General features: G+C 42.6%; 51 protein-coding genes, 6 tRNA genes, 1 rRNA gene, 1 other RNA gene and 1 pseudogene (1 of these 60 running past the window's edge). 54 read left to right on the forward strand and 6 right to left on the reverse strand.

Annotation, left to right across the window (positions count from 1 at the left end; genetic code table 11):
• The 8 genes from BMW61_RS10610 to BMW61_RS10645 form a co-directional block, all read left to right on the forward strand.
• Positions 1 to 320 (forward strand): 23S ribosomal RNA (locus BMW61_RS10610); the annotation flags it as partial.
• Positions 321 to 414: 94 nt separating this feature from the next.
• A tRNA-Asp gene (locus BMW61_RS10615) sits at positions 415 to 488 on the forward strand.
• A gap of 27 nt (positions 489 to 515) precedes the next feature.
• A tRNA-Val gene (locus tag BMW61_RS10620) sits at positions 516 to 588 on the forward strand.
• Positions 589 to 619: 31 nt separating this feature from the next.
• Positions 620 to 692 (forward strand) — tRNA-Thr (locus BMW61_RS10625).
• 8 nt (positions 693 to 700) lie between these two features.
• Positions 701 to 782, forward strand: a tRNA-Tyr gene (locus tag BMW61_RS10630).
• A 13-nt stretch (positions 783 to 795) separates the two neighbouring features.
• Positions 796 to 869 (forward strand) — tRNA-Met (locus BMW61_RS10635).
• Positions 870 to 878: 9 nt separating this feature from the next.
• Positions 879 to 951 (forward strand) — tRNA-Phe (locus tag BMW61_RS10640).
• Between the two features lie 192 nt (positions 952 to 1,143).
• Positions 1,144 to 1,701, forward strand: coding sequence for an HD domain-containing protein (locus BMW61_RS10645; RefSeq protein ID WP_091821714.1), 558 nt, complete (start codon positions 1,144 to 1,146; stop codon positions 1,699 to 1,701).
• Between the two features lie 103 nt (positions 1,702 to 1,804).
• Here BMW61_RS10645 and pckA read toward each other — a convergent pair whose 3' ends face one another.
• Complete coding sequence (gene pckA, locus BMW61_RS10650; protein WP_091821717.1) at positions 1,805 to 3,418, reverse strand: phosphoenolpyruvate carboxykinase (ATP); 1,614 nt, start codon at positions 3,416 to 3,418, stop codon at positions 1,805 to 1,807.
• Between the two features lie 244 nt (positions 3,419 to 3,662).
• Here pckA and BMW61_RS10655 point away from each other — a divergent pair, with 244 nt between their 5' ends.
• From BMW61_RS10655 to BMW61_RS10690, 8 genes and pseudogenes are all read left to right on the forward strand, one after another.
• Positions 3,663 to 5,108, forward strand: a complete 1,446-nt coding sequence (locus BMW61_RS10655; protein ID WP_175475165.1) for an aminotransferase class I/II-fold pyridoxal phosphate-dependent enzyme — start codon at positions 3,663 to 3,665, stop codon at positions 5,106 to 5,108.
• A gap of 39 nt (positions 5,109 to 5,147) precedes the next feature.
• Positions 5,148 to 5,738, forward strand: a complete 591-nt coding sequence (locus BMW61_RS10660; protein WP_091821721.1) for a nucleoside/nucleotide kinase family protein — start codon at positions 5,148 to 5,150, stop codon at positions 5,736 to 5,738.
• 12 nt (positions 5,739 to 5,750) lie between these two features.
• Positions 5,751 to 6,191: a YaaR family protein gene (locus BMW61_RS10665; protein ID WP_022760927.1), complete on the forward strand. Its 441-nt coding sequence runs from the start codon at positions 5,751 to 5,753 to the stop codon at positions 6,189 to 6,191.
• Between the two features lie 27 nt (positions 6,192 to 6,218).
• On the forward strand, positions 6,219 to 7,250 hold the full coding sequence (locus BMW61_RS10670) for a DNA polymerase III subunit (protein WP_022760928.1): 1,032 nt from the start codon (positions 6,219 to 6,221) through the stop codon (positions 7,248 to 7,250).
• A gap of 3 nt (positions 7,251 to 7,253) precedes the next feature.
• A pseudogene (locus tag BMW61_RS22725) lies at positions 7,254 to 8,144 on the forward strand (PSP1 domain-containing protein); the annotation flags it as partial.
• Between the two features lie 439 nt (positions 8,145 to 8,583).
• Complete coding sequence (locus BMW61_RS10680) at positions 8,584 to 9,339, forward strand: tRNA1(Val) (adenine(37)-N6)-methyltransferase (protein WP_022760930.1); 756 nt, start codon at positions 8,584 to 8,586, stop codon at positions 9,337 to 9,339.
• Positions 9,329 to 10,186: a 16S rRNA (cytidine(1402)-2'-O)-methyltransferase gene (rsmI, locus tag BMW61_RS10685; protein ID WP_044959223.1), complete on the forward strand. Its 858-nt coding sequence runs from the start codon at positions 9,329 to 9,331 to the stop codon at positions 10,184 to 10,186. Before BMW61_RS10680 ends, rsmI begins: the two co-directional genes overlap by 11 nt.
• A gap of 80 nt (positions 10,187 to 10,266) precedes the next feature.
• The gene (locus BMW61_RS10690; protein WP_026671218.1) at positions 10,267 to 10,716 is read left to right on the forward strand and encodes a restriction endonuclease; all 450 of its coding nucleotides are present in this window, start codon (positions 10,267 to 10,269) and stop codon (positions 10,714 to 10,716) included.
• 111 nt (positions 10,717 to 10,827) lie between these two features.
• On the opposite strand, the gene BMW61_RS10695 is transcribed toward BMW61_RS10690, so the two are convergent.
• Positions 10,828 to 11,388 (reverse strand): hypothetical protein, encoded by a 561-nt coding sequence (locus BMW61_RS10695; protein ID WP_022760933.1) that lies wholly within the window; start codon positions 11,386 to 11,388, stop codon positions 10,828 to 10,830.
• A gap of 333 nt (positions 11,389 to 11,721) precedes the next feature.
• Between BMW61_RS10695 and BMW61_RS10700 the strand changes: the two genes are divergently transcribed.
• The 15 genes from BMW61_RS10700 to BMW61_RS10775 all read left to right on the forward strand — a co-directional run bounded on the left by BMW61_RS10700 (position 11,722) and on the right by BMW61_RS10775 (position 29,904).
• Positions 11,722 to 13,317 carry a xylulokinase gene (locus BMW61_RS10700; protein ID WP_026498722.1) on the forward strand — a complete coding sequence of 532 codons (1,596 nt, stop codon included), beginning with the start codon at positions 11,722 to 11,724 and terminating at the stop codon, positions 13,315 to 13,317.
• An 11-nt stretch (positions 13,318 to 13,328) separates the two neighbouring features.
• A complete protein-coding gene (locus BMW61_RS10705) occupies positions 13,329 to 14,024 on the forward strand; it encodes an L-ribulose-5-phosphate 4-epimerase (protein WP_022760935.1) in 696 nt (231 codons plus the stop codon).
• Between the two features lie 223 nt (positions 14,025 to 14,247).
• Complete coding sequence (locus tag BMW61_RS10710; RefSeq protein WP_022760936.1) at positions 14,248 to 15,081, forward strand: transketolase; 834 nt, start codon at positions 14,248 to 14,250, stop codon at positions 15,079 to 15,081.
• Positions 15,082 to 15,098: 17 nt separating this feature from the next.
• Positions 15,099 to 16,040 (forward strand): transketolase family protein, encoded by a 942-nt coding sequence (locus BMW61_RS10715; RefSeq protein WP_022760937.1) that lies wholly within the window; start codon positions 15,099 to 15,101, stop codon positions 16,038 to 16,040.
• 81 nt (positions 16,041 to 16,121) lie between these two features.
• Positions 16,122 to 16,781, forward strand: a complete 660-nt coding sequence (gene rpe / locus BMW61_RS10720; RefSeq protein ID WP_091821863.1) for a ribulose-phosphate 3-epimerase — start codon at positions 16,122 to 16,124, stop codon at positions 16,779 to 16,781.
• Positions 16,782 to 17,450: 669 nt separating this feature from the next.
• Entirely contained in the window at positions 17,451 to 18,083 is a 633-nt protein-coding gene (locus tag BMW61_RS10730; RefSeq protein WP_091821730.1) for a hypothetical protein, read from the forward strand.
• A gap of 105 nt (positions 18,084 to 18,188) precedes the next feature.
• The gene (locus tag BMW61_RS10735) at positions 18,189 to 19,742 is read left to right on the forward strand and encodes an O-antigen ligase family protein (protein ID WP_091821733.1); all 1,554 of its coding nucleotides are present in this window, start codon (positions 18,189 to 18,191) and stop codon (positions 19,740 to 19,742) included.
• Between the two features lie 128 nt (positions 19,743 to 19,870).
• Positions 19,871 to 20,746, forward strand: coding sequence for a methionyl aminopeptidase (locus BMW61_RS10740; RefSeq protein WP_091821736.1), 876 nt, complete (start codon positions 19,871 to 19,873; stop codon positions 20,744 to 20,746).
• A 69-nt stretch (positions 20,747 to 20,815) separates the two neighbouring features.
• Entirely contained in the window at positions 20,816 to 22,873 is a 2,058-nt protein-coding gene (metG, locus tag BMW61_RS10745) for a methionine--tRNA ligase (protein ID WP_091821739.1), read from the forward strand.
• A gap of 179 nt (positions 22,874 to 23,052) precedes the next feature.
• Positions 23,053 to 23,988, forward strand: coding sequence for an alpha/beta fold hydrolase (locus BMW61_RS10750; RefSeq protein ID WP_022760944.1), 936 nt, complete (start codon positions 23,053 to 23,055; stop codon positions 23,986 to 23,988).
• 69 nt (positions 23,989 to 24,057) lie between these two features.
• The gene (locus BMW61_RS10755) at positions 24,058 to 24,774 is read left to right on the forward strand and encodes a YesL family protein (protein WP_022760945.1); all 717 of its coding nucleotides are present in this window, start codon (positions 24,058 to 24,060) and stop codon (positions 24,772 to 24,774) included.
• Between the two features lie 303 nt (positions 24,775 to 25,077).
• Complete coding sequence (locus BMW61_RS10760; RefSeq protein WP_022760946.1) at positions 25,078 to 26,187, forward strand: ABC transporter ATP-binding protein; 1,110 nt, start codon at positions 25,078 to 25,080, stop codon at positions 26,185 to 26,187.
• Positions 26,188 to 26,472: 285 nt separating this feature from the next.
• The gene (locus BMW61_RS10765) at positions 26,473 to 27,987 is read left to right on the forward strand and encodes an ABC transporter substrate-binding protein (RefSeq protein ID WP_026498717.1); all 1,515 of its coding nucleotides are present in this window, start codon (positions 26,473 to 26,475) and stop codon (positions 27,985 to 27,987) included.
• A gap of 93 nt (positions 27,988 to 28,080) precedes the next feature.
• Positions 28,081 to 28,998 carry an ABC transporter permease gene (locus BMW61_RS10770; RefSeq protein ID WP_026498716.1) on the forward strand — a complete coding sequence of 306 codons (918 nt, stop codon included), beginning with the start codon at positions 28,081 to 28,083 and terminating at the stop codon, positions 28,996 to 28,998.
• Between the two features lie 18 nt (positions 28,999 to 29,016).
• Positions 29,017 to 29,904: a carbohydrate ABC transporter permease gene (locus tag BMW61_RS10775; protein ID WP_022760949.1), complete on the forward strand. Its 888-nt coding sequence runs from the start codon at positions 29,017 to 29,019 to the stop codon at positions 29,902 to 29,904.
• Positions 29,905 to 29,919: 15 nt separating this feature from the next.
• Here BMW61_RS10775 and BMW61_RS10780 read toward each other — a convergent pair whose 3' ends face one another.
• The gene (locus BMW61_RS10780) at positions 29,920 to 30,654 is read right to left on the reverse strand and encodes a response regulator transcription factor (RefSeq protein ID WP_026498715.1); all 735 of its coding nucleotides are present in this window, start codon (positions 30,652 to 30,654) and stop codon (positions 29,920 to 29,922) included.
• Positions 30,632 to 32,482, reverse strand: a complete 1,851-nt coding sequence (locus BMW61_RS10785; RefSeq protein WP_091821742.1) for a sensor histidine kinase — start codon at positions 32,480 to 32,482, stop codon at positions 30,632 to 30,634. Before BMW61_RS10785 ends, BMW61_RS10780 begins: the two co-directional genes overlap by 23 nt.
• Positions 32,483 to 32,586: 104 nt before the next feature.
• Here BMW61_RS10785 and BMW61_RS10790 point away from each other — a divergent pair, with 104 nt between their 5' ends.
• From BMW61_RS10790 to ffs, 20 genes are all read left to right on the forward strand, one after another.
• Complete coding sequence (locus BMW61_RS10790; RefSeq protein ID WP_091821743.1) at positions 32,587 to 34,197, forward strand: ABC transporter substrate-binding protein; 1,611 nt, start codon at positions 32,587 to 32,589, stop codon at positions 34,195 to 34,197.
• Between the two features lie 45 nt (positions 34,198 to 34,242).
• Complete coding sequence (locus BMW61_RS10795; protein WP_091821747.1) at positions 34,243 to 35,844, forward strand: alpha-L-arabinofuranosidase C-terminal domain-containing protein; 1,602 nt, start codon at positions 34,243 to 34,245, stop codon at positions 35,842 to 35,844.
• A gap of 120 nt (positions 35,845 to 35,964) precedes the next feature.
• The gene (locus tag BMW61_RS10800; protein WP_091821751.1) at positions 35,965 to 37,056 is read left to right on the forward strand and encodes a PucR family transcriptional regulator; all 1,092 of its coding nucleotides are present in this window, start codon (positions 35,965 to 35,967) and stop codon (positions 37,054 to 37,056) included.
• An 89-nt stretch (positions 37,057 to 37,145) separates the two neighbouring features.
• Positions 37,146 to 37,700 (forward strand): tRNA adenosine(34) deaminase TadA, encoded by a 555-nt coding sequence (tadA, locus tag BMW61_RS10805; protein WP_022760955.1) that lies wholly within the window; start codon positions 37,146 to 37,148, stop codon positions 37,698 to 37,700.
• A complete protein-coding gene (locus tag BMW61_RS10810; protein ID WP_022760956.1) occupies positions 37,690 to 38,679 on the forward strand; it encodes a radical SAM protein in 990 nt (329 codons plus the stop codon). Before tadA ends, BMW61_RS10810 begins: the two co-directional genes overlap by 11 nt.
• A gap of 219 nt (positions 38,680 to 38,898) precedes the next feature.
• Positions 38,899 to 39,444, forward strand: a complete 546-nt coding sequence (locus BMW61_RS10815; RefSeq protein ID WP_026498709.1) for a hypothetical protein — start codon at positions 38,899 to 38,901, stop codon at positions 39,442 to 39,444.
• Between the two features lie 137 nt (positions 39,445 to 39,581).
• Positions 39,582 to 40,994, forward strand: coding sequence for an ABC transporter substrate-binding protein (locus BMW61_RS10820; RefSeq protein ID WP_091821754.1), 1,413 nt, complete (start codon positions 39,582 to 39,584; stop codon positions 40,992 to 40,994).
• Positions 40,995 to 41,152: 158 nt separating this feature from the next.
• A complete protein-coding gene (locus BMW61_RS10825; protein ID WP_022760959.1) occupies positions 41,153 to 42,040 on the forward strand; it encodes a carbohydrate ABC transporter permease in 888 nt (295 codons plus the stop codon).
• A 1-nt stretch (position 42,041) separates the two neighbouring features.
• Positions 42,042 to 42,890, forward strand: coding sequence for a carbohydrate ABC transporter permease (locus tag BMW61_RS10830; protein WP_026498707.1), 849 nt, complete (start codon positions 42,042 to 42,044; stop codon positions 42,888 to 42,890).
• A 286-nt stretch (positions 42,891 to 43,176) separates the two neighbouring features.
• Positions 43,177 to 44,001, forward strand: coding sequence for a hypothetical protein (locus BMW61_RS10835; RefSeq protein ID WP_091821757.1), 825 nt, complete (start codon positions 43,177 to 43,179; stop codon positions 43,999 to 44,001).
• Positions 44,002 to 44,008: 7 nt separating this feature from the next.
• Complete coding sequence (locus tag BMW61_RS10840) at positions 44,009 to 44,773, forward strand: hypothetical protein (protein ID WP_091821760.1); 765 nt, start codon at positions 44,009 to 44,011, stop codon at positions 44,771 to 44,773.
• Between the two features lie 12 nt (positions 44,774 to 44,785).
• Complete coding sequence (locus tag BMW61_RS22730) at positions 44,786 to 44,920, forward strand: hypothetical protein (protein WP_278296097.1); 135 nt, start codon at positions 44,786 to 44,788, stop codon at positions 44,918 to 44,920.
• Between the two features lie 22 nt (positions 44,921 to 44,942).
• Entirely contained in the window at positions 44,943 to 45,644 is a 702-nt protein-coding gene (locus BMW61_RS10845) for a hypothetical protein (RefSeq protein ID WP_091821763.1), read from the forward strand.
• Positions 45,645 to 45,840: 196 nt separating this feature from the next.
• Positions 45,841 to 46,236, forward strand: coding sequence for a hypothetical protein (locus tag BMW61_RS10850; protein ID WP_091821766.1), 396 nt, complete (start codon positions 45,841 to 45,843; stop codon positions 46,234 to 46,236).
• Between the two features lie 32 nt (positions 46,237 to 46,268).
• A complete protein-coding gene (locus tag BMW61_RS10855; RefSeq protein ID WP_091821769.1) occupies positions 46,269 to 47,171 on the forward strand; it encodes a tetratricopeptide repeat protein in 903 nt (300 codons plus the stop codon).
• A 92-nt stretch (positions 47,172 to 47,263) separates the two neighbouring features.
• Positions 47,264 to 48,235 (forward strand): hypothetical protein, encoded by a 972-nt coding sequence (locus tag BMW61_RS10860; protein WP_091821772.1) that lies wholly within the window; start codon positions 47,264 to 47,266, stop codon positions 48,233 to 48,235.
• Between the two features lie 24 nt (positions 48,236 to 48,259).
• Positions 48,260 to 48,772, forward strand: coding sequence for a hypothetical protein (locus BMW61_RS10865; protein ID WP_091821775.1), 513 nt, complete (start codon positions 48,260 to 48,262; stop codon positions 48,770 to 48,772).
• A 93-nt stretch (positions 48,773 to 48,865) separates the two neighbouring features.
• Positions 48,866 to 50,635 carry a sensor histidine kinase gene (locus BMW61_RS10870; protein ID WP_091821778.1) on the forward strand — a complete coding sequence of 590 codons (1,770 nt, stop codon included), beginning with the start codon at positions 48,866 to 48,868 and terminating at the stop codon, positions 50,633 to 50,635.
• A gap of 128 nt (positions 50,636 to 50,763) precedes the next feature.
• On the forward strand, positions 50,764 to 51,519 hold the full coding sequence (locus tag BMW61_RS10875) for a response regulator transcription factor (protein ID WP_091821781.1): 756 nt from the start codon (positions 50,764 to 50,766) through the stop codon (positions 51,517 to 51,519).
• 91 nt (positions 51,520 to 51,610) lie between these two features.
• An RNA gene (gene ffs, locus BMW61_RS10880) (signal recognition particle sRNA small type) lies at positions 51,611 to 51,710 on the forward strand.
• 26 nt (positions 51,711 to 51,736) lie between these two features.
• Here ffs and BMW61_RS10885 read toward each other — a convergent pair.
• Complete coding sequence (locus BMW61_RS10885) at positions 51,737 to 52,609, reverse strand: helix-turn-helix domain-containing protein (protein WP_091821784.1); 873 nt, start codon at positions 52,607 to 52,609, stop codon at positions 51,737 to 51,739.
• A gap of 311 nt (positions 52,610 to 52,920) precedes the next feature.
• On the opposite strand from BMW61_RS10885, the gene BMW61_RS10890 reads away from it, so the two are divergent.
• On the forward strand, positions 52,921 to 53,901 hold the full coding sequence (locus tag BMW61_RS10890) for a glycoside hydrolase family 43 protein (RefSeq protein ID WP_091821787.1): 981 nt from the start codon (positions 52,921 to 52,923) through the stop codon (positions 53,899 to 53,901).
• Between the two features lie 140 nt (positions 53,902 to 54,041).
• On the opposite strand, the gene BMW61_RS10895 is transcribed toward BMW61_RS10890, so the two are convergent.
• Positions 54,042 to 55,517 carry a nicotinate phosphoribosyltransferase gene (locus BMW61_RS10895; protein WP_091821790.1) on the reverse strand — a complete coding sequence of 492 codons (1,476 nt, stop codon included), beginning with the start codon at positions 55,515 to 55,517 and terminating at the stop codon, positions 54,042 to 54,044.
• Between the two features lie 200 nt (positions 55,518 to 55,717).
• Between BMW61_RS10895 and BMW61_RS10900 the strand changes: the two genes are divergently transcribed.
• Both BMW61_RS10900 and BMW61_RS10905 read left to right on the forward strand, forming a co-directional pair.
• Positions 55,718 to 57,028, forward strand: coding sequence for a 5-bromo-4-chloroindolyl phosphate hydrolysis family protein (locus BMW61_RS10900; RefSeq protein ID WP_091821793.1), 1,311 nt, complete (start codon positions 55,718 to 55,720; stop codon positions 57,026 to 57,028).
• An 87-nt stretch (positions 57,029 to 57,115) separates the two neighbouring features.
• Positions 57,116 to 57,671, forward strand: partial view of a toxic anion resistance protein gene (locus tag BMW61_RS10905; protein WP_022760971.1) — the 5' end (the start) only. It continues 599 nt past the right edge of the window; only the first 556 of its 1,155 coding nucleotides appear in the window; the start codon lies at positions 57,116 to 57,118; its stop codon lies off the right edge, out of view.

Raw genomic sequence — 57,671 nt, forward strand, 5'->3', positions numbered from 1 at the left:
CTGGGTTCAGAACGTCGTGAGACAGTTCGGTCCCTATCCGGCGCGGGCGTAGGATATCTGAGAGGAGCTGTCCTTAGTACGAGAGGACCGGGATGGACGGACCGCTGGTGTATCAGCTGCATCGCCAGATGCATAAGGCTGGGTAGCCAAGTCCGGAAGGGATAAACGCTGAAGGCATCTAAGCGTGAAGCCCCCCTCAAGATGAGATATCCCTGCTTCGGCAGTAAGACCCCTTAGAGACTATGAGGTAGATAGGCACAAGGTGTAAGCATGGTAACATGTTCAGCTGATGTGTACTAATAGGTCGAGGGCTTGTCCAAAAAAATATGGATATAGAACAAAAAAGTAGTTGATTTTCTGTAAGCGATGTAGTATCATTTCAGTGTTCGGTTTTGAAGGTACAGACGAAGATCTGGCCCGGTGGCTCAGCTGGTTAGAGCGCCGCCCTGTCACGGCGGAGGTCAGGGGTTCGAACCCCCTTCGGGTCGTTCAACAATCTAATATTTGTGAAATCTGGGGTCTTAGCTCAGCTGGGAGAGCATCTGCCTTACAAGCAGAGGGTCATAGGTTCGAGCCCTATAGGCCCCACTATTTCTGAAAAGACATTTTTCAGAAGTAGGCCGATGTGGCTCAATTGGCAGAGCAGCTGATTTGTAATCAGCAGGTTAACGGTTCGAGTCCGCTCATCGGCTCTTTATATGGATGGCTTCCCGAGTGGCCAAAGGGGACAGACTGTAAATCTGCTGCAAATTGCTTCGGTGGTTCGAATCCACCGCCATCCATTCAACTTAATATCGCGGGGTGGAGCAGTCTGGAAGCTCGTCGGGCTCATAACCCGAAGGTCATAGGTTCAAATCCTGTCCCCGCTACTCAAATTTGCCTAGATAGCTCAGTTGGTAGAGCAGAGGACTGAAAATCCTCGTGTCCTTGGTTCGATTCCGAGTCTAGGCATCTTTTTTATTAATTTTATTCTTTTTTCAGTTTTATTTTTCCCGGTTATGCCGTATAATACAATCCGTGAGAAGTACAGATGTATATTCTTGTTTTAAGCAATATAGTAAGGCAAGAGGCCGTAGCTTTTATTTGCTGAAGCTGGGATGAGCATCTTTGATTTTAGGTATTAAGAGTTAGGATTTATCATATATGACAAGAGAAGAGAAGCACAGGTTTATCGAGGAGAGGCGCAAGCATGTCAGAGAGGTTTTAGCAAAACACGGTAATGATATTCTTGAATCTCATAAGTTCCACAAGACCAAGCATTTTATCCAGCATGGAGACATGTCTGTTTACGATCACAGTCTAAGTGTTGCTGAGAGGGCAATTAGAATCAATAGATTCATTCATGCGAAGTGCAATGAGAGAGACCTGGTAAGGGGAGCTCTGTTACACGATTATTTCCTTTATGACTGGCATAAGGACGGCAAAGATAAGGGTAACGTACATCCTAAGCTTCATGGCTTTTTTCACCCCTCTACGGCCCTTAAAAACGCAAGTAGGGACTTCGTATTATCTGAACGTGAAAAGGACATCATAAAGAAGCATATGTGGCCATTAACGGTAATACCGCCTATGTGTAGGGAAGCTTGGATTGTTACGATGGCTGATAAGTATTGTTCAGCTATGGAGACCTTTGGACTTCATAAGGCAAAGATAAGAGCCAGATACATTGATTTACCGGCTCAGGATATAGAGAGACTATAAATCATATTCATAACTTTAATGATTATATTATTTACAATAATAAGCAAATAAAAAGCGTCGGCATTCAAGCCGACGCTTTAATTATTTTATTTTGAGATTAAGATCAAAGCTTAGGACCAGCTGCTACAAGAGCTTTACCTGCATCATTGCCTTCATACTTCTTGAAGTTCTTTGTGAATCTCTCTGCAAGATCCTTTGCCTTTGCTTCCCATTCAGAAGCATCTGCATATGTATCACGAGGATCAAGAATTGCAGGATCAACACCCGGAAGTGATGTAGGAACTTCGAAATCAAAGATCGGGATCTTCTTTGTCTCAGCCTTGTTTACATCGCCGTTAAGGATTGCATCGATGATTCCACGAGTATCCTTAATGGAGATACGCTTGCCTGTGCCGTTCCAACCTGTGTTAACAAGGTAAGCCTTAGCACCAGACTTCTGCATCTTTTTAACGAGCTCTTCACCATACTTTGTAGGATGAAGCTCAAGGAATGCCTGACCGAAGCAAGCTGAGAATGTAGGAGTGGGCTCTGTGATGCCACGCTCTGTACCAGCAAGCTTAGCTGTGAAGCCTGACAGGAAGTAGTACTGAGTCTGCTCAGGTGTAAGGATTGATACTGGAGGAAGTACTCCAAATGCATCAGCTGAAAGGAAGATAACGTTCTGAGCATCAGGACCAGCAGAAATCTTGTTAACTTTTGAAGCGATGTTGCTGATGTGGCTGATAGGATAAGATACACGAGTGTTCTCTGTAACGCTCTTATCATCAAAGTCGATCTTACCATTTGCATCAACTGTTACGTTCTCAAGAAGAGCATCTCTCTTGATTGCGTTGTAGATGTCGGGCTCAGCGTCCTTATCAAGACCGATAACCTTAGCATAGCAGCCGCCCTCGAAGTTGAATACTCCGTTGTCGTCCCAGCCGTGCTCATCATCACCGATAAGAAGTCTCTTAGGATCTGTTGAAAGAGTTGTCTTACCTGTTCCTGAAAGACCGAAGAAGATAGCAGTGTTCTTACCTTCCATATCAGTATTAGCTGAGCAGTGCATGGAAGCCATGCCCTTAAGAGGAAGGTAGTAGTTCATCATTGAGAACATACCCTTCTTCATTTCTCCGCCGTACCATGTGTTGATGATAACCTGCTCACGGCTTGTGATATTGAATGCTACGCAAGTCTCGGAGTTAAGGCCGAGTTCTTTGTAGTTGTCAACCTTAGCTTTTGATGCGTTGTAAACAACGAAATCAGGCTCGAAAGAAGCAAGCTCTTCATCTGTAGGAACGATGAACATATTCTTAATGAAGTGAGCCTGCCAAGCAACCTCAACGATGAAACGAACTGCCATACGGGAATCCTTGTTAGCACCGCAGAATGCATCAACAACGAAAAGTCTCTTGTCGCAAAGCTCTTTCTTAGCGATATCCTTAACTGTAGCCCATACTTCTTCGCTCATGGGATGGTTGTCGTTCTTATACTCGTCAGATGTCCACCAAACGGTATCCTTTGAGTTGGAATCCATAACGATGTACTTATCTTTAGGAGAACGTCCTGTGTAGATACCTGTCATAACATTAACAGCACCGAGTTCAGTATCCTGACCTACTTCGAATCCCTCAAGACCGGCCTTCTTCTCTTCTTCGTAAAGTGTTTCGTAAGAAGGGTTGTGCACGATCTCAGTTGTGCCTGTAATGCCATACTGTGTTAAATTGATTTCTGCCATTTCTTTAACTCCTTTTCTTTTTCTATTGTGATATCTGTTTGTAAAGAACAGATAAACGCTCCAAAACTTATTATACAATACATTTAGGTAAAAATAATATAAAATTGCTATAAATTTAACAAAACGTTCAGAAATTATCTAAGAAAAAGGCGGGTTTGAATACATAAAACAGATAAAGTATCATATTTGTAAGAGAAATACCTCTCAAAGACATTGAATTTCTAAACAGAAGATGGAAGTGTATATGAAAAAAGAAGAGAGTCTAAGAGACTGCCTTGAAAATTTAAAAAACAGTGATTTGTACCCATTTCACATGCCGGGACATAAAAGAAACCCGGGCGCAGGCGAGATGGCAAGATATATGGATATTGATATTACCGAGATTGATGACTACGACAATCTCCATGATGCAGACGGAATTATTCTAAGGGCGGAGGAGCGTGCTAACGCTCTATACGGAGCAGATGAAACGCATTTTCTTGTAAACGGAAGTTCAAGCGGAGTATTGGCGGCGATTTCTGCGGTTGCAGGCAGGGGTGAGAAAATCATAGCAGGAAGGAATGCCCATAAATCCTTTTATCATGCAGTCTACCTTCGTGAACTGGATGTCACATATATCCTACCGGATCCGGAAGGTCTGGTTAACCCAAAGGATATCGAAGATGCTTTTGATAAAAACCCTGGAATAAAGGCTGTTTTTATAACTTCGCCAACCTATGAAGGCATGGTGTCTGATGTAAAGAAAATAGCACAGATTACACATAAAAATGGGGCAATCCTGGTGGTTGATGAAGCTCATGGGGCGCATTTCGGACTTTATAAAAAGCTGCCAGAAAGCTCCGTGACCGAAGGCGCGGATATAGTGATACATAGCCTTCACAAGACATTGGCGGCAATGACTCAGACAGCACTTATTCATGTGAAGGGTGACAGAGTAGACCGTGAAAAACTTAGAAGGTTTTTAAGAATATATCAGACGAGCAGTCCTTCATATGTGCTGATGGCATCGATAGATTCCTGTATAAAGGACATTAATGACAATGGTAAGGAAGTATTTGAAAGGCTGATATATTTCAGAAAATGGATTGAGGCGGAAACAGCAGATCTCACATGGATAAGGATTCCTCATTTTTCAAAACGACAGGATCCAGGGAAGGTACTCATATGCTCTGCTGACGGCGCTATTACGGGACAACGGATATATGATATACTTCGATTAGAATATAAATTGCAGCCGGAGATGGCCGGTGATACTTATGCACTGGCTATAATAACGGGATATGATACCGAAGATGGAATTTCAAGGCTTATAGAAGCGGTAAAAGAACTGGACACCAGGATAGAGAATGAAAAAAGTAATTGTTTAGGGAGTGCTCGGAACAAAAAAGACAAAAAGGAAAATATTGAACAGAGTAGCGGGTCGACAGAACTTCCGAAAACAGTAATCCCTTTCTATAAGGCTTGGGATGCAGCTATGGAGGAAATTGATTTAACAAGGGCGGCCGGAAGGATTGCGGGAGACTTCATCAATCTATATCCTCCTGGAATACCCCTGGTGATACCGGGAGAAGCCATTGATAAAGAGCTCGTTCGGAAAATCGGAGAATATATTAATGATGGAAGAAATGTTCAGGGTGTGAAGATCTCAGCAAAGGGAGAAAGGACCGTAAAGGTTGTGGCGCCGATGTAACATTTTTTCTGAAAAAATAAAATTGGGAAAAGATATAAAATGGGCAAGATTTATTTGATCATGGGCAGGAGCTCGTGTGGAAAAGATACAATATATAAAAAGCTTTTGGAGCGAGGAAAGCTCGATCTTAAAAAGGTTATTATTTACACTACAAGGCCAATGCGCGAAAAGGAAATGGACGGAGTTCAGTATTATTTTTGCAGCATAGAGCGTTATGAAAAATACAAAGAAGACCGTAAAATAATAGAGGAACGTACTTACAACACAATGTACGGACCCTGGCACTATTTCACGGTGGATGACGGACAGATAGATCTAAGTGAGGGAAATTACCTCATGATTGGGACAGTAGATATGTATGTCTCAATCAGGGAGTACTTTGGTGAGCAGAATGTCGTGCCGCTGATGATAAATGTTAGTGACGGCATGATAATGCAGAGAGCCATGAAGAGAGAGCTAAAGCAGGAAGAGCCCAAATACGATGAGATGTGCAGAAGATTCCTTGCGGATAAAGCGGATTATTCGGATGAGAGGCTTAAGGGTGCGGGGATAGACAGAACCTTCGACAATGACGGAGAACTGGAAGCCTGCCTTGATGAGATTGAGAGCTTTATCTTATCTGAAAAGTGATGAGGACATATTATGGATATAAGGATTGACAATGTTCAACCAACTTCACAGGTCCAACAGACACAGCCTCAGCAGGAGGTGAGCGGGGATTTTAAGTTCACACTTACAAGTAAGATCGAGGACTCGGCACTCGCAGAGCGCCTTAATCTGATGATGCAGGATATCGTGCAGCAGGGAAAACAGATTGCCAAGAAAAACGATATCAGGGACATGCAAAGATACCGCTTCCTTATCAAGGATTTTTTGAATGAAGTAGTCACAAGGTCCCACGCCTTTTCACGTGAAAACTTCCTGGACAGACGAGGACGCCACAGAGTATACGGAATAATCAGACTTGTGGATGAAAATCTCGATGAACTGGCTCAGGAGCTCGTTAAGGATGAGAAGGACAATATAAGCATACTTGCCAAGATAGGCCAGATTCAGGGACTTCTACTGGACATTTTTACATAAACATATACTTAGGAGGAACGAGCGCAGATGGCGCGTTTTTCAGACATAATAGAGCAGGATCAGATAAAAGAGCATATGCAAAATGCTATCAGGACCGGCAAAATATCCCACGCCTACATAATTTCCGGCGATGTTGGAAGCGGAAAGAAAATGATAGCAAGGACCTTTGCAAAAACGATTCTGTGTGAAAACAAGCAAGAAATAGGTGGATATATTGAAAATTGCGGGGAGTGTCACTACTGCAAGCAGGCGGAGAGCGGATCACATCCTGATATCAGAATTGTGGCTCATGAAAAGCCAACTTCAATAGGCGTTGATGAGATCAGAGATCAGGTTTGCGATGACGTATATATAAAACCCTACTCAGATCACAAAATATATCTTATTCCCGATGGGGAGCTCATGACGCAGCAGGCCCAGAATGCCCTTCTAAAGACGCTGGAGGAGCCGCCTGCTTATGCGACTATCATCATTTTGACATCCAATATCGATGCGTTTCTTCCGACTATTTTGAGCAGATGTATAGTATTTCCGATAAAGCCGGTGAGAGATGATCTGATACAAAAATACCTCATGGAAAAGAGGAAGGTTGTGGATTACAAGGCTCACCTTGCCGTGTCCTTTGCGCAGGGAAATGTGGGAAAGGCAATCCAGCTTGCGGAAGATGAGAGTTTTGAAAAGCTGAAAAATGATGCGATAGATCTGACGGCAAGGCTTCCTAAAGCGCAGATAAGCGATGTAATTGCAAGGCTTCAACTGCTGCTGACACCGGAGGGCAGCAGCGAGAAAAAACCGGATGCACTTTTAACAAACGATTTTCTTGATGTGCTTATGTTCTACGTCAGAGATATCCTGGTGTATAAGGCAGAGGGGAGCGCGGATCACTTGATTTTCGCGGATAAACTGTCGTATATTAGTAGTGTTACGGAAAAATGTTCCTATAAGGAAATTGATAATATATTAAAGGCAATTGACAGGGCCAGAAACAGGATTCATTCCAATGTAAACAGTCTTATGACCCTTGAGATGCTGATGCTTGATATAAAGGAGAATTTATAATATATGACCAGGGTTATCGGCGTAAGATTCAGAACGGCCGGCAAGATCTATTATTTTGATCCGGGTAATTTTGAAATAAAAAAGGGCGACCATGTAATTGTTGAGACAGCGAGGGGAGTTGAGTACGGAACAGTACTTTCCGATCCCAAGGATGTTGATGACAGCGAGGTTACAAAGCCCCTCAAGGCCGTACTTCGCATGGCGAATGAGAAGGACGACGAACAGGAAAAGAGCAACAGAACAAGGGAGAAGGAAGCTTTCAGGATCTGCAAGGAAAAGATAATTAAGCATGGTCTTGAGATGAAGCTTATAGATGCTGAGTACACCTTTGATAATAACAAGGTGCTGTTTTATTTTACTGCGGATGGCAGAATCGATTTCAGAGATCTGGTAAAGGATCTCGCATCAGAGTTTAAGACCAGAATAGAGCTCAGGCAGATCGGTGTAAGAGATGAGACTAAGATAATCGGAGGATACGGAATCTGCGGCAGACCGCTTTGCTGCCATTCCTATCTTGCGGATTTTATCCCTGTTTCCATAAAAATGGCTAAGGAGCAGAATCTTTCACTTAATCCGACAAAGATTTCCGGTGTTTGCGGAAGACTTATGTGCTGCCTGAAAAACGAAGAGGATGTATACGAGGAACTCAACCGCAAGATGCCCGGAGTTGGTGATATCGTTAAGACAAGCGATGAACTTGAGGGTGAAGTTGCAAGTGTAAATATCCTCAGACAGACAGTGAAGATTCTTGTTGACGTGGATGATGAGAAGGAAGTTCACGAGTGCAATGTAGACGACCTTACTCTTGTGAGAAAGAAGCAGAAGCATAAGCAGAATCAGCCAAAGGAGAAGGATGCAGACGAAGAGGCTGCAAAGGCTTTGGAGCAGCAGGATAAGAATCAGGCTCCTTCCCAGGCAAAGAAGCAGAATAATTATCAGGACAGAAAGCAGAATGCTCCTCAGGAGAAAAATCAGAAAAAGGAAGCTGATGCAGACAAGGAAGTAAATCGCGCAAATGCTGATAATTCTGAAGCTTCGGCAGCAGGTTCTGCTGATAGTGTGAAGGATAAGGAAAGCACACCTGACAGAAATCAGAGTAAAGAGCAGAATCCTGGCAAAGATCAGAATTCTAATAAAGATCAGAATACGAATAAAGACCAGAGAAATTTCGATAAGAAGAACAGAAAAAAGAATTTCAATAAAAAAGGTCAGAACAACCGCAGTAAGAATCAGGACAACAGAAACCAGAATAATAGAGACCGAAACAATAAGAATCAGGGCAACAGAGATTCCGGAAAAGATAACAGAAACCAGAATCGCAGCGAGGGAGCGGATGGAAAACAGCAAAACTAACGAGTTTTTCCTAAAACCCGGAGAGAGACTTGATGATCTTCAGCGAAATGAGCTAATGATCATCCAGGATCCGGAGAGGTTCTGCTTCGGGATGGATGCGGTACTGCTATCGGGATTTGCTACGGCCACAAAAGGTGACCGGGTTCTTGACCTTGGTACGGGAACCGGCATTATTCCACTTTTGATGTCAGCGAAAACTGATGCAGAGGAGCTGATAGGTCTCGAAATACAAGAGGATAGTGCGGACATGGCAAGAAGGAGCGTTTGCTATAACAAGCTGCAGGACCGTGTCCGAATAGTTTGCGGAGATATAAAAGAGGCGGAGAAAATATTTGAACCTGCCTCTTTTGACGTTGTAACAACAAATCCGCCCTATATGATAAAGGGACATGGGCTGACAAATCCTGATAGTCCCAAAGCTATAGCCCGGCATGAAGTACTTTGTGACCTGAAGGACGTCATGAGGGCGGCCAAGATAATGCTTCATCCCGGCGGAAAGTTTTTTATGGTTCACAGACCGTTCAGGCTTGCGGAGATACTTGCCTGTATGCAGGAAAACAGGATTGAGCCAAAGCGTATACGGATGGTCCACCCTTATATCGATAAGGAACCGAGTATGGTACTTATAGAAGGTGCAAGGGACGGAAAGCCAAGGCTTTCGGTGGATCCGCCGCTTATCATATACGATGAACCGGGGAAGTACGGTAGAGAGATGGTTGAAAATTATGGATTCTAAAACCGGCATGTTATACCTCTGTGCAACACCCATAGGGAATCTTGGAGACATTACGGAGAGGGTACTTGAGACACTTCGCAGTGTCGACATTATTGCGGCAGAGGATACCAGAAACAGCATAAAACTGCTCAATCATTTCGATATTCATACGGAAATGACGAGCTATCACGAATATAATAAGGTCGAAAAGGCAGAATATCTGATACGTCTGATGCAGGAGGGCAAGGATATTGCTCTCATAACGGATGCGGGAACGCCTGCAATTTCGGATCCTGGAGAAGTTCTTGTGCGCATGTGCCACGAGGCAGGAATTACAGTGACCTCGCTTCCCGGACCGGCGGCTTGCATTACAGCGCTTACCTTGTCTGGCCTTAACACCAGAAGATTTGTATTCGAAGGATTTTTGCCGGGACTTGATGACAAAAAGGAGCGAAGACGAATTCTCGAGCAGCTTCGGGATGAGCACAGAACAATCATTATGTATGAAGCACCCCATCATTTAAGGGGAACACTTAATGATTTAAGAGATGCACTTGGTAATAGGAAGCTCACAGTATGCAGGGAGCTAACGAAACGTTTCGAGGAAATAATGCCAACCACGATAGAAGGTGCGGTTACTTATTATGAGGAAAATGAGCCCCGCGGGGAATATGTTCTTGTAATAGAAGGGATAAGTCTGGATGAGCTGGACAGGCAGCAGAGGCAGGAATGGTCGAAGATGAGCCTTCAGGATCACATGGCTTACTATGAAAATGGAGGCATGAGCCACAAGGATGCAATGAAGCAGGTTGCTGCCGACAGAGGAGTCGGGAAGCGCGAGATCTACAAGGCGCTCCTGGAGGATTAAATAGATTATTCTAATGGATGGAAGAATAAAATGTCTTCCCCCACTGGGGGAAGGTGCCCGAAGGGCGGATGAGAGGCATTTTGAGCATAAATAATAACATAATACTTATATCGATTTTAATAGCCGTAATCTTACTAATCCTGCTCGTCCTTCTGCTGATAATCCGAATACGCAGGCATCGCCCTCTTCCGATGGATGAACTTGAGGGACATGACTTTGAGTATTACTGTGCGGACCTGTTAAAAGCACACGGATTTATTGATGTTGAAGTTACGAAGGGTAGCGGAGATTTCGGAGCAGATATACTTGCGGAAAAAGACGGCATCAGCTATGCCGTGCAGTGCAAGTGCTATGATAAACCCATCGGAGTAAAGGCGGTTCAGGAAGTTTACGCAGGCCGTGATTATTACGACTGTATGGTGGGAGTTGTAATGACGAATCAATATTTCACGGCACCTGCTGTGGAACTTGCAAAGAAATTGAAGATTATGCTGTGGGATAGGGGATATATAGATTCCATGGAGGAATGATACCAAAAAGGCTGTCGTACCAAAAGCGGTACGACAGCCTTTCTTACGATTCTTTCATAGTTACACATCCGATAATTAGGCTCTCATTAGTCTTAAGTTACCTAATATAGCTTATTTCCATCCAAGGCAATCCTTGTATGTCTCTTCTGTTCCGGCTGCGAGGTTGCCACCCTGGAAGATATAGATCTGGTTATCGGAAGCTTTAAGGTTGAGTGCGATCTGTCTGTCGTTAACTTTCTCAACAGCGATAGTATTGAACTTCTCACCATGCATTGATACAGCAACGATATCTGAAGGCATATCAAAACCATCTTTAACATGTAATACTACTCTGCCACCGGAAAGAAGGGGCGGAAGCTTAACGCCGAAAGCGCAAACAATTGTTGAACCATGTGCTGCAGCTACAGACTGAGCTGTTCCTGTATAATTAGGAAATACATGGAATAAATCTGCTGTCATGCCGGATTTCTCCTGACCTTCGATAGTGCAGTCGCCTACACCTGAAGATACGGGAACGAAATCATTGGTCTCAAGCCAGAGTCCGCTAAGAACTGCGTTGTTAGTATACTCACCGGGAAGTAATCTGCCGGGAGCCATGGGAGCTGCGCATACGGAAATAGACATAGCGCAAACCATAACTGCTGCTAAAGCGAAAGAAACAATTTTCTTCATTTGAATTTCCTCCTTAATACGATTAAGTTTCGGATGTAACTACGTCACTGCCAAACATCATAGCGTATAGATATAAATATAACATTTAGATAATATAAAGAATTTATTAAATAAGGATGTAAAAAACGCCATACGGCATGGGGACTGAGTCTCAGATTATTTTATTATTTGCTAAAGAAATTTGGATTGAAATAAACAAGTTGTACATATAAATCGTCAGAAAGTTGTACAAAATGCCTACACAAATAGCATTGACCGTGTATAATATCGCGGCTATGATAGAATCTTGGAGAGGAATCTTCTGATTGAAAAAAGGAAAAGGAGAATAGAATTATGGGAGATGCAAAAAGTGCTATTGTTGAGGGAAAAACATTACTCGGAATAGAATTTGGTTCCACAAGAATCAAAGCGGTTCTTACCGATATGGATAACAACCCGATTGCGCAGGGTTCTCACGGATGGGAGAACAGACTGGACAACGGAATATGGACTTATACACTTGATGATATCTGGGGTGGACTTCAGGACTGCTATAAAAAGCTTACCGAAGATGTTGAGAAACAGTATGGCGAAAAGCTTACAAAGGTAGGTGCCATGGGCTTTTCGGCAATGATGCACGGATACATGGCATTTGATAAAGACGATAATCTTCTGGTTCCTTTCAGAACCTGGAGAAACACAATAACCGAGCAGGCTTCCGAGGAACTTACAGAGCTTTTCGGATATCATATTCCTCAGAGATGGAGTATTGCTCACCTCTATCAGGCAATGCTTAATGGAGAGGATCATGTAAAGAACGTGACATTCTTCACGACACTTGCAGGATATATTCATTGGCAGCTCACAGGAGAGAAGGTTCTCGGAGTGGGTGATGCATCAGGAATGTTCCCTATTGATTCAGCAACATGCGATTACAACGAAAAAATGGTAGGCCAGTTTGATAAACTTGCCGCTGATAAGGGCTTTGGCTTCAAGCTTCGTGATATTATTCCGAAATCACTTCCCGCAGGAGCAGATGCAGGAAAGCTCACCGCAGAAGGTGCTAAGAAGCTTGATCCTACAGGTACTCTTGAGGCAGGCATTCCGGTATGTCCTCCTGAGGGAGATGCAGGAACAGGTATGGTTGCAACAAACTCTGTTGGTGTAAGAACCGGTAATATCTCAGCTGGAACCTCTGTATTCTCAATGGTAGTTCTTGAGCATGACCTTTCAAAAGCATATCCGGAGCTTGATCTTGTAACCACTCCCAGTGGCGAACAGGTTGCAATGGTTCACTGCAACAACTGTACTTCAGACCTAAACGCATATGTAGGTCTTTTCAGAGAGTTTGCAGGAGCTATAGGAGCGGACGTTGATGACGACAAGCTTTACGGCACACTTTACAGAAAGGCTATGGAGGGAGATGCTGATTGCGGCGGACTTCTTGCATATAACTACTTCTCGGGTGAGAGCATCACAGGCTTCAACGAAGGAAGACCGCTGTTCGTAAGAAGACCTGATGCAAAGATGAATCTTGCAAACTTCATGAGAACACACCTTTATACTGCACTCGGTGCACTTAAGGTAGGTAACGACATCCTTATGAAGGAAGAGAACGTCAAGGCTGATTTCTTCTTTGGTCAGGGTGGATTTTTCAAGATCAGAGGCGTTGGTGACAGAGTTATGGCAGCAGCGCTCGACACACCGATCAAGCTTATGGAGACAGCAGGAGAGGGCGGCCCTTGGGGTCAGGCAATTCTTGCGGGCTTCATGCTTAATAAGGAAGATGGCGAGACACTTGAGCAGTACCTCAATAACAAGGTATTTAAGAGCGGAAAAGTTGATACCTGCGAGCCTGTAGCTGAGGATGTAAAGGGCTTCGATAAATTTATGGAAGACTATAAGGCCGGACTTGAGATCGAGAGAGCGGCAGTTAATAAGTTACTGTAAGGAGATAAATGATGTTAGAAGAACTTAAAAAGAAGGTCTACGAAGCAAACATTCTGCTTCCAAAGTACGGCCTTGTTACTTTTACCTGGGGAAATGTCAGTGAGATTGACAGAGAGTCTGGACTATTCGTAATAAAGCCCAGCGGAGTTGACTATGAGACCATGACTCCCGATGATATGGTTGTTATGGACTTAAACGGCAATAAGGTTGAGGGAAAGCTCAACCCCTCCTCAGACACACCTACACATGTGGAGATATATAAGGCATTTAAAGAGGTTGGTGGTGTGGTTCATACACATTCCTCTTATGCTACAAGCTGGGCACAGGCAGGAAGATCAATTCCCTGCTATGGTACAACACATGCGGATTATTTCTATGGTGAGATACCCTGCGTAAGATGCCTTACAAAGGATGAGATTGAGGATGCCTACGAGGAGAACACCGGTCACCTTATCGTAAACGAGTTCGAGGCGATGGGCAAGGATCCGGTGGCGGTTCCCGCAGTACTTTGCAAGAACCACGGCGTATTTTCCTGGGGTAAGGATGCTCATGAAGCTGTTCATAACGCAGTTGTAACAGAAGAAGTTGCCAAGATGGCATACAGATGCGAGGTTATTAATCCCAGAGTACAGCCCGCGCCGCAGGAGCTTCAGGATAAGCACTACTACAGAAAACATGGCGCGAATGCATATTATGGCCAGGGATGACCCCTCATCCGCCCTTCGGGCACCTTGTCTTCGCTCCGCTTCGGTCGGCGCAGAACAATCGTCCCCCGGACGATTTGCGCCCCCAAGGGGAAGGCAAGAAAGTGAAAAAAAACCGCAAAAATAGAATAGTCACATATTGCGAATTGTGCTAAATTTATACTGCACGCGTAGATAAAGCTGTCTGCGCGCAAAGAGAGACAGAAGTAAAGGAAGTGGAGGAATTATGACGAACAAAGAATTGCAGAAAATTGCAAATGAAGTCCGTAAGGGCATAGTCACAGCGGTTCACGCAGCAGGTGCAGGACACCCGGGCGGATCACTGTCAGCAGCAGATATCTACACATATCTGTATTTTGAGGAGATGAATATTGATCCCAAGGATCCTAAGGCAGAGAATCGTGATCGTTTCGTGCTTTCCAAGGGACACACAGCACCCGGCCTTTATTCAGTAATGGCTCAGCGTGGATATTTCCCCGTTGAGGAGCTTAAGACTCTTCGTAAGCTTGGTTCAAGACTTCAGGGACATCCCAGCATGCAGTACCTTCCCGGACTTGATATGTCATCAGGTTCACTTGGACAGGGTGTTTCAGTTGCTTGTGGTATGGCACTTTCTGCAAAGCTTGATAATAAAGACTACAGAACATACGCACTTTGCGGCGACGGTGAGATTGAAGAGGGTCAGATTTGGGAGGCAGCTATGTTTGCCGGCTTCCGTAAGCTTGACAACCTTGTTGTTATTGTAGATAACAATGGTCTTCAGATTGACGGACCTGTAGATGAAGTTTGCTCACCTTATCCTATTGATAAGAAGTTCGAAGCATTTAACTTCCATGTAATCAATATTGATGCACACGATTTTGATGCCATAAGAGCAGCCTTCAAGGAGGCTAGAGAGACCAAGGGACAGCCCACAGCAATTATTGCACACTCTATAAAGGGTAAGGGCGTATCCTTCATGGAGAACCAGGTTTCATGGCACGGTGTAGCACCTAATGATGAAGAGTATGCTAAGGCTATGGAAGATCTTAATAAGATCGGCGAAGCATTAGAAGCATAATAGATTTGGAGGTTAAAATGAGCGAAGTTAAGAAGATAGCTACCAGAGACAGCTATGGTAAAGAACTTATAGAGCTTGCAAAGGTTAACGACAAAGTAGTAGTACTTGACGCAGACCTTGCAGCAGCAACAAGAACAGGTTGGTTCAAGAAGGAATTCCCGGATCGTCACATCGACTGCGGTATCGCAGAGTGCAACATGATGGGCATTGCAGCAGGACTTGCTACAACAGGTAAGATTCCTTTTGTCAGCACATTTGCTATGTTTGCAACAGGACGTGCTTATGAGCAGGTTCGTAATTCAGTAGGATATCCTCATCTCAACGTTAAGATCGGCGGAACACATGCCGGAATTACAGTAGGTGAAGACGGTGCTAGCCACCAGTGTAACGAGGACCTTGCTCTTATGCGCACAATCCCCGGCATGGTAGTTATGTGCCCTGCAGATGATATCGAGGCAAGAGCTTGTGTACGTGCAGCAGCTGAGCACGAGGGCCCTGTTTACATCCGTTTCGGACGTGCAGCTTGCCCCATCGTTAATGACAGACCTGATTACAAGTTTGAGCTTGGTAAGGGAACTGTTCTTCGCGAGGGAACAGATGTCAGCATTATCGCTACAGGTATTGGCGTAGGTTCAGCTCTTGAAGCAGCTGAGAAGCTCGCAGCAGACGGCATCAGCGCAGAGGTTATTAACATCTGCACAATCAAGCCTATCGACAGAGAGCTTGTTGTTGCTACTGCAAAGAAGACAGGCAAGGTCGTAACTGTTGAGGAGCACTCTGTAATCGGCGGTCTTGGATCTGCAGTATGTGATGTTCTTTCAGAAGAGTGTCCTACAGTAGTTAAGAAGATCGGTATGCAGGATAAGTACGGCGAGTCAGGTTCTGCAGGAGATCTTGTTAAGAAGTACGGCCTTGATGGTGAGGGCGTATATAACTCAGTAAAAGAATTCTTGAAGTAATACTGATTTGAGATTTGACTAACAGCCTGCATATATGATATATGTGGGCTGTTATTATTTTGTTTGGAAGGAAATACACCTATCATGAATATTCTTGCACCATCTATTTTGTCGGCGGATTTTACAATACTTGGAGAGCAGATAAAGGAAACTGAGGCAGCAGGCGCACAGTACCTTCACTTCGATGTAATGGACGGATTGTTTGTGCCGTCAATATCCTTTGGATTACCTGTTCTTAAATCTATCAGGAAGGCTTCAAATCAGGTCTATGACGTTCATCTTATGATAGAAGAGCCTATTCGTTATATAGAACAATTTGCCGAAGCAGGGGCAGATATTATAACTTTCCATGTTGAGGCAGCATCTGATCCCAGAGAAGTAATAGATAAGATTCATAGTCTCGGAAAAAAAGCAGGCCTTGCAATAAAGCCCAAGACACCGGTAGAAGCAGTAAAATCATACATCGAACATATTGATATGCTGCTTGTCATGACGGTTGAGCCCGGATTTGGCGGACAAAAATACATGGATGAATGTACTGATAAAATACGAGAAGCCAGGGATCTGATTAAAGAAAAAGGGTTATCTGTAGATGTTGAAATAGATGGAGGAGTCACAATGAATAATATTAATGTACCGCTGGAAGCAGGTGCAAATGTAATTGTGGCCGGGTCTGCAGTATTTAATGGTGATATTCAGGAAAATGTAAGAAGTTTAATGGCAAAATTTGAAATAGTATGAGTTTTTAAGGAGTGATGATAATCCGCATCACTCCTTAATTTTTTCTAAAATATCCCTAAATAACGAGAATTGCTGCGCCATATATCGTATAATTATAGTGGAAGTATGCCCAGTTGTGAAAGTAAGGGTAACGATATGGCGCACAATGTTAGAAATATATGCATGAATTGTGGAAGATTTTTCATAGCAAGGGAGAGTAACCATGCTTTCTGTTCTCTTGAATGTAAGAAAATGTATTCCAATCATTCAGGCTATAGATGCAGGGATTGCAGGAATGCAGCCTGTAAGGTAAGGAACGATTCGCTTATGAATTCTCCGCCTGATTGCGAAAATTTGCAGCTCCATAAATCCTACAAGGCATCGGGCTCAAAATAAATGTAATATTTAATTTATCGAAATGCTATAATACAAATCAACTTAAAGAAAGGCGGATGTTTTGCGAATGCGCATAATATCTGCCTTTTTGATATTTGTAGTGATGATTTTGAATAATTGTATTTATAAAAAAATTATAAAGAATTATAAAAAATGAAATGAATATTCACTAATTGAAACAAAAAAGCAACAATTAACTTGCAATTATATCCATATGAGTTATACTTATAAACAGCTTCGGAAAAAACCGAGGCTAAGAAAAGTGATTATAAAAAGACGAAAGGGGATACTATCATGAAACTTAACAAACACATTATGGCTATGAACTTAGCCGCAGTAATCGCTTTTGGTGCTGTTGCAGGCATCATTGCACCTTCAGTTGCAGGTGAGGACAACATCGTTGCTTATGCTGCTGTTACAGACGGACAGGCATCTGTTCAGGATGAAGTAACTGGTGGTCAGGTATCATTTAACGAGAAGGACAACCCGGACCTTAAGGGCTGCGATTTCGAGTCTAATGGCGATGGCGCTACAGTAACACTTACAGCTGTTGATAAGACTGCTAAGAAGGTTAAGTTTAAGACCGGAACACTGAAGGTTGGCGATAAGGAATATAAGATTACCGCTATCAAGAAGGGTACATTCAAGGGCTCAAAGGCTACAAGCATTGATGTATCAGCACTTGAACTTGAGAAACTTACAGCTAATATGTTCCAGGGCGCAACAAAGGCTAAGACTATTAAGGTCAATGGCGCTAAGCTTACAAAGAAGAGCATTGACAAGAACTTTGTTAAGGGCCTGAAGAAGCTCACAAAGATTCAGGTTGTTGCTAAAGCAAAGCAGTTCAATAAGATTAAGAAGGCACTTAATACTGCAGCTAAGAAGACAGGCAACAAGAAAACACAGGTTAAGAGAGTAAAGAAGTAATTTAACCAATAGTCCTTATTACACAGGCAGGGAGAAATCCTTGCCTGTGTTTTTTTGCATAGGTATAATAAACGATGTGAAATTGTGTTTTACGGGAGGTTTGGATTGAGACAGAAGGACAAAACAACTGCGCAGGTAATTCATGAATACGGAGAACTGCTGACTAAGTACTATCTGGTGGTAATGTTTGTAGTTTTGCCGCTATATTATCAGAATGGCTATTCGGATATTGCAAATTCAAAATACATATTATACAGACTGGTATCTACAGCATTTTTGATAATTACAGGACTAGTGTGCTTCTTGGTTGAAACAGCCTGCGAAAAGACGCAGAATGTCAGAAAAAAGCCGATTCTTCCTATCATATTTGTAACCGCTCATCTGATTTTTAATCTCTTAACCTGGGTGTTTGCGGTTGACCATAAAATAGCATGGAGAGGGAATGGAAGTTGGCACATGGGATTACTGTCGCAGATTCTGTTTTTGGGCTCGATGCTTCTCGTTTACTATTATTACTCCGATAAGTATTTGATATGGATAGCAGCCGCAATAGGAGCTGTATTAACAGGGATACTTACTATATTGAACAGGATTGACATTTACCCCATCGATATGGGGAATAAATATCCGGGGTTCATTTCCACACTGGGTCAGACAAACTGGGCAACAATATATACGGTTATGCTGATTGGAGCAGGTATTGGATTGTTTGTTTATGAAGAAAAGCCTCTTTTCAGATATATTATTCTGGTCTTGAATTGTGTGGTTATAGCCGGAGCATGGATGGCGGGAAGTGATACCTTTTTACCGGCAATGTTCTTCGAACTTTTTATTATGTTTGGAATTTGCTTGAAGAAAAGAGACCTGATGAAGAGGTTTTCCGAGTTTCTCCTGGCATTTGGTATAGCTACAGAGTTTGTATACGTTTTTGTATTTGTTCTATTTCATGATAGATTTGTATTTGTTGATGAACAGGATGCAGTCAACACACTTTTGAAAATGCATATAGGCCTGATTATTATTGTAGGTTCATTGATAATTTTAGGCATTATGCAGTTAACTAAGAATAAAGAGTGGAATAAGAAACTTCTTGAGATAGCCTTTCGAGTACTGGTTTGCCTTATGCTTATTGCTTTGGCAGTAACTGTAGTCCTTATGGTAGTAGTAACAACTACACCTGAAAAAGCAGGCGCTTTTGCAAACATTCGAATGCTTAACTTTGATGATGACTGGGGAACTCACAGAGGCCTGAACTGGAAGTGCTCCATAGCCGGATTCATTAGGATGTCGCCTATTCGTAAAGTGATCGGAATGGGACAGGGATCTTTTAATCCTCTTATGCAGTCCTTTCCTGATTTACAGGCGCGGTTAGAGGCGATGTATGAGGGCTTTGCACTGATGGTTGCTCACAACGAGTACCTTAACATGCTTATAGAAAACGGCATCCTCGGCTGTCTTTCATATATCGGAGTACTGGTTTCATCCTTTGCACTTCTTTGGAAAAGAGCTGAGGAACACAGATTATCACTTATGGCGCTGCTTGCACTCTCAGGCTATATTGCCTGCAGCTTCTTCTTTTTCCAGCATGTGTATGCGACATCTTTTATGTACATTTTCATTGCGATAGCGCTGTCAGAGATAAGAGGAGAGAAAGCATAAGCAGTCACGTTGACAATAATCGTTTCAAAAGGCATACTAGATAGTGGCTTTTTGGCAAAATGAGAATGGTTTGATTTTTCATAAAAAGTACTAATGACCGGTAGGAGTAGAAAGGTCGATAATAAGATATGTATAAAAAAATGGACAGAAACGATCCGTGTTGGTGCGGAAGCGGCAAGAAGTACAAGGCTTGCCATGAGAGCTTTGATGACAAGATAATCGCTCTCGAGAGAGCGGGAAAGATTGTTCCGAAACGCTCACTTTTGAAGACAGAGGCTGACATAGAGGGCATTAAGGCAAGTGCGAAGATAAATATGGCCTGCCTTGATGAGGTCGCTGATAAGATTAAGGCCGGTATGTCGACTCAGGATATTGATGATATCGTAGCTGATGTTACAAGGAAAATGGGCGGCATTGCAGCTCCTCTTAATTACGAGGGATTTCCCAAGAGCGTGTGCACTTCGATTAACGATATGGTGTGCCACGGAATTCCTTCTCCTGACGATATTTTACAGGATGGAGATATAATTAATGTAGACTGCTCAACGATTCTGAATGGCTACTTCTCAGATTCTTCACGAATGTTCTGCATCGGAGATGTGGATCCGGAGTGGAAGAAGTTGGTAGATGTAACCAAGGAAGCGGTTGAGATCGGTGTTAAGAATGTTATTCCATGGACTCCGCTCGGAGATATGGGAAATGCAGTTCATCAGCACGCTTTGAAGAACGGATATACAGTGGTTCGCGAGATTGGTGGTCACGGCTGCGGCAACGAATTCCATGAGGAACCGTTCGTTAGCTTTGTAAGTAAACCCGGCACAGAGATGATCATGGTTCCGGGCATGGTATTCACGATTGAGCCTATGATAAATATGGGAGGCGATAAGATCTTTGTGGATGCCGATAATGACTGGACTGTTTATACAGAGGATGGCTCACCATCAGCACAGTGGGAAGTCGAGATTTTGGTGACAGAGACGGGATGCGACATACTTTGCTGGTGACCCCTCATCCGGCGCTTCGCGCCACCTTCCCCCAGAGGGGGAGGCAATAAAACAAGGAGATTTTGGTAAATGCAGAACAAAGGAAAATATTATATTACAACAGCGATTGCTTACACATCAGGTAAACCGCACATCGGCAACAGCTACGAGATAGTACTTGCCGATGCTATTGCAAGATATAAGAGGAAGGATGGCTATGACGTTCACTTCCAGACAGGCTCGGATGAGCACGGCCAGAAGATTGAGACCAGAGCTATCGAGGCAGGCTGCAGCAGCCCCAAGGAATTTGTTGACGGTGTTGCTGGAACAATCAAGAGCCTCTGGGATATGATGGACACTTCCTATGACCGTTTCATCAGAACAACCGATGAGGATCACGTGGAGCAGGTTCAGAAGATTTTCAAGAAATTCTATGACCAGGGAGATATTTATAAGGGATCCTACAAGGGGATGTACTGTACAGAGTGTGAGGCTTTTTACACAGAATCTCAGCTTGTGGACGGCAAGTGCCCTGAGTGCGGATCAGATGTTCATCCCGCTGAAGAGGAAGCATACTTCTTCAAGATGAGTAAGTATGCGCAGCAGCTCATTGACCATATCAACAGCCATCCTGAGTTTATTCAGCCGGTTTCACGTAAGAATGAGATGATGAACAACTTCCTTCTCCCGGGACTTCAGGATCTGTGCGTTTCAAGAACCTCCTTCAAGTGGGGTATTCCTGTAAGCTTTGATGAGAAGCACGTTGTATATGTATGGCTTGATGCGCTCACAAACTATATCACCGGTATCGGCTATGATGTTGACGGCAGCAGTGAGCAGTATAAAAAATGGTGGCCTGCGGACCTCCATCTTATAGGAAAGGATATCATCAGATTCCATACTATTTATTGGCCTATCTTCCTTCTTGCTCTTGGTGAGCCTCTTCCGAAGCAGGTGTTCGGACATCCCTGGCTCCTTCAGGGAGGCGAGAAAATGAGTAAGTCTAAGGGTAACGTTATCTATGCTGATGACCTTGTAAGCCTTTTCGGAGTTGATCCTGTTAAGTACTTTGTTCTTCATGAGATGCCTTATGATAATGATGGTGTCATTACTTGGGAACTTATGGTTGAGCGTTACAACTCAGACCTTGCAAATACACTCGGTAACCTTGTAAACCGTACAATTGCTATGTCCAACAAGTACTTTGATGGCGTTGTGGCAGATAAGGGTGTAGAGGGAGGCGTTGATGCTGACCTTAAGGCAGTTGTTACAGGTGCCTATGATAAGGTTGAGAAAAAGATGGATGAGCTTCGCGTAGCGGATGCTCTTACAGAGATTTTCACAGTTTTCAAGCGCTGCAATAAATATATTGATGAGACTGAGCCGTGGGCACTTGCAAAGGATGAGGCTCAGGCAGACAGACTTTCAACCGTTCTCTATAACCTTGTTGAAGGTATTACAATCGGAACAAGCCTTCTTGAGCCCTTCATGCCAAGAACAGCTGAGAAGATTTTCGGAATGCTTAAAACTAAGAGCCGTGATTTTGATACACTTGATACCTTCGGAATGTATGAGAGCGGCACCAAGGTAACGGATGCTCCCGAGCAGACCTTTGCCAGAAAGGACCTTAATGAAGTCCTTGCAGAAGCAGCAAAGATAACTGAGAAGCAGAAAGCTGACTTCATTGAAAGCCAGAAAAAGGCTAAGGAAAACCTTACTAAAGCAGGAATGCTCAAGGAAGCTAACGCCATTGTTATAGGTGGTGCTGAAGAGAGCTCTGAGGAAGCGGCAGCAGACGGCGGAATCGATATTCCCGCAAAGGATGAGATCACTTTTGATGACTTCATGAAGCTTCAGTTCCAGGTTGGTGAGATCATCGCCTGCGAGGCTGTTCCGAAGTCCAAGAAGCTCCTTTGCTCACAGGTTAAGATCGGAAGCCAGACCAAGCAGATTGTATCAGGTATCAGCAAGTACTATTCTCCTGAGGAGATGGTTGGTAAGAAGGTAATGGTTCTTGTAAACCTTAAGCCTGCTAAGCTTGCGGGAGTGCTGTCCGAGGGAATGCTCCTTTGCGCAGAGGATGCGGAGGGTAACCTTGCACTCATGACTCCCGAGAAGGCAATGCCTTCAGGTGCAGAGATATGCTGATATCCTTTACTTAATGAAGTTAATATGATAATTATGAAAGGCCTGTTTCAAAATAGAGACAGGCTTTCATTTTTTTATAAAAAATTATCAATTTAACGAATTTTTAAGAATACGGATTTACGATATTGTGGTAAAATATCCCTAGAAGGTATATTCTGTATGCATATAAGGGGGTTTTTATGGCACGCAAAGAGGAACTTACTTACAAATCTAGAGACCGCGAGACTACTATTCATGCTATTAGATGGATTCCGGATGAGAAACCCATAGCTATTTTACAGATCATCCATGGTATGCAGGAATACATCGACCGTTACGACGAATTCGCTAATTATATGGCAAATAACGGAGTCATGGTTATTGGTAACGATCACCTTGGACATGGCGATTCCGTTTCAACTAAAGTGCCTTATGGATATTTTTGTAAAAACGATCCCGCGACGGTTATCCTTCGTGATGCGCACAGACTTAAGAAGATGACACAGGAAGAGTATCCGGGACTACCGGTAATCCTTCTGGGACACAGCTTTGGTTCCTTTGTTGCAAGAGAGTATCTTACCAGATACGGCACGGGTATCCAGGGTGCGATTATTCAGGGCACAGGCTGGCAGTCACCCGGAACAATTAAATCAGGTAAATCGCTTTGTGCAATCCTCGGAGCTTTCTTTGGAGAGAAGCATCGCTCGAACTTCCTTAACAATATGGCTTTCAAGGCTTACAACAGCAGAATATCAAGCCCGAAGACCAAGTTTGACTGGCTTTCACATAATGAGGAGAGCGTTAAGAAGTACGAAAATGATCCCAAGGACAATTTCGTATTCACAGTAAACGGCTTTGAGACACTGTTCGAGGTTCTCTCAAGAGTTCAGGATCTTGGCAAGATGGATGATATTCCGAAGAAGCTGCCGATTCTTCTCACAGCAGGTAAGGAAGATCCGGTTGGAGAGTATGGCAAGAGCGTTGAACACCTCTACGGAATCTGGAAGGATCAGATAGGCCTTCAGAACCTTGAAATCAAGCTCTATGACGGAATGAGACATGAGCTTCAGCAGGAGATCGGAAGAGAAAAAGTATTTTCAGATCAGCTTGAATGGATTAAGAAAACAATAAAATAATATACAATTTTCGCCCAAGCATGTTATAGTAGTGCTTGGGCGTTTTTTGTATTTTAAAGGAGTAATTTTATGGGAAAGATATTTGATTTAGACAGTCCTGTTATGAGAGTCCTGAATGTAGTAGCGGATCTCATGATTTTGAATTTTGCGGTTTTGTTGTTTGTACTTGTTCCCTTTACGGGTGGAGCAGCCCTTACGGGTATGCATTATGTCCTTCTGAAAATAGTAAGAAATGAAGAGACTTATGTACTTAAAGGGTTTTGGAAATCCTTCAAACTGAATTTCAAACAGGCAACAATTATTTGGATAATTATCGTTGCGATTTCAGCGATTATCGGTATGGATTTTTGGTGGATATATAATAATGCAGGTGCCATTCCTCCGGTTTATGCATATATAATGTTTGGAATCACCGTTATTCTGTATATGGTTTCGCTGTACATATTCCCGCTGCTTGCAAGATTCGATAACCCTGTCAGGGGAACACTGAAAAATGCAGTAATGTTTGCGATCCTGGGACTTCCCAGAACAGTTGCAATGGCAATTATTTCGCTTATTCCGCTGTTACTTTTGTATTTCTTCGAACTTAGAATCATACCGATTTTGATGATGTTCGGATTTACAGGACCGGGGTTCCTTATGGCGGTTCTTTACAATGGATTGTTCCTTAAATTTGAACCCAAGGTTGAGGTTCCGAAGGATGATGAGATGCATCTTGACGATGAGGACGACGAGGAGCTTCAGGCAGCAATCAAGAGATTGCAGGAGGCAAGGGACAAGAAGTGATCCCTCATCCGTCGCTACGCGACACCTTCCCCCAAAGGGGGAAGGCGTTTTTGTATATGGCCTTCCCCTTGGGGGGAAGGTGGTCCGAAGGACCGGATGAGGGGCAAGTTGCACATAAGATTTTACTTTATTTGTGCAAATAGTCATAACCAATTTATAAAAAAATTATAAATAAGCATTTTTTACAACGATTAAGGAAATCTTTGTATAATAGTTGCATAGCCAAAGCAAAACGCTTTGGCTATACTTGTTTTTGTTAGGAGCGAGACGCTCTTTTTATTTGCACAGAGGAGGAAAAGGAAAATGGCAAGTTTAACACTTGAAAATGTATGCAAAGTTTATCCTAACGGGTTCGAAGCTGTTAAGAATTTCAACCTTGATATCCAGGACAAGGAATTCATCATCTTCGTTGGACCTTCAGGATGTGGTAAGTCAACAACTCTTCGTATGATCGCAGGTCTTGAAGATATTTCTTCAGGTACACTTAAGATCGGTGATCGCGTAGTTAACGATGTAGAGCCTAAGGACAGAGATATCGCAATGGTATTCCAGAACTACGCTCTTTATCCTCATATGACAGTATATGATAACATGGCATTCGGCCTTAAGCTTCGTAAGGTTCCGAAGGCTGAGATCGACAAGATGGTTAAGGATGCAGCTAAGATCCTTGATCTTACAAACCTTCTTGATCGTAAGCCGAAGGCTCTTTCCGGTGGTCAGAGACAGCGTGTTGCTATGGGTCGTGCTATCGTTCGTAATCCTAAGGTATTCCTTATGGATGAGCCTCTTTCAAACCTTGATGCTAAGCTCCGTGTTCAGATGAGAACTGAGATCGCTAAGCTTCACCAGAGACTTGGTACCACAATCATCTACGTTACACACGATCAGACCGAGGCTATGACACTTGGTACCAGAATCGTAGTTATGAAGGACGGTGTTGTTCAGCAGGTTGATACACCTCAGAACCTTTATGACAAGCCTACAAACCTTTTCGTTGCTGGATTCATGGGATCACCTCAGATGAACTTCCTTGATGCAGAGGTTGAGGTTTCAGGCGACAAGGCTAGCCTTAAGATCGCTGGTCAGTCTATCGAGCTTCCTCCGGCTAAGGCTAAGAAGGTTATCGATGGCGGCTACGCTGGAAAGACAGTTACATTCGGTATCCGTCCTGAGGACGTTGATGATTCCGAGATGGTTGTTAGCACATCTAAGGCTGTATTCGAGTCTACAATCAACGTATACGAGCTTCTTGGTGCAGAAGTTTATCTGTACTTCGATCTTGCAGGCTTCCCTGTAACAGCACGAGTTGATTCTCGTACAACAGCTCGTCCCGGCGACAAGGTTAAGTTCGCATTCGACGTTGAGAAGATTCACGTATTTGACAAAGAGACAGAGAAGGTTATCACAAACTAATTTATGTGATAAACAGTATATGCACAAATAATAAAGAACTGAGCATTACGCTTGCGTAATAGCTCAGTTCTTTTTATTTGTATACACCTTTATAGAATAAACGAAAATTAGAAGATAAATATTTACTATAAGAAATGTACAATAAAAACGAACAAAAGTGCATACTATATATTCACCATTTATTGTATAAATAAATACAAAGAAACGGCAAAAGGGGAATGTTATTTGTACATTATGCCGATTCAAAAGTGTAGCAAAAAATAATAAGTAGGAGGATGTAACAAAATGAAAAAAAAGAGACTGGTAGCTTTACTATCTGCTCTAACGTTGGTGCTTAGCCTTACCGCTTGTGGCGGAAGTGGCGCAGGAACTTCCGGTGGTGGCGGAACAAATTCTGATCAGGCCAGTGGGGACGGTTCCGGATCAGGCGAGTATGTCAAGCTCGTAGTTTGGGGAAATGGTAATGCTGATACTGAAGACTGCAACGAAGTTGCTGAAGCTGTTAACAAGATCACACGTGAGAAAATCGGTTGTGAGATTGAGCTCGTTCGTGGACAGGATGCTGAACAGATCAACCTTGCTCTGACCTCCGGTGAAGCTATTGATCTTATGTGCTACAACAACATAAGTGGTCAGTTTAACACTGTAGTTAATAATAATTGGGCTTATCCCCTTGATGATCTTTTAGAGAAATATGGACAGGGAGCAAAGGGAGTAATTAACGAATATGACCTTGAAGCCTGCAAAAAGGATGGTGTGCTCTATGCACTTCCGAACCAGAAAGATACATCACGTGCAGCCGGATTTGCTATGCGTAAGGACATCTGTGACGAACTTGGTATCACAGTTCCTGAGTACGGCACTTATGATGATATGCACGAAATCCTTGTAAAGGTTCACGAAGCTCATCCTGAGATGGATGCTCTTGTTCCCACATGGGCACAGGGTGGTATGCAGACAACTATTCCCGCTGATCCGCTTGGAGATTCTCTTGGTATCCTTGAGGATTGCCGCGAAGACAGCACAACAGTTGTTGACGAAGCAGAGACAAAGAGTTTCCAGGATTTCTGTAAGATGATGTGGCAGTGGAATCAGGAAGGTTTGATCATGCCTGATGCTACAACAACTACAGAGAACGCTCTTCTTTCAAACAATGGATTTGCAATGTATGAGAACTGGAAGCCCGGCAAGGAACTTGAGGTTTACAAGGGCAACGGCAAAGAAGTTTACTTCATGAAGATTCATGGACCTATCAAGCATACAGCAATTCCTAATGGTAACTCATGGATGATTCCTTACAGCTCAAAGCATCCTGAAGAAGCTATGAAGCTTTGGAACCTTATGTATACAGATCCTGAAATTTCTAACCTGTTCATCAACGGTATCGAAGGTAAGCACTGGGTATACACTGATGACACCAAGAAGATGATCACATCTCCTGAAGGTGTTGATCCGAACGCTTCCGGTTATTCTTCAATGGATTGGGCATGGCCTAATCAGCAGATTACACCAGTTTGGGAAGGCGCTGAGGATCCCGATCTTTGGACAAAGCTTAACGAGTTTAACAACAGTGGCGAGCCTAGCCCTGCTATGGGATTCATTTGGGACAGCTCACCTGTTATGAACCAGGTAACAGCTTGTAACAACGTTGTATCTTCTTACAGGACCGCGCTTCTTTGGGGCGCTATCGATCCTGAAGAAAACCTTCCTAAGTATATTGACGAACTTAAGGCAGCCGGCATCGATGAGATCATCGCCGAGAAGCAGAAACAGCTTGATGCATTTCTTGCAAGCAAATAATTCTGCCAATAATAATTAACACAAAAAATGCAGGTGTCAAATATCATTTTGGCACCTGCATGATAATATTACTTGAAGGAGGATGGGGTTAGGTTGAAAAAGACAAAGAAAACATTAAAACGCTTCTGGCCGATGTATTTAATGTTCATACCCGGGGTAGTATATCTTTTTATAAATTCATATATTCCGATGTTTGGAATACAGATAGCCTTCAGGCAGTATAATGCTGCGCAAGGTGTATATGGAAGTCCCTGGTGCGGATTTAAAAATTTCGAATTCCTCACCAGAACCAAAGACGCATGGATAATGATCAGAAACACAGTACTTTATAATGTCGTATTTATTGTACTTGGAACTATTCTGGCTGTAGCAACAGCGATCATTCTTAATGAGATCCGCAACAAAACAGCGAAGCAGGCATATCAGACGATTATTCTGATTCCTTTCCTGATTTCAATGGTCATAGTCAGTTATCTTGCTTACGCTTTCCTGAGCACCAGTGATGGCTTCATCAACAACTCACTAGTCAAACTGCTTGGAAAAGAGCCCATTGACTGGTATAACACTGCAAAATATTGGCCCGTTATTCTGGTTCTTATCAATATCTGGAAGGGCCTTGGATATAATATGATCCTCTATTATGCTACCATCTGCGGTATTGACGGCACACTTTATGAAGCTGCTGTTGTGGATGGAGCTAATCGTTGGCAGAAAATTGTTCATGTTACATTGCCCGGTTTGAAATCTACAATTATCATACTGACACTTATGGCTCTTGGCGGAATTTTCCGTTCTGATTTCGGTCTTTTCTATCAGGTTCCGCTCAACTCCGGTCCGCTTATCAATGTAACGCAGACAATTGATACCTACGTATACCGCGGACTTATCCAGAATAACAATGTAGGAATGTCCTCAGCAGCAGGCCTTTATCAGTCCGTTGTTGGATTTGTTCTGGTAGTAACGGCTAACGCTATAGTCAGAAGAATAGACAACGAAAGTTCGCTGTTTTAATAGGAGGATTTTAGAAACATGGTACAAAAAGACAGAGTATTTCAGACCTTGGCAAATGCGCTGATGATCATTCTGGCTATCTGTGCACTTGCGCCTTTCTTTCTTATGCTCATGTCATCACTCACAGATGAACAAACTTTGTTAGCAAACGGATATAGTTTTTTTCCGGAAAAATTTAGTACATATGCTTATAAATATCTGTTTGTTCAATCCGGATCTGTGGCACGTGGTTATGTGATTTCAATATCAGTTACAGTTGTAGGAACTCTATCCAACCTGTTTGTTACTTTGCTATATGCTTATCCGCTTTCAAGAAAAGAGCTTCCCGGAAGACAAATTTTTGCATTCTATCTATTCTTTACAATGCTCTTCTCAGGAGGACTGGTTCCTGCATATTTGATGTGGACACAGACATTCCATATTCGAAATACAGTTATTGCGCTGCTTGTTCCGGGCTTACTTATGAGCCCTTTTAACGTCATTATGATGCGTACATACTTCACCACCAATATTCCTGATGAAGTTATTGATGCAGCAAGAGTTGACGGAGCAGGTGAATTTGGAATCCTTTTCAAGGTGGTATTCCCTATGGCGCTGCCGATAACCGCTACAATCGGGCTCCTGGTTGGACTTGCTTACTGGAATGACTGGATGAATGGTCTGTATTATATCAATGATGACAAACTCTACAGTATTCAGGTACTGCTTATGAAGATTCAGCGTAATCTGGATCAGCTCAGGCAGCAGGCTCAGAACGGTAGTGGAAATGTTAACATGGCTGATCTGCCTTCAACTTCTGTAAGAATGGCATTGACGGTTATGGGTATCCTTCCCATTATGATCATATATCCTTTCCTGCAGAGATACTTCGTAAAAGGTATCACAATCGGAGCAGTAAAAGGGTAAGCTGGAAAATACCTGCTATTTGCGGTATTGTTGGGGAGTTTGACCCGTTGTTTTCTTGAACTGCCTGTAAAAATATGAAGTATTGGGGATTCCAACCTGTTCTGCGATATCCGAAATGCTCATAGTCGTGTTTTTTAGTAGGTATTTGGCTTGATCCATTCGTTTTGAATTGATATAAGCTGTAAGCGTTGTTTCAAATTCCTTATGAAAACAAAATGACAGATAATCGGGATTTAGGTGTATGGCATCAGCAATCTTGACACGGTTTAAATCTGCGTCCGACAGATGGTCGCGGATATATCTTCGTACTGTGTGGACAAAACTGCTGTCGTTGATTTTGATGCCGTTACCAGCTTCGCTTTCAGGGTTTACCTGTTTCGGGCGCAAAAATGCCATGGCGCGGGATAGCTCCTGGTTCAGGTTCTGTTTTCCAATGGGTTTAAGCAGATAATTGAAGCAGTGATAATGCATGGCTTCCTGGGCATAGTCAAAACGCTGATGTCCGGATAATATAATTGTTGTTGGCTGAAGTCCTTCAACATTAAGTTGTTCAAGTAGTTCAAGCCCGGTTTCCTTGGGCATCTCGATATCCAGCAGCATCAGATCAACCTGTTCTTTTTTTAGGATAGTCATCCCTTGCTGCGCACTATAGGCTGTGAAGATATGGTCAAATCCAAGTTCTTCTTTATTTATCATACCTACAAGACCTTGAACAATATAGTATTCGTCATCTATTATCAGAAGATTCATGAAAACTCTCCTTTTCCGAGTATTTTTTGTAAGGGAAGCGTATTGTAACACATAAACCCATGCCTTCCGCGTTTGCAAAGCTAAGCATTGCCTCGGATCCAAGAATGAGTCTAAGGCGCATAGCGGTATTATAGAGTCCTATGCCGGTTCCCTTCTCCGTAACTTCAGGATGTTCCAGGATATGGTTGTACTTTTCAAGCTTTTCTTCGGACAGACCGCTTCCGGAATCGGTATGCTCAAGGTACACAAAGGTTTCGCTATTTTCAATCCTTTTTGTCGCCTTGACTCGGATAAGAAAAGGCTCGCCCATAATAAGTCCCGTCTTAATGGAATTCTCGGTAAGAGTGAGGAGAATCATCGGGAACACCTCTGTATTCAGCAGATCAAGGTCAATTTCCTTTTCATATTGCAACGTCTCGGGAAATCTGTACTGAGTCAGCAGTATGTAATTTTCGAGATATTCAAGTTCCTCAGACAGCGGAACAATATTCCTGTCAGAAAGCGTATACCGCAGATGAGAGGATAGTGTAGAGATTATCTGATTTGTCACTTCCAGATTTGACTGATCCTGTGCTGACATAAACACAGTGTTCAGACAGTTGATCAGGAAATGAGGAGCAACCTGGTTTTTCAGAGATTTCAATTCAAACTCGCGAGCCTGGAGCTGTTCTTCATAGACACTGATCCTTAGATTACCTATCTCGGATATTAGTTTATTAAAGGCATCTGTAATCTGGACTGTCTCTTCATAGTTATTTGAAGGAGTGATTCTGGTGTCCAGATTTCCGGATCGGATGTTCCTGGTTACTGCCATAAGAGATTTGGTCGGGATCTCAATGATCATCCGTCCCATGCGGCTATAGGATATAAAAAAGCAAACAGCCCATAAGATAATAAGTGCCAAAAGATAATAAAGAGATCGGAAAGCCTGTAAAAACTGCTTTTGAGGAAGCAGCACGGTAAAGCAGTAATCTGAAAAGCTTTGTCTAAAGGAGATAATGATCCTTTTTCCGATGCCCGGGATACTTACAGTAACAGGACCGGAGAGAGATTTCTCAACAGGGAGATTTGGTTCTTTCCCGGAATCATTCGCATTGCCATTTGCTGCAAAGGTATTACCGGAAAACAGCACTTGTCCGGAGCTGTCTGTAATCAGTAGGATGGCATCATTTCCGAAAAACTCTTCAAATCCTGGAAGGTTGTTTAGGTCAATCCATGCGCCACCGTATATTCCGCCTACTCTAAATGTCCTGATAAGGCAGTTCTGATCTTCAATAAAATACCAGTTTTGAGGAAGATAAGCGCCGGATCCGTCGTCTTTCAGGTGCGCCTGTAAAAGTGATCTGATAAAAGAAGGGAACGGATAGCCCGAACTGGTGCCTGTATTGGCAGTATTATAGACCGGAAGAAATACATCTTTATCGGGATAATACAGGTAAAAGCCCCTGATTACGGAGTGTGGTGTAATCTGAGTAGATAATCGGTTCTGGATACGTGCCATGCAGCCAACTTCCTCATTGCTATCCATGGTAGTACGAAGCCTTATAATATCCGGATCAGATGAGCAGTTGTCGATGAGGAACATGATATTCTGACTGAGCTCAACATCGAGTCTGTTGTCGTAAAAACGAAGAGAATCTTGAACAGAACGATATGAGAATTCACGCAGGTTAAAAAAGATAACCATCGTAACTGCCGCGAGAAGAGTGGTAAAGATGAGCATGGACATTAAAAACAATATACCGAACCGATGCAGCAGAGAATGCTTTCGTTTTGACCCCGGCAAAATATTATGAAAATAGTGACAAATCTCCTCCATATTGTACATATCCACACCTTCTTTTATTGTTAAAATAATACTGGTTATCTAAAAAAATATCAAGATAATTATATATTCTGCACAATGCTTCATGATAAGGAGAAGTTTCTGGGATGAAAAGAACAATGAGGTGGGCAGCTTTTTTTCTGATTATACTAACTACGGTCACTCAAATAGCATGTGGCAGGAGCAAGACCGGGGCAGAAGAAGTTACAGCTTCTGAATCTGCCGAAACAACTGAAAGTAACATGTCTCCCGCATACAGCAAGGCAATAGAAGATCGCAGAGCTGAGTATGAGAAGACAGGAGAGTATCAAAAGGTCACTTATGCTATATATACCTGGACCGGTAGCCCCATTGGTATAGAGAGAATACAGGAAGCAATGAATAAAATCCTGCGTAAGAAGCTATGTCTGGAGATAGAGCTTTTGGCGATGGATTTTTCTTCATACGGTCAGGATGTTCATCTGAAGCTGACAAACAATGATGAACAAATCGATTGGTTCGGCGGAAATGTCATTGGATATACACTCTGTGTAAATAATGGATTTTGCTACGACTTAAATGAGAACGATTTACTTTATACTTATGGACCGGGAATAGAGGAGCTTATCCCTGAAAAATACCAGGAAGCCTGTAAATATGCAGGTCATCTGTATGGTATCCCTCCGGTAAAAGATTATGCCATCACTACAGCTGCTATTGTGATAGGCAAGGAATATCTTGATGCAATCGATTATGAATATGAGGAAGACGAAAACCAGGAAGTTCAGTCAACCTGGGATGAGATAGAAAAAATTTATGAAAAGCTTCACAAGGAATTTCCGGATAAGTATGTTTTTGCAGTATCAGGCAACCATTTTGCTCAGGGTTCTATTGTGGATAATATTGGAAATGACTGGTTCGGTGTTCTTTTGGATCCAACAAAGGACAGGAAAGTCACAAACCTGATGGAGAGCGATGAGTGGATGGATATGGTCCAGCGTATGCACAGATGGAATCAGATGGGCTTTATCTCTCCGGACGCTTTGAGCGATAAAAGTTCCAGCTCCGCAAGGATTAAGTCCGGAGACTATATGTCGATGCTCGCTCCGTCAAAACCGGGTTACAAGTCCCAGATATCCGGCGAATGCGGAAGGGAAATGATTGTGTTTCGCTTAGGCCAGAACATAATCAAGTCTACAGGTATCACATCCGTAATTACATGCCTTAATCAGGCTTCTCCGGATCCTATTGCTGCAGTGCAGCTTATGAACGAGCTATACACGGATCCACAGCTATCTACCCTGCTGGTATGGGGGGAAGAGGGTATAGATTACGTCACAAAACCGGATGGGAGCATTGACTTTCCGGAGGGCGTGAATATACAAAACGCAGAGTGGTATCACACTATGAACTGGGAGATGCCCAATCAGTATATATGCCCTTACTGGGCCGGTGATTCTCAGGATTTGGGTTCAAAGATAATGGAATTTAACGCGAACGCAGAGACCTCTATCGCCCTGGGATTTACTTTTGACAATAGTCAATATACCGCAGAATATGCGGCATTACAAAACATATACGATGAGTATTCAAATCAGCTTCTGTACGGCTTTCTGGATCCTGTTTCAGGAACGGCGGAATTTAACGAAAAATTAAAACAAGCCGGTTTAGATGAATATATTGCAGAGAAGCAAAGACAGTTTGATTTGTGGTTGGCTGAAAATGACAAAAATCATTGAAATGTCATCACGGAATTAATGATTGAGAATAGAAAGGAAAAGAAAATGGCTAAAAAGGCAAAAGTTTCTGTTAATCCTAATTTTAGGATAGGAAATATTTCGAAACGTATCTACGGCGCATTCATGGAACCCATCGGGTCGATTGTGTACGGAAACATGTACAACCCCAAGCATCCGACTGCAGATGAGCAGGGATTTCGCAAAGACTGGATCGAGGCATTGAAAAAGACAGATGTACCGGCGGTCCGCCTTCCGGGCGGGAATTTTGTATCCGGCTGGGACTGGAAAGATTCTATTGGTCCTAAGGAAAACCGGAAGGAGCATCTGGACCTGGCGTGGCATCAATATTATCCGAATGATGTCGGACACGACGAGTATCTGCAGTGGGCTGAAAAGGTAGGCCTGGAGCCAATGTATACAATAAACCTTGGCACAGGTGGCATAAATGACGCTATCTACAACGTTGAATATACCAACCATGAGGGCGGCACTTATTGGTCAGAGCTTCGCAAAAAGAATGGTCACGAGAAACCATACGGAGTTAAAGTATGGTACCTTGGAAACGAAATGGACGGACCATGGCAGGTTGCTTCCTGGGAGAAGGATCCCAGAGGGTATGGAATTCTCGCAAATGAAACCTCAAAGGCAATGAAATGGGTTGATGGAAGTATCGAAACGGCAGTCTGTGTCTCGAGCTCTCCGGACCTTTCGCATTTTCCCGATTGGGATTTACAAGTCCTAAAGGAATGCTATAACTCGGTCGATTATATTTCCATGCATCATTATCAATCTGCGGAAATTGGTAATTATGCGCAGTTTATGGCCGCTTCTCGTTACTACGAAGATTATATCCGTACAGAGATTGGTCTGTGTGATTATGTTCAGGCGCTCATGCACTCCCCTAAGGTTATGAAGCTGTCCCTGGATGAGTACGGAGTAATGCCTCTGCCTAAAAAGGAACTTCATTTCGGAAGAGAGCGCTACGTAGAACCCGGTACACATTACGCTTTTGATCCGGAGCGCAAGTATGTCCGTCACGATCCGGACAATATGCCTTCGAGGTCGTTCCCGCCTATGGATCCAATGCTTATGGCGCTTGGAAATGCAGGTGTTATCATGGAGATGCTTCGCCATGCAGATCGTGTAAAGATAGGTTGTATGACTTCAGGCCTTGGTGTTGCGGCAGGATGTGATCATGATCATGTCTTCACGATCCCGGCTTATTATCCGTATGCAGATCTCATGAAATATGGTCACGGAATATCGCTTCAAACTGCTGTCGATTGCGAGAAATATGACCTGGAAAGCTTTGCGCTTGATGATACGCACAAATACCATGAACAGAATCAGGTAGACTTCATTGACAGTGCTGCAGCGTATGATACCGAGACAGGTGAACTTACAGTTTTTGTTATAAACCGTGATTGGGAAGATAGTGCAGACTTTACATTGGATATAACAGGACTTACAGGAATGCGCTTTGAAGGTCATACGGAGATGTTCACTGAAAACAGAACACCGGATGAAGAGGCAGATAAAAACCTCGCGCCCACAGAGGCTAAAGACACTGTCTGCAATGAGATGACAGTAAAAGCAGAGCTTAAGCCACTCTCTTGGAATGTGTTCCGTTTTGTGAAAGAAGTATAGTGAAACTAGCCATAAAACCACTTGAACTCCGCTATTTTGAAAAGTAAAATGATTGTAGATTAGATTTTTGGACGGCAAAATGTGCAAAACTGTACTACAAGAAAAGTGGTGGAGGCATAAATGATTACTGCGCAGATTATACAAAACAGTATTGATGAACTTTCTGCTATTACGAGGGTTCAGCTCAGTGTTATGGATTTGAAGGGAAAGGTTGTGGCTGCAACTGCAGAAGCTCCGAAGTTTGAGGGATCATTCATTTCGGACTTTGCCGCATCACAGGTTGATTCTCAGGTTATTGGCGGAATGCATCTTTTGAAGATTATGGATGAGGGTGATCTTTCATATATCCTACTTGCCAAGGGGCAGGGCGAAGATGCATATATGGTCGGAAAAATCTGTGTAAGCCAGCTGCAGAATCTGATAGTTGCTTATAAGGAAAAATATGACAGGAACAACTTTTTCCAGAATCTGCTTCTTGATAATCTGCTTCTTATCGATATCTATAACCGCGCAAAGAAACTTAGAATCGATGTCAGTGTGCCGAGAGTAATAATCATTGTTGAGACAAAGGCAGGACGTGACAGCGGCGCGGCTGAGCTGCTCGGAAGCATGTACACCAGCGGAAGCGGAGACTATGTGACAGCTGTGGACGAGACCAGTGTTATTCTGATAAAGGCGCTTAAGTCAGGTGAAACCTATGAGGAAATAGCCGGTGTTGCCACAACAATTGTAGATATGATGAACACAGAGGCAATGCTTGATGTTCGTGTATCCTACGGCACAATAGTCGGCGAGATCAAGGATCTGAGTAAATCCTATAAGGAAGCGAAGATGGCACTCGATGTCGGCAAGATTTTCTACGCAGAAAAGCGAGTAATTGCGTACAACATGCTCGGCATCGGAAGACTGATTTATCAGCTTCCCGTAAACCTGTGCAAGGTTTTCATAGATGAGATATTCGGAGACCGCGAGATTCCCGAGAATCTTGATGAGGAAACTCTTAACACAATCAACAAGTTCTTTGAGAATAACCTGAATGTGTCTGAGACCTCCAGACAGCTGTTTGTGCACAGAAATACGCTTGTTTACAGAATTGAGAAGCTGGAGAAGGCTACAGGACTTGATATCAGAACCTTTGATGAGGCGCTTACCTTCAAGATTGCGCTGATGGTGCTGAACTATATGAAGTATGTGGATTCCGGAAGATTTTGATTGACACAAAAATAAAGCACATGGTGAAAAGCTATGTGCTTTTAGTTTGTTAGGCTGCTAAATTGAGGCATAAAGGAGTTGTAATTAGAATGGCTAAACGCCCGGAATTAAGTGTAAGAACGGAACAGGAAAAACTTGATGAGAAATATATGAGAGCTGCACTGAAGCAGGCCCGCAGGGCTATTGAACTCGGCGAGGTGCCGATAGGCTGTGTCATAGTATATGAGGGAAAGATTATCGGACGAGGGTATAATCGTAGAAATACCGATAAATCCGTGCTTTGCCATGCTGAGATTACCGCAGTGAAAAAGGCATGTAAGAAGATGGGCGACTGGAGGCTTGAGGAGTGCACCATGTATGTGACACTTGAGCCCTGCCAGATGTGCGCCGGTGCTATCGTTCAGTCAAGAATTCCCCGCGTAGTGATGGGAGCTTCAAGTCCCAAGGCCGGAAGCGCAGGAACGGTTATTAATATTCTTGAGAATCCGGAGTTTAACCATCAGGTGGATATTACCAAGGGAGTTCTTGAAAAGGACTGCAGTGATATTTTAAAGGAATTTTTCACGGAGCTGAGGAAGCGGAATAAGGCTGAGAAAGAAGCCAGAAAGCTGGCCGAGGCGGAAGGAGAAAATTTTGCTGGATAATTGTAGAATCTGTCCCAGAGGCTGCGGCGTTAACAGAATATCCGGAGAGCTTGGTTACTGCGGACAGGGAGCTGTTTTGACAGCAGCCAGAGCTTATCTTCATGCATGGGAGGAACCCTGCATATCAGGAGAACACGGTTCGGGAACCGTGTTCTTTTCGGGTTGCAATATGCGATGTGTCTTTTGTCAGAATCATGAGATTGCATCAGGTGAGGTGAAAAAAGAGATTTCTGCGGAAAGACTTGTGGAAATCTTTATTAGGCTGCAGGAAGAGAAGGCTTCTAACATCAATCTTGTTACGCCTACTCACTTTGTACCGCTGATCATACCTGCTCTTGAGGCTGCAAAGCGGCAGGGGCTTCACATTCCGGTTGTCTATAACACAAGTGCTTATGAAAATGTCGATACACTTAAGGCATTGGAGGGGCTTGTTGATATTTATCTGCCTGATTGCAAGTATTATTCCGAGAAGCTGTCGATGAGATACAGTAATGCCCCCGGATATTTTGGAATTGCCATGGATGCTATAGAGGAGATGCTGAGGCAGGTCCACGAGCCTTTGTTTATGTGGGAGAAAAAGGCTGCCGAAGATGATAGACAGTTAACAGACATGTTTGGCGCTATTGAATATAACAGAATAATTGAAGAATTATCTGATGATGATTACAGCGGTCCGCTTATGAAAAGTGGTGTTATTGTGCGCCATCTGATGCTTCCCGGGCAGTTGTCTGATTCTAAGAAAGTTATCAAAGAGCTTCTTTCTCGTTTTGGTGACAAGGTATATTTGAGCATAATGAATCAATTTACCCCCTATGGGGATTTATCTGCTTATCCGGAACTACTCACAGGCGTTAATGCTTCAGAATATGAAGAACTCATAGATTACGCTATCGATCTTGGCATAGAGAATGGCTTTTTCCAGGGAGAGGGCACGGATTCCGAGAGCTTCATCCCGGCCTTTGATTTCGAGGGACTATAAAAAGTAAACACCTTCCTGATGGCTTCCATCACTTTTTCAGACACATGTAACAAACATTTGCACAAATTATTAGTGAAGTATGAACGATTTGTGTACAAAAAGTAAAAAAAGTGCTTAATGAGGTAAAAGATTTACATTCAATCTATACAAAGCATTGTTTATATTTATTTTAGAAATGAAACATCTGTATAGATAAATAAAGGCAACAAAATGAGAAGTATGAAAAAAGTATTAAAAACAACATCGATCCTGACAATGCTCATCGTCATGATGACAGTATCGGCAGGATGCGGCAAGAAGACTGAGAGCTGGGCATATACACATGAGCCCACGGAAGAAGCTATTGCGCTCTATGACAATGGCAAGGCAGTCTTCAAGGGTGAGAAGTATACATATACCAAGGATGATGAGTATATCACCCTTACCGATAAAGATAAAAATGAGACAAAGCTTCGCTATGAAATGAATGGCGATACAATGACTCTCTATGAGAAGTCAACATATAAGCTTAGCAGTGAAGAAGAGCACGACGGACTGGTAGGAACCTGGACACAGGACAACGGCTGGTCATATGTCTTCACGAAAGATGGGGAATTCAGTGAAGAGGGCATTTTCTTTGGACACTACACTGTAGATGAGAAGGATTCATGCATAAAGCTTATGTACAGTGATCCGATAGAGGACGCATATCTTTACTACACACTGAATGATGATGAGCTTATAATCGACTATCCCTGGCCGATGACGAAGACTCAGCAAAATTGAGTATAACCCCTCATCCGTCAGCCTCGCTGACACCTTCTCCCCTAGGAGAAGGCAATAATGTAGATCTAAAGCACCACGTGCTTAAGATATAACGTATTAATGGCAGAGATGCTCAAAAAGAAAAGGAGAGGTATGTTATGAAAATGAAGCGTATTGCATCATTGCTGCTTACGGGTGTTATGACTTTATCACTCGTTGGATGCGGTGGGGGAAATTCAGCACCGGCAGCAGACAACACAGCTAAAGAGGAAGCTCCGGCTGCAACAGAAGCTGAAAGCACCGAAGAGACCACTGAAGCTGCTGACACAGCAGAGGAGGCTACAGAGGCTGAGAGCACAGAAGAGGCTACAGAAGAAGTAGCAGCTGATGATGGTGAGGCTATTGATCTTTCAATGTGGTGTATTGCAACAGAGAGTGATTCAAACCGTCATTCTTATGAAGCTGCAATTGCTGACATGCAGGAGAAATATCCCAATGTAAACTTCACATGGGAAGCATTTGAGAACCAGTCCTACAAGACAAAGATCAAGGCTGCAGTTGCTGCAGACGAGATGCCTGATATCTTCTTCACATGGTCATGTGCATTCCTTGGTGATTTCGTAGATGCAGGCAAGGTTTACTGCCTTGATGATGCTTATGAGAACTACAAGAGTGAGCTTCCTGAAGTTATGATGGGTAACTCCACATACGACGGAAAGCACTACGGTGTACCGCTTACAATGAACATCGTTGGTCTCTTTGCAAACATGGATCTTCTTAAGGAAGCTGGATATGATGAGATTCCCGGAACTTATGATGAGTTCATCGCTTGCTGCGACGCCCTTAAGGACAAAGGAATCATTCCTTTCGGATGTGCAGGAAAAGAGACATGGTGCGTAACAGAGTATCTTGAGTCTGTAATCGAGAAGAGCGCAGGCGCTGATACACTTAACGAGATCTTCGCAGGCAAGGCAACATGGAACAACCAGGACGTTGCTGATGCTGTTGATACATTCCAGGGTCTTGTAAACAACGGTTACTTCGATCCTTCAGGAATCGGCCTTACAAACGACGAAGTTAAGAACAACTTCATGGCTGGCAAGTATGCATTCTACATGAACGGAACATGGAACTGTGCTGACTTCGCTGCTAATGAAGAGTTCAAGGATAAGGTTAAGGTTAGTGAGTTCCCTGTAATCAATGCTGATAAGGCTAAGCTTGGACAGCTCATCGGTGGACCTTCTGATACACTTGCTGTAGCAGCATCTTCACCTAACGCTGACAAGGCTGCTGAGTATGCATTCGAGCTTGGTAAGCTTATCTGCCACTATGGTTACCTTGATGGATGCGGACTTCCTGCATGGACACCTTATGGCGACACAAGTTCTGTAAACGAGCTTACACAGACAGTTGCAGGCATCGTTGCTAACGCTGATACAATGGTACTCTTCGGCGACACAGCTATGAGCGCTGATTCTGCTAACACATATCTATCATATGTAGATCAGGTTTATGGTTGCCTTCTTGATGGTAAGCAGTTCATCGAAGGACTTGCTAAGGACATCCAGTAATAACAAATAATAAGTCGGATTAGACTTTACTTTGTCCTTCCTGACTTCTGAATAAAATTGGAAGCAGGAAGGACTTTTTAATGCAAAGGCATTTTGCCTTACTAAGGTTATGCCAGTAGAGCCGGATACAGAAGAAATTCGGCTGGGAAGGTTTGTGTATGAATAAACAAGGTTTAAAAAAAGGATTAGCAATTTTCGTATTTCTGCTTCCGGGACTGCTCCTTTTTGTAAGCATACTTATTGCACCGATCGCAGTATCTGTGTACAGAAGTTTGTATGACTGGAACGGTTTTTCCGCAGGCACATTCATCGGTTTTGACAACTATGTCGAGTTGTTCACAAACGGGTCGATCAAGTTTGTGACATCACTGAAAAATTCGTTGATACTGGCATTTTTCTCAGTTTTTGTGCAGTTACCTTTTGCGCTTTTACTGGCACTCCTTCTTGGTAGAAGAGAGAGCCTTAAGGAGAGAGTATACTTATCAATATTCTTCATGCCGGTTCTTATTTCAACAGTAGTTATCGGTCAGCTCTGGCTGAAAATATATAATCCAGATTATGGTCTTTTGAACAGATTCCTTGAAGCAATAGGCAGAGGAGACTGGAAACACGTATGGGTAGGTGAAGTAAGTACTGCTCTTGGAAGTATCATCGTTCCTACGGTATGGCAGTACGTCGGCTATCACATGCTGCTCATGTATGCAGGAGTTAAGGGCGTTGACATGGACCTCAGAGAGGCAGCAATGCTCGATGGTGCAACAAAGTGGCAGGTAGACAGATACGTGGTTATTCCGATCATCAAGCCCATCATCAGAGTAAGCGTTATCTTCGCGGTAACAGGTTCACTGAAAACCTATGACCTTGTAAGAATCCTTACTGAAGGTGGTCCGTTCCAGTCCACAGAGGTACCCAGTACCCTTTTGGAAAACATGCTGTTCCTTCGAAACAGATATGGAATGGGAAGTACTATTTCTGTCATGCTGATAATACTGTGCTTTGCATTTGCTCTGCTGATAAGTGCAGCATTTAGGGAAAAGGAAGATTAATATGGAAAGCTATACACTTAAGGAAACAAATCCTGTATTTAAGGTTTTTACGGAGATAATATTAGTAATCTGGGCGATTATTAACCTATTTCCTATATATTTCATGTTCACATTTGCCCTGAAATCCAACGATGAAATCTTTGGTGCAAACGTGATAGGTCTCCCGCAAAAATGGCTGTGGTCAAACTTTACAACTGCCATGGGCACGGGAAACATGGGCCTTTATTTCTTCAACAGTTTACTTGTTACAACTATTGCCATTGCCATATCTATTATGGCTGCGATGATGGCTACTTACGCTATCACAAGAATCAGATGGAAGGGCAGTAAGCTGATGAACGCATTTTTTATGCTTGGACTCACAATACCGATCCAGGCATCAATCGTTCCGGTTTATGTAGTGCTTTCAAAGCTTCACTGGCTCAATAAGTATTCAACACTTATTATTCCGTATGCAGCTTTTTCGCTTTCAATGGCAATTCTGATCAGCACCGGATTCATGTCCGAGATACCTTTTGCGCTTGATGAGGCAGCAAGAATCGACGGATGCGGACTTTTCGGAACATTTTTCAGAATAATCCTGCCGCTTATGAAGCCCGCGGTTTCAACAGTTGGCGTTTATTCATACCTTCAGTGCTGGAACGAGTTCATGTTTGCTAACGTATTCATCTCAGACTCAGTGCATAGAACTCTGCCAGTAGGTATCAAGGCCCTGTCAGGACAGCATACAACGGAGTGGGGACCCATTGGTGCTGCGCTTGTTATCGCGACCTTCCCGACACTTATAGCTTATCTGTTCCTTAGTAAAAAGATTCAGGCAAGCTTCATCGCAGGTGCGGTCAAGGGTTGATGGCCTTTTGACAATACTTTCTGAATTATTAAGAATTTATTAAGATTATTAACAATTTGGGATAATGTTGTTGTATTTTTAGTAAAATCATGCTATTGTAAAGACGCTTTTTGTTTGATATATCGAGGGGGAACGATAAATCAGGGGAGCGCAAGAAGTGTCTTACAGTTTTGTTTGGGGAGTCTTTAACAATTTAATTATTTAAAAATCAAGGGATGTGATGCATTTATATGCATTACATCCCTTGTTGCGTGTATGTAGGGGATCGAGGACAGTGGAGAATCTGATGAAAAGAGTTTGCTTGGGTGCAACAAAACTCCTGATGGTTATAACCATAATGCTGATAATTGTTTACGGCAGAGGAATAACAGCAAAGGCAGTGAATGTCACCTATGAAAAAGAAAAGGTGATAAATCTTGTTAATAAAAAAATGACAGGATATATAAATGCCATCAATGTAAATATGGATGAGGTGGACACACATGTTGCAAATGTAAAGACAAGTAATAAAAACCTGAAGGCAAAGTGTGTAAGCCACAGATATAAATACTCAGTTAATACTAACTATGAGGCTATACAGATATATGCTACCAGAAAAGGAACCTATTATGTGACATTTGACATAGTAGATGGTAATGGGAATTGCATTTCAACTGAACAGACAAGAGTGATAGTTGAGTCACTAAAAGATTCATTTAAGGGATACAAGAGTATAAAAGTAGGTAAAAAGAACATACTGAAAAAATGCCTTGAAGACGACTATACTGCTAAATTCGTAGACTTAAATACGGCAGGAAAGTTGAAAATTAAAATGAAGAAGGGATATTTGCTAAAGGATATAAGAGTTGAAAGATGGGTGAAATCCGAAAGCCCAAGACTTAGCAGCGGAGGCAATGGGTATGCAGATTTGGAGTATTTGCATCTTAATAATGGTGATGTGCTAAAGCTTTCAGAGGTATGTGAATATCATAATGGAGAAGTATGGGATGAAATAAAGGCAGAGAAGTATGGTGATTTTATCTTTACATATACCGATCTGATAATCACTTACATTGATAAGCGAGGAATTGAGCGCGAAAACACAATAACAATCAGGTCTAAGGTAAAGTAGGTGGGCCATGAAGAAAAAAGCAGAATTATTTATATATACAATACTGGTTTTATCGGTATTAATTGGCATAAAAGCAGTTCCACATGCAGCTGAGACAAAAAACTTTTTTACCGGATTACCCAAAAGAGAAACGATAGCTGTCGATGAAGAAACAACGATAAGACTGGTTGTAAAAAGTGAAGCGGAAAGTATATGCGATGTAAAGAGTAATAGTAAAAAACTGATAGTTAAGCTTGTGGGGACAGGATCAGATTTTGAAACTAACAGAAAATGGTATGTAATCAATGCTTACTCGAAGCATGAAGGAATCTATAAGATTGGATATACCTATAAAACAGCAGATAGTGGTCAGAAAAAGAAAACTATAAAGGTCAGGGTGACAAAAGAAAAACCGTACATGTCCGTAAAGATTGGCGACAAGGAATTGTATCCGGATAAGGAAAATTATCTGTCAGGAAATAAGGGGAAGTTTGTTGTCAAGATGACTAAAGGCTACAAACTAAAAAAGATTGAATATTCAAAATATGCACCTATGGGTGAAGGAAAGTATGTAGAGACGCAGTGGATAACCACTAAGATAAAGAATCGGTCAAGAGTAGAAATTCCAAATATTCCATATAGTTCAATATATAAAAGACCGGTGGGAAATGGGGTTTTTGAGGAAACAATTGAAACGATTACAGCTTCAGGGGAACTGCTGATAACTTATGTAGATAAATATTCAAAGAAAGAAAAACAGATTTTGTTCAAGATATATAAGAGGCTGATTTGAGGAGAGTAGGAAATGAAAAAAGTCAGACACAAGATAGCACTGTTGATTGTAGGATTGATGATTGTATCAAATATAGGTACAAGTCAAATTGCAAGTGCGATACCTTCATACACAATTACAGGTTGCGACCAAGATGGAGAAAATTAGTGTTAGGATGTGTGGGGTGAATATGGAAAATAATTATAAGAAAATAGTAAAGGAAATATTGGGGGAAGATTCAAAGAAACATGGTTTTAGTATGACCTTCCCTAAAAAGTTAGTTTCGACTAGACCAATAGTATATTTGAATAGAGCGGTTGATGGAGTATATCAGGAATTTGATGTAACAGAAAATTTGATAACTGGGAAAATTGGTTTAAATCGCATACCAGGGATTAAGTTTGAAGCATCATATTCAAATGAGGATTCATTTGTAGAGATACTCACTGAAATAGCTAATCTTTTAAATGAAAAAGGTTATGAAATCTTGGATATGGAGATGAAGAAACCTCATTTGCATCTGGAAGATTATGAAGTTTTTATAGAAACGTATATTGGTTTGGCAAATGATTTTTGCCTTGCACATAATCTTTCTATCGAAAGCGTTGGAGAAAAGGATTTACAAACTGTAGCAGACGAGATTGCGGCAATAAAAAAGTTAAGTAATGAGGAGGTTATTCCGGAGATTATCAGAGTCTCATCGTTTTTTGCAAAGCTGATTTTAAATAAGATAGGGACTGCAGTTTGCATTGATGAGAATGAAAAAACGCTTTCTATAAAAGATGAGCGAGGTATGTGCGTTGATCCTTTGTATTCTATCTTTGCTGCATACACGCTGGATGAACAGTTTATATTGCCGAATATTCAGGCAGTATATGAAAGTATTGGCTGAAAAACGGGATGAACAAGTGTGTTCAAAAATTTGATGGCATAAAATAATGGATACATAATACAAAAAATCATTAAAGAAAAAATGCTGGATGATGCAAAGGAGCTAGGGCATAAGATGACTAGTGAGAGACCAAGCTTATCTTTTCCTTGGGAGATGATAAGAGCATGTGTATCTTAAAATGGGGAGAGAAATAAAAATGTATATTGATTACATGAACTATGCAAGGGTGCGGGAATTCCATTTGCTGATATTGGTGGCGTGGATTATACCATATTTTTCAATTCTTGATTTTCCGCAGCTGATAACTCCATTTTTTGTTACACTGGGATTCATTATCTACGATTTGGTGAAATCCAAGGGATATTTTCCCTACAACAAGTATGTAATTACGATCATATGGACGAATCTGGTAGGCATAGCTTTGTCCACAGTAATTTATGTGTCCGGATATGTGAATGATCCATATGTAAGTGTTGGTCCTGAAATGGGTTTATATTTTGCGGGAATAATGGATGCTATTTATCTGGTTCTTCTGGCTGCTTGTATAGCGGGAGGATTCATTATCTTGTTTGTGAAAAATAAAATGGCATAAACATAGGTATTAGCCGAACGGAGTTTATAAAAATGAAAAAACTGAATTTAACAGGCACAGACGTAGATGAAGCAGTCGATAGAATACTCACTTATAAAAAATCCTTCACTTGGCGTTATTTTTTTGCAGTGTTTTGTATAGTGTTAGTTTGGTTGGTTGTAATTATCTCTGCACTGATTCCGATATTGCCTAATGATTGGGTATATGATTACACGGATCCTTTTTCCGATGAGTATTTTACAAAAAGTGTAATCGTTATGTGTTTATTTATTTTGATTCCGATAACTATTCTTTTAGTGCGTGTGACTAAACTGCATTTGTACCTATATAAAATACTGCTTGATGATTGTGAGCCGCGGAAGTTTATTGATGTGGTAGACAGACTGGTTAAGGAACGCTACTTTAGGAAGTGCTATGTAAATGCGGTTGGAACTTACTATATTGCTGCCAGTGCGTACGAAAAGGATTATGAGAAGGCAATGGAGCATATAGAACTAATGCGAAGCAAAAGCAAGCTTAAGATGTTCCGGAAAATATGTATGTTTTATCAGGGATGCGTACTTGCAGACACAGGCAGAGTGGAAGAAGCTCAAAAATGTCTCGATAAACTAAAAGAAATGGTAGGAACTAAAACCGGCAACAGTAGAATTGCCAAGGCTGACAGAGCCAGGATTATTGATCTTGAGGGCGTGATTGCATATGCGAAAAAGGATTATGAGCGCGCAGCTTCATTATATAAAGAGGCAATGAAAACTTTTAATAACAATATATCAAGAATAGTGCTCACCTACGGTTGCGGGAATGCAGCATATAATCTTGGGAATTATACAGAAGCATTGAAATGTTATTCGGAAGCACTCGAGATCAAGCCTGATGCAAAGCTTGTATTCATGGATGACCTACGAGAGAAAATAGATGAAATATCAGGACTATAAAAAGTCTGTAAGAAAAAAGTTTTGGAATAATGGGGAAAAATATGTTTAAGGTATTTTAAAAGACATCTGCAATTGTCTTTGCAGTATTAGTGATGACAATGTCAATTAATGTTTGTGCTGCTGAGGATAGTGCTGCAGACACAGCTTCGGTAGCTGAAGAAGTAGTAGATGCAGCTGCCGAGGAAGAATCTTCGGAGGAACAGATAGAAGATAATTCCGAGGAGACAGATGCAGAGACATTGAGCGATGAAGAATTATCAGAAGATATAGCGAAGATCAATAAGAAGTATGAAGGAATGAAGGCAGAGACGATTGTTTATATTCCGGATGTACTGAACGACGAGTATATGGAGGATCGTTTCGGTTCTTCCAATATGCAAGGCTATCAGCTTTTGTCAGGTCTTAATTATGCAACAACGCTGCCTGAATTTAATGATTTGTCGAAGAATATTATTACTGGAATATTGGGAACAGAGGAGCTTGGAAGAGGCGATTACGTCAAGTATATTATCAGAAAACTTCAGGAGAGCAGCTCGTATGATCCTGTAGAATTGTATATCGCAGATGACAGGAGTAAAGAGCTTTCACAGTTTAGCAGCTTATCATGTGTCGCGGAATATACAAGTGACAATATGGAAGTAATTGACTTTGTAGAAAAGGCCTATGAGACAGCAAAGGCAAATCATGAAAAAGCAGTCTCTGGAGAGCCACTGGATGATGTTCCGCTTATGGTTCTGATGATCAACAGCCCTAAGGCTCCTGATGTTATTCATGATAATGAGGAGGTGTATAACAAATATAAGGTGCTTACCTCTGATTATACAGAGAGCAAAGTAGCTATAATCTTCTCAAATCTTGAAAATGAGACACTAACAGTTCTTTCTAATCCTATACTTAATGGTATCAGTGACAGCGGAAATGTACTGATGTTTGAGGAAATCGGAGATATCAATTTCATCAGCATTCCCCCGCTGATGGTTGCAAGAGTAAAGAAGTCACCCAGTAAGGGTGATGCGTTCTACCTGAAGGGATCAACAATAAAGAGAATTAAAACTGCTGAATAAAAGCAAAATGGGCAAGGAGGAAAAATGGGGACATCATTTCGGAATATACAGGTTTATAATCCCGGACATAAGAATCAATATGAGCTTGAGGAAGACTATTGCATAGAGCATTTGACTCCTGATTGGGATACGATTTTTGAGGATAATCTTGAAACTGAATTTGAAGATGTAAGAGAAGAAGCAGTGAGACTGTCAGAGAGGTTGGATACTCCGGTTATCAGCATAAGCTATTTTGATGACATGCTCTTTGCAATAGAGGTTCTTGAAGGAGGAAAATCGACAGCATATCACTTTGTTGGAGATGAAGGAATGGATACAAAAAATATTCAGGAACTTATCAAGGCTTTGCGTCTTGAACCCGAGCTGGAGATTCCTTTTAGAAACGTCATTAAGAAGGCAGGATTTGCGCCTGACTCAATGCAGTTAATTGAAGATCTTGCAAGAATTCCAATCGGTGCGTTCAGCATTAAGGATGAAGAAGATTACTATAGATTCAGAGATCGGGAAGAGATCCTTGATGAAATCTCAAGGTTGTAAGCAAATAACTAATTTACACCTTGTTAAAGTTTTGAAATCAATTCTGAATATACTATAATAGTGTAAGCACATTTTGGTTTTTTAGGGGTTTACATGAAGTTCGGCAATTGGGGATTAATTAAAAAGAATAGGAGCGGAGTATCTCTTTCACTGAGCCTTAAAAAGCTCATCTTTGAGGTGGTTTTGGTTGCAATTGCAGCATTCATTATTTCAATGACCATCATTACCGAGAGAGAGCGCCGCGACTATGGAGTCAGAGATTCTGATAACGTCTTAAAAACTCTTTCCAGTAATATTTCATCAGATATTGAAAAATACACATCGCTCTCGAGGCTCATAATGATAGAGAGCCGCGTGATCGATTTTTTGCGCGCGGAAGTATCAGCTGTGAGTATGGGAATGATAAATGATGCCAGATACGGTATAATGGACATTTTGAATTCCACAGAGGGTGTGGATAGCGTAATGGTCATAAGAGAAGATTTGATCATCGTTGCAACCAACAGATTCACCTATAATTACAACACGGATCTGATGAACAGCGAGGACTGGCGCAGGGAAATATATGAGGGCAACGGTAGGGCAGTAGTGTCCCTAAACAGCTATGGTATTGCTGAGAAGGCGGACGGAAGGCCCATGGTTTCTATAGGAAGAGCCATTAATGACATTGATACCCAGAAGCGCACGGGACTCCTTATGATGAACATCTCCACAAGCGTATTTGAAAATATGCTGACGAGGCTTGGATACAACAATATCTGCATCATTGGAACCGACGGGACCTTTCTCGCCGGGAACCGCGAGTATGAGCGCTACTTCGGAGATGAATTTATTAGTGAAAAGATCAGACACAGAAACATCAGACTTGACGGAAAGGATGTCCTGCTTTCAGGGTGCAGAGTGAATGACCTTCCGATAGTAATCCTTAGGGTTTCACCCTACGGCACAGCGGGAATACCCTTCAGAATGCTGTATATCCTGTTGTTTCTTCTGGTTGTTTTCACTCTTATGGCAGTTTTTGTCGCAATTTTCATAAGACAGAACATAACAGATCCGATATTTGAGCTATCGGGAGCGATGGAGAGAAATAAGCGCTCCGGAGAACTGAAAAAAATAGATGTTGAGGTTCCTTACAGTGAATTAAACATGCTTGAGGGTGATTATAACAGTATGATCGACCACGTAAACGAGCTGTTTGATGAGCTGGTGGAGAAGGAAAAGACTCTTCAAAAGGCGGAAATGCGTGTTTTACAGGAGCAGATTAAGCCGCACTTTTTATATAATTCAATTGAGACCATAGGATTCATGGCGCTTGATGCCGGAGCTGACAAGGTGCATGATGCTCTGGAGACACTCGGAAGCTTTTACAGGAATTTCCTTAGTAAGGGCGACAGAGAAATTCCGCTTTCCCGCGAGATCTGCATTGTTAAGGATTATCTATCACTTCAGAAGCTGCGGTATGGAGATATTCTTGATGATGAATACGACATTAGTGAGGACACGCTGGATTTTGTTGTGCCTAAGCTTATCCTGCAGCCGATGGTGGAGAACTGCATCTATCACGGTATACGACTTAAAGGTGAAAAGGGCACAATAAAAATATCTGCACATCTCGAAGACGGAGAGCTCCATCTGATAGTTAGAGACACCGGAGTAGGCATGGATGCTGAGCTTATAGAGAAAATCGTGACCTCGAGGAGCAATACCTACGAACAAAACTCGAGTAGTTTTGGATTATGGGGTACAATAGAGAGGATAAGGTATTACACAGGCAGAGAAGATGTAGTCAGGATAAGCAGTGAAATAGGGGAATTCACGGAGGTTGAGTTTATTATTCCTGATATGATGCATCCAGGGGCTTGAGTATAAATTGTAAAAGCCTTCCCCTCGGGGTCGCTCAACGTCCGGGGGACGTTGGTTTAGCGCGGACCGAAGCGGAGCGAAGACAGGTGTCAGCGAAGCTGACGGATGAGGGGATACGGGGAGGTATTATGTACAGAGTAATGATCATAGACGATGAGGAATCCGCACGCAAATTGATGCGTGCAGCTATAGATTATAAAAGTCTCGACATGGAAGTTGTCGGCGAAGCCGCCAGCGGCATAGAGGCAATAAACACTATTGATGAGATAAAGCCTGACATCGCCTTTGTTGATATATCCATGCCGTTCATGGACGGAATAGAATTCACGGAGACCGCAACTAAGCGCTATCCGAACCTGATCATCATCATCATGACGGCCATAGATAAATTTGAGTATGCAAGAAAATGCGTAAGCCTTCCGGTTTTTGACTATATGCTTAAACCCATGGTGCGTGCGGAGGTTACAAAGGTTCTTGAGCGTGCAAAGGAGAAGCTTGATGCGATGGGAGGGGCCAGTACCTCGGACTTTGCGGATAGCGAGGAAGAACCTGCAATTACAGAGGCTAATTCCACCGAACTGATCAAGCAGTATGTTAAGGACCACATTACGGATTCCACCCTTAACCTTGCGTTTGTTGCGCAGAATTTTGGCTTTTCCTCAAGCTATCTTTCCCGCAAGTTCAAGCAGGATACCGGCAAGAACTTTGCGAAGTACTTAACAGATCTTCGAATGAAGAAGGCCATAAAGTATGCTGAGCAGGGGTACAAAATGTACCAGACGGCAGCAGAGGTCGGGATTCCGGATCCCAATTACTTTGGGAGATGTTTTAAGAAATATGTTGGAATGAGTTATTCTGATTATATAGTAGAAAAGGCACAATAATGTGCCTCGTGGTGGATAATGGTTGACAACTTATCATCATCTGCTTATTATTAACAAATGACGGTCTTGTAACGGGTGCACGCTCGTGCGGGATCGGGTCTTATGCAATGAGAGCCTGCGAACCGTGTCAGGTCGGGAACGAAGCAGCACTAAGCGGAATCTCTCATGTGTTGTAAGGTAGCCTGGTTTCGCCCTGCGTGTGTCCATTACAGGACCGTTACGCTTTATTCCCACACCAGTACATATTTCTGAATTCTGTTGGTGTGCATCCCTTTATTATCTTGAACATTCTTATAAAAGAGGACAGCGACGGGAAGCCGCAGTTTAAGGCTACATCCGTTACAGAGTTCCTGGGATCTGTAAGATATGTTTCAGCTTTTGCAATTCTCTTCTGGTTCACATATTTATAGAAGGAAACGTTTGTAAACTGCTTGAATCTTCTTGAGAAATAAAACTTGCTAAAGCCGCTTCTGTCGGCAACATCATCGAGAGTAAGGTCCTCAGAGCAGTGCTCCTGAAGATAGTCGCAGATCTCGATAAATTTCTCAAAGTATTCGTCGCCCTTGGCGTATTCCGCAGAATCGTCGGTGCGCTTTTTGCTGACGTAATTTTTTCCTATAAGAGACATGAATTCCAGAAGCTTACAATAGATATCAACCTCTGAAAAAGAGGCATTCTTTTCATAAATCTGGTTGATCTCCAAAAGGAGAGTCTTTGCCCTGTCGTGGATCTGAGGATAATCCTCGGGAGTTACAACAATATAAGGAGACATGATGTTGATAAGTGATTCAACGTCATGCATGAATCTGAGCTCATTGGTATCGGGCTGAAAAATGATGCGCTGACCAACTTCGGGAGCTTTTATGGAGTGGATGCATCCCGGGCAGATAATGGCGATATCGCTCTCTCTTAGAACAACATCTTCGCCTGCACAGTTCAGGAAGTACAAATTGCGAGTGGGCATAATGAGCTCAATCGCAGCATGCCAGTGCGGCGGATAATCTTCATATTTATCATTGTCATATAATTTTATGGAAGTACTCTGTTTAAAATTGACTGTCTCAACAAGTCCGTTTAAAGTTTCAATCATATTCGTTTCCTCTAAGGTTCTCAAATATGCAATTAGCAATATCTGTAAATTACAGAGTTTATTTTATTACAAAAAGGTGCTCTTTTAACTATCAAAAATTGCTTTTAACCAATTAATTATTGCGGACAAAAACGCTAAGATTATGGCTTTTGCACAATTTTGCCATGTGAAAATAGGTGATAATTAATGATATGAGCAAAAAAGCGAAATTAATTAAGGCAATTTTTTGACACCAATTAACAACTATTGCAAAGAAATGAGCAAGGCGCCTGTGATAATCTTAATCCACTGGTAATAGAGAGGAGTTTATAATGAGCAAAGAAAGAGAGCCTTTAGTTACACATATTTTCACAGCAGACCCGTCAGCACATGTTTTCGACGGAAAAATCTATGTATATCCGTCACATGATATTCCGCATGACGGTGAGGATAACGATAACGGTGATGAGTATCAGATGCAGGATTACCACATCCTTTCCATGGATAAGCTCGGCGGAGATGTTACAGATCACGGCGTGGCACTCAGCATGCACGATGTACCCTGGGTTAGCGATCAGATGTGGGCACCGGATGTGGTTTATACAAACGGCAAGTATTATCTTGTATTTCCGGCAAGAGATAAGGAAGGAAACTTCAGACTCGGTATTGCAGAGAGCGATAAACCCGAAGGACCTTTCAAGCCTGAGGACAATTGCATTGAGGGAAGCTTCAGTATAGATCCCTGTTCCTTCAAGGACGACGACGGAAAAGTATATGTTTACTTTGGCGGCCTCTGGGGCGGACAGCTTGAGAAATACAGAACAGGAAAATTCGATCCTAACGGCACAGAGCCGGAGAAGAACGAGAATGCGGTTTTCCCGAAGATGGCACTTATGAGCGAGGATATGAAGTCCTTTGCAGAAACACCCAGAGATATTCAGATTCTGGATGAAAACGGAAAGCCCCTTCTTGCAGGTGACGAGGATCGCAGATATTTCGAGGATCCCTGGACCTACAAGTACAACGGAAAGTACTATTTCTCATATTCAACCGGAACCACACATTATCTCTGCTATGCTGAGAGTGATAACCCATACGGCCCCTTCACCTACAAGGGACGCATCATGGAGCCTGTAATCGGTTGGACAACCCACCATTCAATTCTTGAGATTGAGGGTGAGTGGTACCTGTTCTATCATGACTGTGAATTGTCAGGCGGAATCAACCACAGAAGATGTGTTAAGTATACAAAGCTTAACATCGCAGAGGATGGAACTATAGAGACAATCCATCCCTATGATCATAAAAAATAATTATCCTTGAATAACCGGATGATATGAAAATGTAATAATTATAAAAAACAGCCCGGGGATTTAAGTATATAGATTTCAAGCGATTATGCGTAAGCAACGAGATTGAAATCTATATACTTAAATCCCCGGGCGTCATTTTATCAGTTTTCTACATTTGTCATATCGAGTCCGGACATTTGATCCAGAAGTTTCATCTTGGTGTCATACAAACGACGGGACAGATCCACATGAACCTCGTGAGGATTGAAGAGACGTCTTGTCTCCTCCCAGAGTGTATCCTGCTCCTTGAGGCAGTAATCACGAATTTCCATCGTCTTAGGTGAAGTGTAGACACATTCGCCGTTTTTGAATATAGGAACCATGATCTCTCTTAAAGTGAAGCTTCCTGCGGGAAGAAGAGTCTTCTTCCAGGGCTCTAAGGGATCGAAGAGCAGAAGCTGTTTATCCTCAGTAAAGGTCTCGTTTTCGAGACAGATGAGGTCGGCCTTAACCTTGCCGCTTGCCTTTTCATAAACTCTGTAGATCTTCTTGTTTCCGGGGTTGGTGACCTTCTCGGAATTCTCGGAGAGCTTGATCTTGGGAATAAACTCACCGTCTTCGCCCATAACCGCTGCGAGCTTGTAAACGCCTCCGAAGGACGGATTGTCCTTAGCTGTGATGAGGTGTGTACCAACGCCCCAGGAAGTGATGGCAGCGCCCTGTGACTTAAGGGATGAGATAAGGTACTCATCAAGATCGTTGGAAGCTGAAATAATAGCATCCGGGAATCCGGCGTCATCGAGCATCTTGCGGGCCTCTTTTGAAAGATAAGCAAGGTCGCCGCTGTCGAGACGGATTCCGTAGAAGCTAAGGTCGATGCCTTCTTCCTTCATCTCCTTGAAAACACGGATTGCATTTGGTACACCTGACTTAAGGGTGTCATAGGTGTCGACGAGAAGTATACATGCTGAAGGATACAATTTTGCATAGGTCTTAAAAGCTGTGTACTCATCAGGGAAACTCATGATCCAGCTGTGAGCATGTGTGCCCTTTACAGGGATATCGAAGAGCTGTCCGCACAGAACATTGCTGGTGCCGACACATCCGCCGATAACTGCAGCTCTTGCACCGTAGGTTCCGGCGTCAGGACCCTGCGCACGGCGAAGACCAAACTCCATAATTCCGTCGCCTTCAGCTGCATAGCAGATTCTTGCTGCCTTGGTTGCGATAAGTGACTGATGGTTGATGATATTTAAAATCGCGGTTTCAATAAGCTGAGCTTCCATGATGGGTGCGATGACCTTAACAAGGGGCTCTCTGGGGAAAATGAGTGTTCCCTCGGGAATGGAATAAATGTCCCCGCTGAATTTGAAATCGCGAAGATAATCAAGGAAATCCTCGTCAAAGATACCAATGCTTCTGAGGTAATCGATATCTTCCTCGTCAAAATGCAGCTCTTTAATATAGTTGATAAGCTGCTCAAGTCCGGCCATAATTGAGTAACCGCCGCCAAACGGATTATTTCTGAAAAATGCATCAAAAATTACGGTCTCGTTCTGGGACTTGTTCTTGAAGTAGCCCTGCATCATCGTAAGTTCATACAGGTCTGTCAGCAGTGTCAGATTTTGTCTGTCCATACAATTTTACCTTCTTAAATATAAAGTTTTTTGGAAAAAAGTAACTCCACGGTCAATAATAACACAATTTTTCACTTTAAGGTACCAAAGTAAACCAATTAAAGCCCTTGAATTTACGCGGTCTGAGATTGTTTTTTGATGGATAATATTATAAAATGGAAAAGATTTGAATCAGTTGTTTTATTGAGGATGGTTGAGTTATGGGAGATTACGATAACATCTATAACGCCGGTAACAAGATATTAAAAGAAGTTACCAAGGCGGTCGAGACAGGAAATTATGATAATCTTAGTGTTTCACTGAAGGTTTCAATAGAGGATGCGGTCAGGGCAGCAAAAGCGAACCCCTCACAGAATTTCAGAGGTAAGGCTTCGACAACCAGAACCGTTAATTATGCAAGCGGCGCCAAAAGGATACCGTTTTTCACAAGAAAAGTCAGCATGAATCATGGAATGGGCAAGGTAGTTGGAGGCATAGTAGGTGCTGCAATTTTCGGACTTGCAACCCTTGGGGCCATATCAACCGGTGTGTGGGCGCAAGCCGTTACTTATCTCGCGATCACAGCAATATTCGGATTCCTTATTAAAGTCGGATCCGATGATAAAAAGCTGGCAAAAGCCTTCAATAAATACGGAAGAATCTTGGGAAATTCCGAATTTTTCGCAGTCGGTGATCTTGCGATGGCAGCAGGGGAGCGTTCCGATACGGTTCTGAAAAACATCAAAAAGATGATAAATAAGGACTTTCTTCCTACCGCAAGGTTTGACAGGAATGAGACTACGGTAATGCTTTCCGAGAGAGCTTTCGCGCAGTACATGAGAGCTGAGAAAGCAAGACAGGACAGAGAACTGGCTGAGGCACAGCAGATGAGCCAGGATCGCTTCAGTGCCGAGAGCACAGAGGGTGTAACAAACCAGGGCGTTAAATCCATCATTGATGAGGGTAATGCATATCTTGCGACTATCCGCAGAATTAATGATGAGATTCCCGGTGATGAGATGTCGGAAAAGCTCTATCAGCTTGAAAATATCATGAGGAAGATTTTCACCCAGGTGGAGAATGAGCCCGAATGTGCGGACGAACTCAAGAAGTTCATGAATTACTATCTGCCCACAACAACCAAGCTTTTGAATGCTTATGTTGATCTCGATAAGCAGCCTGAGGTTGGTGAGAACATCACCAGAACCAAGAAAGAGATTGAGGGTGCTATCGATGTAATAAACGATGCCTTTGAAAATCTTCTGGACAGCTTGTTCCAGGATATGGCATGGGATATTTCTTCAGATATATCGGTTATGAAAACCATGATGGCGCAGGACGGTCTTACACCCGATGGTCTTATGTCCGGACAGCCGATGCCCGAGCCGGTTCCTGTTCCGGCAAGAACTGCACCGCAGCCGGCACCGCTTTCGTTTGAGGGATCTGCATATCAGGTAGCCCCCGAATTGCAGCAGGCCGCAGGTGCGCAGGCCCAGGCCGCTGAGGATGAAAAGGTACAGCTTAAGTTTTAACCCGAAGAATAACAGTAATCATTTTTAGTCGTAAATGTTTGTTTTTTGAAACATTATGAAAAGAAAAATTTAGTTGGAGGAAGTAAAATGGGAGACGAGTTTAAAGAGTTTGAGAATTCAGCACCGACATTGTCATTTGACGCACCGGTAGCCGAGGCAGTTGCACCTGCGCCGGCAGCTACAGCACCGCAGACACCTGAGGCAGCTGCAGCAGAGGCACAGCTGACTGAGGAGGAGATGAAGCAGGTTGATGCTTTCGTTCAGCAGATTGATATTACCAACTCTCAGGGAATCATGAACTATGGTGCAGGCACACAGAAGAAGATGGCAGATTTTTCGGAAAAAGCCATTGATAACGTGCGCACAAAGGATATGGGACAGGTCGGCGACATGATCACAGGCCTTGTTACAGAGCTCAAGAACTTTGAGGTTGAAGAGGACGAGAAGGGACTTAAAGCACTTTTCAAAAAGAGTGCCAATAAGGTTACTGCATTAAAGGCAAGATATACAAGCGTTGAGAAAAACGTTGAGGCTATCAGCAATGAGCTTGAGAGACATCAGATGACTCTTATGAAGGATGTTGCCACACTCGACAACATGTACAAGCTCAACCTCAATTACTACAAAGAGCTTTCAATGTACA

It is taken from the genome of Butyrivibrio sp. ob235 (genome assembly GCF_900109475.1).
In the GTDB taxonomy this organism is placed as follows: Bacteria; Bacillota; Clostridia; order Lachnospirales; family Lachnospiraceae; genus Butyrivibrio.

Coding starts and splice junctions, on each gene's coding strand:
- BMW61_RS10645 (WP_091821714.1), top strand. CDS start 1,144: ATGACAAGAGAAGAGAAGCACAGGTTTATCGAGGAGAGGCGCAAGCAT.
- pckA (WP_091821717.1), bottom strand. CDS start 3,418: ATGGCAGAAATCAATTTAACACAGTATGGCATTACAGGCACAACTGAG.
- BMW61_RS10655 (WP_175475165.1), top strand. CDS start 3,663: ATGAAAAAAGAAGAGAGTCTAAGAGACTGCCTTGAAAATTTAAAAAAC.
- BMW61_RS10660 (WP_091821721.1), top strand. CDS start 5,148: ATGGGCAAGATTTATTTGATCATGGGCAGGAGCTCGTGTGGAAAAGAT.
- BMW61_RS10665 (WP_022760927.1), top strand. CDS start 5,751: ATGGATATAAGGATTGACAATGTTCAACCAACTTCACAGGTCCAACAG.
- BMW61_RS10670 (WP_022760928.1), top strand. CDS start 6,219: ATGGCGCGTTTTTCAGACATAATAGAGCAGGATCAGATAAAAGAGCAT.
- BMW61_RS10680 (WP_022760930.1), top strand. CDS start 8,584: ATGGAAAACAGCAAAACTAACGAGTTTTTCCTAAAACCCGGAGAGAGA.
- rsmI (WP_044959223.1), top strand. CDS start 9,329: ATGGATTCTAAAACCGGCATGTTATACCTCTGTGCAACACCCATAGGG.
- BMW61_RS10695 (WP_022760933.1), bottom strand. CDS start 11,388: ATGAAGAAAATTGTTTCTTTCGCTTTAGCAGCAGTTATGGTTTGCGCT.
- BMW61_RS10700 (WP_026498722.1), top strand. CDS start 11,722: ATGGGAGATGCAAAAAGTGCTATTGTTGAGGGAAAAACATTACTCGGA.
- BMW61_RS10705 (WP_022760935.1), top strand. CDS start 13,329: ATGTTAGAAGAACTTAAAAAGAAGGTCTACGAAGCAAACATTCTGCTT.
- BMW61_RS10710 (WP_022760936.1), top strand. CDS start 14,248: ATGACGAACAAAGAATTGCAGAAAATTGCAAATGAAGTCCGTAAGGGC.
- BMW61_RS10715 (WP_022760937.1), top strand. CDS start 15,099: ATGAGCGAAGTTAAGAAGATAGCTACCAGAGACAGCTATGGTAAAGAA.
- BMW61_RS10730 (WP_091821730.1), top strand. CDS start 17,451: ATGAAACTTAACAAACACATTATGGCTATGAACTTAGCCGCAGTAATC.
- BMW61_RS10740 (WP_091821736.1), top strand. CDS start 19,871: ATGTATAAAAAAATGGACAGAAACGATCCGTGTTGGTGCGGAAGCGGC.
- metG (WP_091821739.1), top strand. CDS start 20,816: ATGCAGAACAAAGGAAAATATTATATTACAACAGCGATTGCTTACACA.
- BMW61_RS10750 (WP_022760944.1), top strand. CDS start 23,053: ATGGCACGCAAAGAGGAACTTACTTACAAATCTAGAGACCGCGAGACT.
- BMW61_RS10755 (WP_022760945.1), top strand. CDS start 24,058: ATGGGAAAGATATTTGATTTAGACAGTCCTGTTATGAGAGTCCTGAAT.
- BMW61_RS10760 (WP_022760946.1), top strand. CDS start 25,078: ATGGCAAGTTTAACACTTGAAAATGTATGCAAAGTTTATCCTAACGGG.
- BMW61_RS10765 (WP_026498717.1), top strand. CDS start 26,473: ATGAAAAAAAAGAGACTGGTAGCTTTACTATCTGCTCTAACGTTGGTG.
- BMW61_RS10775 (WP_022760949.1), top strand. CDS start 29,017: ATGGTACAAAAAGACAGAGTATTTCAGACCTTGGCAAATGCGCTGATG.
- BMW61_RS10780 (WP_026498715.1), bottom strand. CDS start 30,654: ATGAATCTTCTGATAATAGATGACGAATACTATATTGTTCAAGGTCTT.
- BMW61_RS10785 (WP_091821742.1), bottom strand. CDS start 32,482: ATGTACAATATGGAGGAGATTTGTCACTATTTTCATAATATTTTGCCG.
- BMW61_RS10790 (WP_091821743.1), top strand. CDS start 32,587: ATGAAAAGAACAATGAGGTGGGCAGCTTTTTTTCTGATTATACTAACT.
- BMW61_RS10795 (WP_091821747.1), top strand. CDS start 34,243: ATGGCTAAAAAGGCAAAAGTTTCTGTTAATCCTAATTTTAGGATAGGA.
- BMW61_RS10800 (WP_091821751.1), top strand. CDS start 35,965: ATGATTACTGCGCAGATTATACAAAACAGTATTGATGAACTTTCTGCT.
- tadA (WP_022760955.1), top strand. CDS start 37,146: ATGGCTAAACGCCCGGAATTAAGTGTAAGAACGGAACAGGAAAAACTT.
- BMW61_RS10815 (WP_026498709.1), top strand. CDS start 38,899: ATGAAAAAAGTATTAAAAACAACATCGATCCTGACAATGCTCATCGTC.
- BMW61_RS10820 (WP_091821754.1), top strand. CDS start 39,582: ATGAAAATGAAGCGTATTGCATCATTGCTGCTTACGGGTGTTATGACT.
- BMW61_RS10825 (WP_022760959.1), top strand. CDS start 41,153: ATGAATAAACAAGGTTTAAAAAAAGGATTAGCAATTTTCGTATTTCTG.
- BMW61_RS10830 (WP_026498707.1), top strand. CDS start 42,042: ATGGAAAGCTATACACTTAAGGAAACAAATCCTGTATTTAAGGTTTTT.
- BMW61_RS10835 (WP_091821757.1), top strand. CDS start 43,177: ATGAAAAGAGTTTGCTTGGGTGCAACAAAACTCCTGATGGTTATAACC.
- BMW61_RS10840 (WP_091821760.1), top strand. CDS start 44,009: ATGAAGAAAAAAGCAGAATTATTTATATATACAATACTGGTTTTATCG.
- BMW61_RS22730 (WP_278296097.1), top strand. CDS start 44,786: ATGAAAAAAGTCAGACACAAGATAGCACTGTTGATTGTAGGATTGATG.
- BMW61_RS10845 (WP_091821763.1), top strand. CDS start 44,943: ATGGAAAATAATTATAAGAAAATAGTAAAGGAAATATTGGGGGAAGAT.
- BMW61_RS10850 (WP_091821766.1), top strand. CDS start 45,841: ATGTATATTGATTACATGAACTATGCAAGGGTGCGGGAATTCCATTTG.
- BMW61_RS10855 (WP_091821769.1), top strand. CDS start 46,269: ATGAAAAAACTGAATTTAACAGGCACAGACGTAGATGAAGCAGTCGAT.
- BMW61_RS10860 (WP_091821772.1), top strand. CDS start 47,264: ATGACAATGTCAATTAATGTTTGTGCTGCTGAGGATAGTGCTGCAGAC.
- BMW61_RS10865 (WP_091821775.1), top strand. CDS start 48,260: ATGGGGACATCATTTCGGAATATACAGGTTTATAATCCCGGACATAAG.
- BMW61_RS10870 (WP_091821778.1), top strand. CDS start 48,866: ATGAAGTTCGGCAATTGGGGATTAATTAAAAAGAATAGGAGCGGAGTA.
- BMW61_RS10875 (WP_091821781.1), top strand. CDS start 50,764: ATGTACAGAGTAATGATCATAGACGATGAGGAATCCGCACGCAAATTG.
- BMW61_RS10885 (WP_091821784.1), bottom strand. CDS start 52,609: ATGATTGAAACTTTAAACGGACTTGTTGAGACAGTCAATTTTAAACAG.
- BMW61_RS10890 (WP_091821787.1), top strand. CDS start 52,921: ATGAGCAAAGAAAGAGAGCCTTTAGTTACACATATTTTCACAGCAGAC.
- BMW61_RS10895 (WP_091821790.1), bottom strand. CDS start 55,517: ATGGACAGACAAAATCTGACACTGCTGACAGACCTGTATGAACTTACG.
- BMW61_RS10900 (WP_091821793.1), top strand. CDS start 55,718: ATGGGAGATTACGATAACATCTATAACGCCGGTAACAAGATATTAAAA.